Source organism: Blastococcus mobilis, from assembly GCF_900188025.1.
GTDB classification, from domain to species: Bacteria; Actinomycetota; Actinomycetes; order Mycobacteriales; family Geodermatophilaceae; genus Blastococcus_B; species Blastococcus_B mobilis.
Window position 1 is genome coordinate 56,039 of record NZ_FZNO01000016.1, and the last position, 55,552, is coordinate 111,590.

Annotated in this window: 57 protein-coding genes and 1 pseudogene (2 of these 58 cut by a window edge); 32 read left to right on the forward strand and 26 right to left on the reverse strand. The window is 72.0% G+C overall.

The annotated features are described in order from the left end of the window. Window positions 1–1,251, reverse strand: the 5' portion of a protein-coding gene (locus CHB94_RS14860; protein WP_217899314.1) for a peptide ABC transporter substrate-binding protein. It extends 402 nt beyond the left edge of the window; 1,251 of the gene's 1,653 nt are visible here — the first part of the coding sequence; its start codon is at window positions 1,249–1,251; its stop codon lies beyond the left edge, outside the window. Between the two features lie 379 nt (window positions 1,252–1,630). Between CHB94_RS14860 and CHB94_RS14865 the strand changes: the two genes are divergently transcribed. Further along, window positions 1,631–1,801: a CsbD family protein gene (locus CHB94_RS14865; RefSeq protein WP_089337406.1), complete on the forward strand. Its 171-nt coding sequence runs from the start codon at window positions 1,631–1,633 to the stop codon at window positions 1,799–1,801. Between the two features lie 122 nt (window positions 1,802–1,923). Here the strand turns inward: CHB94_RS14865 and CHB94_RS14870 are convergent, their stop codons facing one another. Further along, the gene (locus CHB94_RS14870; RefSeq protein ID WP_217899315.1) at window positions 1,924–2,685 is read right to left on the reverse strand and encodes a (deoxy)nucleoside triphosphate pyrophosphohydrolase; all 762 of its coding nucleotides are present in this window, start codon (window positions 2,683–2,685) and stop codon (window positions 1,924–1,926) included. Window positions 2,686–2,764: 79 nt separating this feature from the next. Here CHB94_RS14870 and CHB94_RS14875 point away from each other — a divergent pair, with 79 nt between their 5' ends. From CHB94_RS14875 to CHB94_RS14895, 6 genes are all read left to right on the forward strand, one after another. Beyond that, on the forward strand, window positions 2,765–3,238 hold the full coding sequence (locus CHB94_RS14875; RefSeq protein ID WP_089337346.1) for an RrF2 family transcriptional regulator: 474 nt from the start codon (window positions 2,765–2,767) through the stop codon (window positions 3,236–3,238). A 50-nt stretch (window positions 3,239–3,288) separates the two neighbouring features. Next, window positions 3,289–3,840 (forward strand): adenylyl-sulfate kinase, encoded by a 552-nt coding sequence (gene cysC / locus CHB94_RS14880; RefSeq protein ID WP_089337347.1) that lies wholly within the window; start codon window positions 3,289–3,291, stop codon window positions 3,838–3,840. A 228-nt stretch (window positions 3,841–4,068) separates the two neighbouring features. Further along, on the forward strand, window positions 4,069–5,742 hold the full coding sequence (locus CHB94_RS14885; RefSeq protein WP_176445573.1) for a nitrite/sulfite reductase: 1,674 nt from the start codon (window positions 4,069–4,071) through the stop codon (window positions 5,740–5,742). A 2-nt stretch (window positions 5,743–5,744) separates the two neighbouring features. Beyond that, window positions 5,745–5,915, forward strand: a complete 171-nt coding sequence (locus CHB94_RS24565; RefSeq protein WP_141137513.1) for an Insertion element protein — start codon at window positions 5,745–5,747, stop codon at window positions 5,913–5,915. Next, window positions 5,912–6,628 (forward strand): phosphoadenylyl-sulfate reductase, encoded by a 717-nt coding sequence (locus CHB94_RS14890; RefSeq protein ID WP_254920661.1) that lies wholly within the window; start codon window positions 5,912–5,914, stop codon window positions 6,626–6,628. Before CHB94_RS24565 ends, CHB94_RS14890 begins: the two co-directional genes overlap by 4 nt. 142 nt (window positions 6,629–6,770) lie before the next feature. Then, on the forward strand, window positions 6,771–7,064 hold the full coding sequence (locus CHB94_RS14895; protein ID WP_089337348.1) for a 4a-hydroxytetrahydrobiopterin dehydratase: 294 nt from the start codon (window positions 6,771–6,773) through the stop codon (window positions 7,062–7,064). A 130-nt stretch (window positions 7,065–7,194) separates the two neighbouring features. On the opposite strand, the gene CHB94_RS14900 is transcribed toward CHB94_RS14895, so the two are convergent. From CHB94_RS14900 to CHB94_RS14910, 3 genes are all read right to left on the reverse strand, one after another. Beyond that, window positions 7,195–9,423 (reverse strand): PhoX family protein, encoded by a 2,229-nt coding sequence (locus CHB94_RS14900; RefSeq protein WP_089337349.1) that lies wholly within the window; start codon window positions 9,421–9,423, stop codon window positions 7,195–7,197. Between the two features lie 151 nt (window positions 9,424–9,574). Further along, window positions 9,575–9,967: a DUF3037 domain-containing protein gene (locus CHB94_RS14905; protein ID WP_089337350.1), complete on the reverse strand. Its 393-nt coding sequence runs from the start codon at window positions 9,965–9,967 to the stop codon at window positions 9,575–9,577. Beyond that, window positions 9,964–10,806 (reverse strand): HipA family kinase, encoded by an 843-nt coding sequence (locus tag CHB94_RS14910; protein ID WP_089337351.1) that lies wholly within the window; start codon window positions 10,804–10,806, stop codon window positions 9,964–9,966. Before CHB94_RS14910 ends, CHB94_RS14905 begins: the two co-directional genes overlap by 4 nt. 73 nt (window positions 10,807–10,879) lie before the next feature. Between CHB94_RS14910 and CHB94_RS14915 the strand changes: the two genes are divergently transcribed. After that, window positions 10,880–11,425 carry a DUF1990 domain-containing protein gene (locus CHB94_RS14915; RefSeq protein WP_089337352.1) on the forward strand — a complete coding sequence of 182 codons (546 nt, stop codon included), beginning with the start codon at window positions 10,880–10,882 and terminating at the stop codon, window positions 11,423–11,425. 71 nt (window positions 11,426–11,496) lie between these two features. Here CHB94_RS14915 and CHB94_RS14920 read toward each other — a convergent pair whose 3' ends face one another. From CHB94_RS14920 to CHB94_RS14935, 4 genes are all read right to left on the reverse strand, one after another. After that, window positions 11,497–12,318, reverse strand: coding sequence for a formate/nitrite transporter family protein (locus CHB94_RS14920; RefSeq protein ID WP_254920663.1), 822 nt, complete (start codon window positions 12,316–12,318; stop codon window positions 11,497–11,499). A 94-nt stretch (window positions 12,319–12,412) separates the two neighbouring features. Next, window positions 12,413–12,913 (reverse strand): hypothetical protein, encoded by a 501-nt coding sequence (locus CHB94_RS14925; RefSeq protein ID WP_089337354.1) that lies wholly within the window; start codon window positions 12,911–12,913, stop codon window positions 12,413–12,415. A 125-nt stretch (window positions 12,914–13,038) separates the two neighbouring features. Continuing rightward, window positions 13,039–13,689 (reverse strand): FAD-binding oxidoreductase, encoded by a 651-nt coding sequence (locus tag CHB94_RS14930; RefSeq protein ID WP_254920665.1) that lies wholly within the window; start codon window positions 13,687–13,689, stop codon window positions 13,039–13,041. A 178-nt stretch (window positions 13,690–13,867) separates the two neighbouring features. After that, on the reverse strand, window positions 13,868–14,476 hold the full coding sequence (locus CHB94_RS14935; RefSeq protein WP_089337355.1) for a sulfite oxidase-like oxidoreductase: 609 nt from the start codon (window positions 14,474–14,476) through the stop codon (window positions 13,868–13,870). A 199-nt stretch (window positions 14,477–14,675) separates the two neighbouring features. On the opposite strand from CHB94_RS14935, the gene CHB94_RS14940 reads away from it, so the two are divergent. Genes CHB94_RS14940 through CHB94_RS14950 form a run of 3 tightly spaced genes read left to right on the forward strand, consistent with a single transcriptional unit; the run spans window position 14,676 to window position 18,122 of the window. Beyond that, entirely contained in the window at window positions 14,676–15,338 is a 663-nt protein-coding gene (locus tag CHB94_RS14940) for a succinate dehydrogenase cytochrome b subunit (RefSeq protein WP_254920666.1), read from the forward strand. 19 nt (window positions 15,339–15,357) lie between these two features. After that, the gene (locus CHB94_RS14945) at window positions 15,358–17,304 is read left to right on the forward strand and encodes a fumarate reductase/succinate dehydrogenase flavoprotein subunit (RefSeq protein ID WP_089337357.1); all 1,947 of its coding nucleotides are present in this window, start codon (window positions 15,358–15,360) and stop codon (window positions 17,302–17,304) included. Next, window positions 17,301–18,122: a succinate dehydrogenase/fumarate reductase iron-sulfur subunit gene (locus CHB94_RS14950; RefSeq protein ID WP_254920667.1), complete on the forward strand. Its 822-nt coding sequence runs from the start codon at window positions 17,301–17,303 to the stop codon at window positions 18,120–18,122. The genes CHB94_RS14945 and CHB94_RS14950 overlap by 4 nt, the downstream gene beginning before the upstream one ends. Window positions 18,123–18,190: 68 nt before the next feature. Here CHB94_RS14950 and CHB94_RS14955 read toward each other — a convergent pair whose 3' ends face one another. Then, entirely contained in the window at window positions 18,191–19,063 is an 873-nt protein-coding gene (locus tag CHB94_RS14955) for a glycoside hydrolase family 25 domain-containing protein (protein ID WP_141137514.1), read from the reverse strand. 396 nt (window positions 19,064–19,459) lie between these two features. Here CHB94_RS14955 and CHB94_RS14960 point away from each other — a divergent pair, with 396 nt between their 5' ends. Beyond that, on the forward strand, window positions 19,460–19,660 hold the full coding sequence (locus CHB94_RS14960) for a hotdog family protein (RefSeq protein ID WP_217899316.1): 201 nt from the start codon (window positions 19,460–19,462) through the stop codon (window positions 19,658–19,660). 38 nt (window positions 19,661–19,698) lie between these two features. Further along, window positions 19,699–20,091, forward strand: coding sequence for an MmcQ/YjbR family DNA-binding protein (locus CHB94_RS14965; protein WP_089337359.1), 393 nt, complete (start codon window positions 19,699–19,701; stop codon window positions 20,089–20,091). A gap of 1 nt (window position 20,092) precedes the next feature. Here CHB94_RS14965 and CHB94_RS14970 read toward each other — a convergent pair whose 3' ends face one another. The 3 genes from CHB94_RS14970 to CHB94_RS14980 form a co-directional block, all read right to left on the reverse strand. Continuing rightward, the gene (locus CHB94_RS14970; RefSeq protein WP_089337360.1) at window positions 20,093–20,989 is read right to left on the reverse strand and encodes a DUF1028 domain-containing protein; all 897 of its coding nucleotides are present in this window, start codon (window positions 20,987–20,989) and stop codon (window positions 20,093–20,095) included. Window positions 20,990–21,035: 46 nt separating this feature from the next. Next, complete coding sequence (locus tag CHB94_RS14975; protein ID WP_089337361.1) at window positions 21,036–22,025, reverse strand: LLM class flavin-dependent oxidoreductase; 990 nt, start codon at window positions 22,023–22,025, stop codon at window positions 21,036–21,038. A gap of 88 nt (window positions 22,026–22,113) precedes the next feature. Continuing rightward, on the reverse strand, window positions 22,114–22,734 hold the full coding sequence (locus CHB94_RS14980; protein WP_217899317.1) for an LURP-one-related family protein: 621 nt from the start codon (window positions 22,732–22,734) through the stop codon (window positions 22,114–22,116). A gap of 321 nt (window positions 22,735–23,055) precedes the next feature. Here CHB94_RS14980 and CHB94_RS14985 point away from each other — a divergent pair, with 321 nt between their 5' ends. From CHB94_RS14985 to CHB94_RS15000, 4 genes are read left to right on the forward strand one after another with little or no spacing between them, the layout of a single operon-like run. Then, window positions 23,056–23,310, forward strand: coding sequence for an Rv0250c family protein (locus CHB94_RS14985; protein WP_089337363.1), 255 nt, complete (start codon window positions 23,056–23,058; stop codon window positions 23,308–23,310). Next, window positions 23,307–24,137, forward strand: coding sequence for a succinate dehydrogenase subunit SdhC (gene sdhC, locus CHB94_RS14990; RefSeq protein ID WP_089337364.1), 831 nt, complete (start codon window positions 23,307–23,309; stop codon window positions 24,135–24,137). Before CHB94_RS14985 ends, sdhC begins: the two co-directional genes overlap by 4 nt. After that, the gene (locus CHB94_RS14995; protein ID WP_176445574.1) at window positions 24,137–25,960 is read left to right on the forward strand and encodes a fumarate reductase/succinate dehydrogenase flavoprotein subunit; all 1,824 of its coding nucleotides are present in this window, start codon (window positions 24,137–24,139) and stop codon (window positions 25,958–25,960) included. The genes sdhC and CHB94_RS14995 overlap by 1 nt, the downstream gene beginning before the upstream one ends. Continuing rightward, a complete protein-coding gene (locus CHB94_RS15000) occupies window positions 25,957–26,712 on the forward strand; it encodes a succinate dehydrogenase/fumarate reductase iron-sulfur subunit (protein ID WP_089337365.1) in 756 nt (251 codons plus the stop codon). Before CHB94_RS14995 ends, CHB94_RS15000 begins: the two co-directional genes overlap by 4 nt. Window positions 26,713–26,826: 114 nt before the next feature. Here CHB94_RS15000 and CHB94_RS15005 read toward each other — a convergent pair whose 3' ends face one another. Together CHB94_RS15005 and CHB94_RS15010 are read right to left on the reverse strand one after the other, a co-directional pair. Next, window positions 26,827–27,045 carry a hypothetical protein gene (locus CHB94_RS15005; RefSeq protein ID WP_089337366.1) on the reverse strand — a complete coding sequence of 73 codons (219 nt, stop codon included), beginning with the start codon at window positions 27,043–27,045 and terminating at the stop codon, window positions 26,827–26,829. A 54-nt stretch (window positions 27,046–27,099) separates the two neighbouring features. Continuing rightward, complete coding sequence (locus CHB94_RS15010) at window positions 27,100–28,830, reverse strand: glycerol-3-phosphate dehydrogenase/oxidase (protein WP_089337367.1); 1,731 nt, start codon at window positions 28,828–28,830, stop codon at window positions 27,100–27,102. 153 nt (window positions 28,831–28,983) lie between these two features. Here CHB94_RS15010 and CHB94_RS15015 point away from each other — a divergent pair, with 153 nt between their 5' ends. The 4 genes from CHB94_RS15015 to glpK (CHB94_RS15030) all read left to right on the forward strand — a co-directional run bounded on the left by CHB94_RS15015 (window position 28,984) and on the right by glpK (CHB94_RS15030) (window position 33,640). Next, the gene (locus CHB94_RS15015) at window positions 28,984–29,715 is read left to right on the forward strand and encodes an IclR family transcriptional regulator (protein ID WP_176445575.1); all 732 of its coding nucleotides are present in this window, start codon (window positions 28,984–28,986) and stop codon (window positions 29,713–29,715) included. Further along, window positions 29,708–31,210: a glycerol kinase GlpK gene (glpK, locus tag CHB94_RS15020; protein WP_089337368.1), complete on the forward strand. Its 1,503-nt coding sequence runs from the start codon at window positions 29,708–29,710 to the stop codon at window positions 31,208–31,210. Before CHB94_RS15015 ends, glpK (CHB94_RS15020) begins: the two co-directional genes overlap by 8 nt. Before the next feature lie 118 nt (window positions 31,211–31,328). Continuing rightward, window positions 31,329–32,099, forward strand: coding sequence for an MIP/aquaporin family protein (locus tag CHB94_RS15025; RefSeq protein ID WP_254920669.1), 771 nt, complete (start codon window positions 31,329–31,331; stop codon window positions 32,097–32,099). A 23-nt stretch (window positions 32,100–32,122) separates the two neighbouring features. Continuing rightward, window positions 32,123–33,640: a glycerol kinase GlpK gene (glpK, locus tag CHB94_RS15030; RefSeq protein ID WP_089337369.1), complete on the forward strand. Its 1,518-nt coding sequence runs from the start codon at window positions 32,123–32,125 to the stop codon at window positions 33,638–33,640. 88 nt (window positions 33,641–33,728) lie between these two features. Here glpK (CHB94_RS15030) and CHB94_RS15035 read toward each other — a convergent pair whose 3' ends face one another. The 3 genes from CHB94_RS15035 to CHB94_RS15045 all read right to left on the reverse strand — a co-directional run bounded on the left by CHB94_RS15035 (window position 33,729) and on the right by CHB94_RS15045 (window position 36,303). Next, on the reverse strand, window positions 33,729–35,129 hold the full coding sequence (locus tag CHB94_RS15035; RefSeq protein ID WP_089337370.1) for a nicotinate-nucleotide adenylyltransferase: 1,401 nt from the start codon (window positions 35,127–35,129) through the stop codon (window positions 33,729–33,731). Between the two features lie 71 nt (window positions 35,130–35,200). Continuing rightward, the gene (locus tag CHB94_RS15040) at window positions 35,201–35,830 is read right to left on the reverse strand and encodes a maleylpyruvate isomerase family mycothiol-dependent enzyme (RefSeq protein WP_089337414.1); all 630 of its coding nucleotides are present in this window, start codon (window positions 35,828–35,830) and stop codon (window positions 35,201–35,203) included. Between the two features lie 116 nt (window positions 35,831–35,946). Continuing rightward, window positions 35,947–36,303, reverse strand: coding sequence for a PspC domain-containing protein (locus CHB94_RS15045; RefSeq protein ID WP_089337371.1), 357 nt, complete (start codon window positions 36,301–36,303; stop codon window positions 35,947–35,949). Between the two features lie 644 nt (window positions 36,304–36,947). Here CHB94_RS15045 and CHB94_RS15050 point away from each other — a divergent pair. Together CHB94_RS15050 and CHB94_RS15055 are read left to right on the forward strand one after the other, a co-directional pair. Then, window positions 36,948–37,442: an allene oxide cyclase barrel-like domain-containing protein gene (locus CHB94_RS15050; RefSeq protein WP_089337372.1), complete on the forward strand. Its 495-nt coding sequence runs from the start codon at window positions 36,948–36,950 to the stop codon at window positions 37,440–37,442. A 91-nt stretch (window positions 37,443–37,533) separates the two neighbouring features. Further along, window positions 37,534–38,862, forward strand: coding sequence for a diacylglycerol/lipid kinase family protein (locus CHB94_RS15055; protein WP_089337373.1), 1,329 nt, complete (start codon window positions 37,534–37,536; stop codon window positions 38,860–38,862). A gap of 66 nt (window positions 38,863–38,928) precedes the next feature. On the opposite strand, the gene CHB94_RS15060 is transcribed toward CHB94_RS15055, so the two are convergent. Further along, window positions 38,929–39,138 (reverse strand): hypothetical protein, encoded by a 210-nt coding sequence (locus CHB94_RS15060; protein WP_089337374.1) that lies wholly within the window; start codon window positions 39,136–39,138, stop codon window positions 38,929–38,931. Between the two features lie 30 nt (window positions 39,139–39,168). Here CHB94_RS15060 and CHB94_RS26755 point away from each other — a divergent pair. The 3 genes and pseudogenes from CHB94_RS26755 to CHB94_RS15070 all read left to right on the forward strand — a co-directional run. Then, window positions 39,169–39,729 (forward strand): annotated as a pseudogene (locus CHB94_RS26755) (PilZ domain-containing protein); the annotation flags it as partial. A gap of 55 nt (window positions 39,730–39,784) precedes the next feature. Next, on the forward strand, window positions 39,785–39,919 hold the full coding sequence (locus CHB94_RS26210) for a hypothetical protein (RefSeq protein ID WP_254920670.1): 135 nt from the start codon (window positions 39,785–39,787) through the stop codon (window positions 39,917–39,919). Between the two features lie 75 nt (window positions 39,920–39,994). After that, the gene (locus CHB94_RS15070; protein WP_089337375.1) at window positions 39,995–40,759 is read left to right on the forward strand and encodes a hypothetical protein; all 765 of its coding nucleotides are present in this window, start codon (window positions 39,995–39,997) and stop codon (window positions 40,757–40,759) included. Window positions 40,760–40,846: 87 nt separating this feature from the next. Here the strand turns inward: CHB94_RS15070 and CHB94_RS15075 are convergent, their stop codons facing one another. Beyond that, window positions 40,847–41,206 carry a substrate-binding domain-containing protein gene (locus tag CHB94_RS15075; protein WP_217899318.1) on the reverse strand — a complete coding sequence of 120 codons (360 nt, stop codon included), beginning with the start codon at window positions 41,204–41,206 and terminating at the stop codon, window positions 40,847–40,849. Here CHB94_RS15075 and CHB94_RS15080 point away from each other — a divergent pair. After that, on the forward strand, window positions 41,188–42,117 hold the full coding sequence (locus tag CHB94_RS15080) for a TIM barrel protein (RefSeq protein ID WP_217899319.1): 930 nt from the start codon (window positions 41,188–41,190) through the stop codon (window positions 42,115–42,117). The genes CHB94_RS15075 and CHB94_RS15080 overlap by 19 nt on opposite strands. Before the next feature lie 153 nt (window positions 42,118–42,270). On the opposite strand, the gene CHB94_RS15085 is transcribed toward CHB94_RS15080, so the two are convergent. The 5 genes from CHB94_RS15085 to amrS all read right to left on the reverse strand — a co-directional run bounded on the left by CHB94_RS15085 (window position 42,271) and on the right by amrS (window position 49,142). Further along, entirely contained in the window at window positions 42,271–42,657 is a 387-nt protein-coding gene (locus tag CHB94_RS15085) for a rhodanese-like domain-containing protein (RefSeq protein WP_089337377.1), read from the reverse strand. Between the two features lie 121 nt (window positions 42,658–42,778). Further along, window positions 42,779–45,592 carry a helix-turn-helix transcriptional regulator gene (locus CHB94_RS15090; protein WP_089337378.1) on the reverse strand — a complete coding sequence of 938 codons (2,814 nt, stop codon included), beginning with the start codon at window positions 45,590–45,592 and terminating at the stop codon, window positions 42,779–42,781. A 368-nt stretch (window positions 45,593–45,960) separates the two neighbouring features. Next, window positions 45,961–47,034 carry a redox-regulated ATPase YchF gene (gene ychF / locus CHB94_RS15095; protein WP_089337379.1) on the reverse strand — a complete coding sequence of 358 codons (1,074 nt, stop codon included), beginning with the start codon at window positions 47,032–47,034 and terminating at the stop codon, window positions 45,961–45,963. 183 nt (window positions 47,035–47,217) lie between these two features. Further along, the gene (amrB, locus tag CHB94_RS15100) at window positions 47,218–48,084 is read right to left on the reverse strand and encodes an AmmeMemoRadiSam system protein B (RefSeq protein ID WP_176445576.1); all 867 of its coding nucleotides are present in this window, start codon (window positions 48,082–48,084) and stop codon (window positions 47,218–47,220) included. Further along, window positions 48,036–49,142, reverse strand: a complete 1,107-nt coding sequence (gene amrS / locus CHB94_RS15105; RefSeq protein ID WP_089337381.1) for an AmmeMemoRadiSam system radical SAM enzyme — start codon at window positions 49,140–49,142, stop codon at window positions 48,036–48,038. Before amrS ends, amrB begins: the two co-directional genes overlap by 49 nt. Window positions 49,143–49,292: 150 nt before the next feature. On the opposite strand from amrS, the gene CHB94_RS15110 reads away from it, so the two are divergent. Further along, window positions 49,293–49,913, forward strand: coding sequence for an antibiotic biosynthesis monooxygenase family protein (locus tag CHB94_RS15110; RefSeq protein ID WP_089337382.1), 621 nt, complete (start codon window positions 49,293–49,295; stop codon window positions 49,911–49,913). A gap of 82 nt (window positions 49,914–49,995) precedes the next feature. Here CHB94_RS15110 and CHB94_RS15115 read toward each other — a convergent pair whose 3' ends face one another. Beyond that, the gene (locus CHB94_RS15115; protein WP_089337383.1) at window positions 49,996–51,207 is read right to left on the reverse strand and encodes an HNH endonuclease; all 1,212 of its coding nucleotides are present in this window, start codon (window positions 51,205–51,207) and stop codon (window positions 49,996–49,998) included. A gap of 505 nt (window positions 51,208–51,712) precedes the next feature. Here CHB94_RS15115 and CHB94_RS15120 point away from each other — a divergent pair. The 4 genes from CHB94_RS15120 to CHB94_RS15135 all read left to right on the forward strand — a co-directional run. Then, a complete protein-coding gene (locus CHB94_RS15120; RefSeq protein WP_089337384.1) occupies window positions 51,713–52,483 on the forward strand; it encodes a TetR/AcrR family transcriptional regulator in 771 nt (256 codons plus the stop codon). A gap of 101 nt (window positions 52,484–52,584) precedes the next feature. After that, window positions 52,585–54,129 carry an AlkA N-terminal domain-containing protein gene (locus tag CHB94_RS15125; RefSeq protein WP_254920671.1) on the forward strand — a complete coding sequence of 515 codons (1,545 nt, stop codon included), beginning with the start codon at window positions 52,585–52,587 and terminating at the stop codon, window positions 54,127–54,129. Beyond that, on the forward strand, window positions 54,129–54,665 hold the full coding sequence (locus CHB94_RS15130; RefSeq protein ID WP_089337386.1) for a methylated-DNA--[protein]-cysteine S-methyltransferase: 537 nt from the start codon (window positions 54,129–54,131) through the stop codon (window positions 54,663–54,665). The genes CHB94_RS15125 and CHB94_RS15130 overlap by 1 nt, the downstream gene beginning before the upstream one ends. A gap of 96 nt (window positions 54,666–54,761) precedes the next feature. Then, window positions 54,762–55,552: the 5' portion of a DNA recombination protein RmuC gene (locus CHB94_RS15135; RefSeq protein WP_089337387.1), read on the forward strand. 280 nt of this gene lie beyond the right edge of the window; only the first 791 of its 1,071 coding nucleotides appear in the window; the start codon lies at window positions 54,762–54,764; its stop codon lies beyond the right edge, outside the window.

Consider the following 55,552-nt stretch of genomic DNA (forward strand, 5'->3'; position numbering starts at 1 on the left):
CTCGACGCCGATGTTCTCCCGCAGCTGGTTGCCGACCGCCTGGATGTAGGCGTCGTGACCGGCACCGGCGTTGAACCACAGCTCGATCGGCTGGCTCTTGTCGAAGCCGGCCTCCTCGAGCAGCTCGTTGGCGCGGTCCACGTCGAGGGTGCAGTACTCGCAGGCGCCCTCGCGGTAGCCCTCGACCACCGGAGCGACGACCGAGTCGGCCGGCGTCCGCCCGCCGCTGAAGATCGCCTCGGCGATCGCCTCACGGTCGATGGCCATGGACAGGGCCTGCCGCACCCGCGGGTCGGCGTAGCGCTCCTGGTAGAGCGGGATGCCCAGGTACTGGAACCCGGACGACGGCGCCTCCAGGAAGCGGTCGCCGAACTCGTCGCCCACGGACGTCAGCGCGTCCGGGGGCACGTCGGGAAGCACGTCGAGGTTGCCGCCCTGCACGTCCGTGTAGGCCGTGGCCTGGTCGGCGTAGACCCGGAACTCCACCGAGTCGGCCTGGGCGGCCTGCTCGCCGGCGTAGTCCTCGTAGCGGGTCAGGGTGAACCCGGTGCCGGGGACGAACTCCTCCTCGGCCTGGAACGGGCCGTTGCCGATCGGCTTGGTGCCGGCGGCCTCCGGGTCCTCGAAGAAGGCCTCCGGCTGCGGGAAGAAGGCCGTGTAGCCCACCGTCACCGGGAACTGGGCGAACGGGCTCGACAGCGTGACCTCGAAGGTCTTGTCGTCGACCACCTTGAGGCCGCTCATCTCCGTGGCGGCCGGCTCACCGGTCACGTTGCCGGCGTCGTCGGTGGGCGCCTGGAGGTCGTCGTAGCCCTGGATGTTCGAGAAGAAGTAGGAACCACCCTGCGCGTTCGTGCTCAGGGCCGTGTAGTTCCACGCGTCGACGAACGACTCGGACGTCACCGGGGTGCCGTCGTGGAAGGTCCAGCCGTCGTTCAGCGTGATCGTCCACGTGGTGTTGTCGTCGGACTCGATCGACTCGGCGACGCCGGTGTACTCGACCGCACCGTCCGCCGCGTACTGGACGAGACCGGTCCACAGGGACTCGAGGACCTGCGCACCCTCGCTCTCCGTGGTGTTCCCGGGAACCAGCGGGTTCTCGGGCTCACCGATGTAGATGCTGAAGGTGCCGCCACTCTCGGCAGCACCTCCCTCCTCGGTGCCCTCGTCGCTGCCGCCACAGGCGGTCATCAGCAGCGCGGCGGCGATGGCCGTCGCGACGAGCGAACTACTGCGCTTGCTCAACTTCACGTTGCAAGGCCTCCCTCGTCCCGCATGTGCGGGGGGAACGGACAGGTCGATCCGCGCCCAGCAGTGGGCTGTCGGATGACTGATTGGTCACGAGCGGAACGCACCCGAGAGGCCGGTGACGGCCTCCCCGGTACGACGGGTGGACCCTAGGCCCGCCCCGAAGAGAGTGTCCACGTACGTCATCGAGTTGTGACCTCGGCTTAGGGGTTGCACCCCAACTGTAACTTCGCTCACACCGCGAAGCCGCGGTCGGCCGGTCCTGCGTTCTCTCGACGTCCCGGGCCGGACGGTTCGCGACTGGGCGGGCCCGCCGGTTCAGCCGTCGTCACCGCGGGTACGTGTTCGTCCGGCACGGACATCCACCAGAGGAGTGCTCCAGATGAGTGGCATCGACAAGATGAAGAACAAGGCCGAGGAACTCTCGGGCCACGGCAAGGAATCCGTCGGCGAGGCCACCGGCGACCGCGACCTGCAGGCCGAGGGCGAGAAGGACCAGGCCAAGGGCAACCTCAAGCAGGCCGGCGAGAAGGTCAAGGACGCCTTCAAGTAACTCTCCTCCCCGCACGACCACGACGGGCGCCGCTCCCTCCGGGACGGCGTCCGTCGCCGTTTCGGGGACTTTCTGTACCGGAAGTCCCCGAGCGGCCTGGGACTTCCGGTACAGGAAGTCCCTCAGGGGCGGGTGAGGAGGGTCCGGACGGCGGGGAGCAGGGGCCGGTCCGCGGGGATCCAGTCGAGGGCCTCCAACTCGTCGGCCCGGACCCACCGCAGCGCGGCGTGCTCGTGCGCGACGGGGGTCCCGCCCCCCAGCCGGGCCGACCAGACCCGCAGCGTCGAGCTGCCCGGGGCGCCCCCGCCGACCACGCCGTCGAGCAGCACCTCCCCCACGAAGGTCTGCGGCACCACCTCGACACCGAGTTCCTCGGCGATCTCGCGCACCAGGGCCGCGAGGTCGGACTCCCCCCGCTCCACCTTGCCGCCCGGGAACTCCCAGAGCCCGTCGTACGGCCCGCCCGACCGCTGGGCCACGAGCACGCGTCCCTCGTCGACGATCGCGGCGCCCACCACCTGCAGGACGTCCAGTGCCCGGCGCTCGGCGGCGGCCGCGTAGGCGTCCAGGTGCGACCGCATCGCCCGCAGGATGCGGCGGCGGAGCACGACGCGGTCCAGGAGTCGACCGAGCACCCCGGGGACGCCGGTCTCCCAGTCGACCTGCTCGTCGACCAGCGTGCCGGTGCCGGTGGCGGTGAAGCGTCGGGAGTGGGTCAGCCAGCGCCAGCTCGAACCAGGGCCGACGGCGTGGACGTCGCGGTACGGGCGGACCGAGACCACCTCCTCGAGGGGGCTCCCCCACGGCCGGCCGAGCGTCCGCGCCACGTCGAAGGCGACGGTGAGGGGTGCCTCCACCAAGGTGGTGAAACGCAGCTGGGACACGGTCCCACCCTCCCAGAGCAGGCAGGATGGGCCCCGCACGACCCGGCAGACGGAGCCCTGCAGGACAGAAGGAGCGCAGTTGCGCATCACCGCCCGCGTGGACTACGCCGTCCGCGCCGCCCTCGAACTGGCCGCCGTGGCCCCCGAGGCGCTGACCGCCGAGCGCATCGCGACGACCCAGGGCATCCCGTCCCGCTTCCTGCAGACGATCCTCGGCGACCTCCAGCACGCCCGCCTGGTGACCAGCCAGCGTGGGCGCGAGGGCGGCTACCGGTTGGCCCTGCCGCCGTCGGAGATCTCCATCGCGCGGGTCATGCGGGTCGAGCAGGGCTTCCTCGCCGAGGTGCACGGGAAGCGCCCGGAGGACGTCGCGTACCCGGGTGCCGCCTCGACGCTGGCCAGCGTGTGGGTGGCCGCCCGGGAGGGCTACCGGCGGGTGCTCGAGGAGGTCACGCTGGCCGACGTCGTCGCCGGGAAGCTCCCCGCCCACGCCGCCGAGCTCGTCGCGCTCGAGGACGCCTGGCGCTCGTTCGGCGACGCCCCCGGCGCCTGACCGGCACCCCTCCGGAACCGGGTACGGCGTCCCTCCGGAACACTGGCGGCATGCCCGATCCGCACGCGCCCGGCGTCACCGTCTTCCTGACCGGCCTCTCGGGCGCGGGAAAGTCCACGGTCGCCGACGCCCTCGTGGCCCGGTTGGAGGCGGAGGGCCGGACGGTGACGGTCCTGGACGGCGACGTCGTCCGCACCCATCTGTCCAGCGAGCTGTCGTTCTCCCGCGAGCACCGGGACCTCAACATCCGCCGGATCGGCTGGGTCGCCGGCGAGGTGGTCAGGCACGGGGGCACCGTGGTCGTCGCGGCCATCGCCCCCTACGACGCTGCCCGCGAGGAGGCACGCGCGCTCGTGGAGAAGCACGGCCGGTTCGTCCTCGTGCACCTCTCGACGCCGCTGGAGGTCTGCGAGCAACGCGACGTCAAGGGCCTGTACGCCAAGGCGCGGGCCGGCGAGCTCCCCCGCTTCACCGGCGTCAGCGACCCGTACGAGCCGCCGGCCCGGGCGGAGCTGACCGTCGACACGTCGGTGACCCCGCTGGAGGAGTCCGTCGTCCGGATCCGGGCCGCCATGGACGGCGCCGCCCCCCTCGTCGGCTGAGTCACGCACCAGATCGATCGGGATATGGGAGGATCGGGCGCATGACGGACCGCGGCAGCCTCCTCGTCGCGCGTCTGCACATCGACCTGGCGCTCGTCTCCAGCGCCGCCTGTCGCGCTCCGCGCTGACCCCGGTCCCCGCGCAGGCCTCCCTGCGTCCCCGATCTGCAGCGCCCTCGTCCCCGGCCGGCGCCGCGGCGGGACGGAGAGCGCAGGAAGAAGTACCACTGTGACCACCCCCACCCGTACCAGCAACCGTCCCCAGCGTGGGGAAGGCCAGTGGGCGCTCGGTTACCGGGAGCCGCTCAACCCGAACGAGCGGATGAAGAAGGACTCCGACGGCCTCGAGGTGCGTCAGCGGATCCTCGACATCTACTCGAAGTCCGGGTTCGATAGCATCGACCCCGGTGACCTCCGCGGCCGGATGCGCTGGATGGGCCTCTACACCCAGCGCGCCCAGGGCATCCCGGGCGGGAAGACCGCCGTGCTGGAGCCTGAGGAGCTCGAGGACTCCTACTTCATGCTGCGGGTCCGCATCGACGGCGGCCAGCTGTCGGCCGACCAGCTGCGGGCGATCGGCGGGATCAGCACCGACTTCGGCCGGGACGTCGCCGACGTGACCGACCGCCAGAACGTCCAGCTGCACTGGATCCGCATCGAGGACGTCCCCGCGATCTGGGACCGCCTGGGTGCCGTCGGCCTCGGCACGATGGAGGCCTGCGGCGACACCCCGCGGGTCATGCTCAACTGCCCGCTGGCCGGGATCCTCGAGGACGAGGTCATCGACGCCACGGACGTGATCGCCGAGACGGTCGAGAAGTACGTCGGCAGCCCCGAGTTCAGCAACCTGCCCCGCAAGTGGAAGACCTCCATGTCCGGGTGCGTGGACCACTGCACCGGTCACGAGATCAACGACGTCTCCTTCGTCGGCGTCGTCAACGAGGACGGCGAGGCGGGCTACGACCTCTGGGTCGGCGGCGGCCTGTCGACCAACCCCAAGCTCGCCCAGCGGATCGGCGTCTTCGTCCGGCCGGACCAGGTGACCGACGTGTGGGCGGCGTGCACCAGCGTCTTCCGTGACTACGGCTACCGCCGGCAGCGCAACCGCGCGCGGATCAAGTTCCTCATGGCCGACTGGGGCCCGGACAGGTTCCGCCAGGTGCTGCAGGACGAGTACCTGCACGAGGCGCTCCCCGACGGCCCGGCGCCGGCGCCGGCCAAGCACGACCAGCGCGACCACGTCGGGGTCATGAAGCAGAAGGACGGCGCCAACGCCGTCGGCTTCGCCCTCCGGACCGGCCGCATCAGCGGCAGCCTGCTGGCGACCGTCGCCGACCTCGCCGAGCGCTACGGCGGGGGACGCGTCCGGACGACGGCGCAGCAGAAGCTGGTCATCCTCGACGTGCCGGACGAGAACGTGGAGGAGCTGGTCGCGGCCCTGGCCCGGCACGACCTGCAGGTGCGTCCGAGCGCCTTCCGTCGCGGCACGATGGCCTGCACCGGCCTGGAGTTCTGCAAGCTGGCGATCGTCGAGACCAAGCAGCACGCGCAGGACCTCTACGCCGAGCTGGAGAAGCGGCTGCCCGAGTTCGACGAGCCGATCTCGATCAACGTCAACGGCTGCCCGAACAGCTGCGCCCGCTTCCAGACCGCCGACATCGGCTTCAAGGGCTCGATGGTCCGAGACGAGTCCGGCGAGATGGTGGAGGGCTTCCAGGTGCACCTGGGCGGACACCTGGGGATCGACGCCGCGTTCGGCCGCAAGTTCCGCGGTCACAAGGTGACCAAGGCCGAGACCGCCGACTACTGCGAGCGGGTGCTGCGCGGCTACCTGGAGCACCGGGCACCCGGCGAGCGCTTCGCCGCGTATGTCGCGCGGGCCGAGGAAGCCTGGCTCGTCTGACCATGACCGACGACCAGCCCACGGGAAGGACCCGGCAACTGCCGGTGTTCCACTGCCCGTACTGCGGGGACGAGGAGCTGACCCCCTATGGGGACTCCTCCGATGGGTGGCGTTGCGGCGCCTGCCTGCGGGCCTTCTCCGTCCGCCTGATCGCAACAGGGGTGCACGAGTGACCATCACGACGCCGGAGACCGCCGGTCCGGAGCTGGCCGCAGCGGCCGACGCCCGGTTCGAGGGGATCGCCGACCCGGTCGAGCAGGCGCTCGCCGTGCTGCGCTGGGCCGGGGAGACCTTCGGCGCGGAGTTCGCGATCACCTCCTCGATGGCCGATGGGCTGCTCGCCCACCTGGCCGGCCGGGCGATCCCCGGTGTCAACGTGATCTTCCTGGACACCGGCTACCACTTCGCCGAGACCATCGGCACCCGCGACTGGATCACCTCCGTCCTGCCGATCACCCTGGTCAACGTCACCCCACCGCAGACCGTCGCCGAGCAGGACCTCTCCTTCGGGCCGCGGCTCCACGAGCGCGACCCCGACCTCTGCTGCTCCCTGCGAAAGGTGAAGCCGCTCGCCGAGACCCTCGCCAACTACTCGGCCTGGGGTTCGGGCATCCGCCGCGATGAGTCGCCCACCCGGGCCGACACGTTGCTGGTCGACTGGGACGCCAAGCGCGGCATGGTCAAGGTCAACCCGATCGCCGCCTGGACGCAGGGCGTCGTCGACGCCTACATCGCCGAGCACCAGATTCCGGTGAACCCGCTGTTCGAGCTGGGCTACGGCTCGATCGGCTGCGCACCCTGCACCCGCCCGGTCGCGCCCGGCGAGGACGCGCGCGCCGGCCGCTGGGCCGGCAAGAACAAGATCGAGTGCGGCATCCACAGCTGATCGAAGGACCTCCGGAAGGACCTCGCTGCCCCCCACCGCTCGCACGCTCGCGTCGGGACCCTGCACCGAGGCCATCGGACGACGCGCTCCGCACGCCGCGGGTCCCTGGGACAAGGCCGCTCCAGCACGTCACCATAGGGCGGTGCCCCGGCCGCCGCGTCTGTCCCCCGACGAGCTGTCGCGTGCGCTGAGCGAGCTGCCGCTGTGGTCGGGGGACACCGGCGGGATCCGACGCACCATCGAGCTGCCGAGCTTCCGGGACGCCGTCGCCGCGATCGACGCGATGGCCGACGTCGCCGAGGAGATGGACCACCACCCCGACATCGACCTGCGCTGGCGGACGGTGCACCTGAACGTCGTGACCCACTCGGCCGGCGGGGTCACCGACCTCGACCTCCAGCTGGCCCGGCGGATCGACGCCCTGCTCCCGGGCTGACTACAGCGGCTGTAAACGCCTGCTCGGGTGGCAGTCGGCCGAAACTTCCGCCTCGCGAGGGGCGGCCGCTGTCATGGCGCCGGACGATGCTCCCCCGGACGAGGGCGCCCGGCGCCATGATCAGGCGGGGTCAGCTGCCGACGCGGCCGCCGTCCTCGCGGTAGGCCACAGCGACGCTAGGCCGAGGGAACGGACGCTCCTGCCGGCGGTCGGGCCAGGTGCTGGACGGGGCCTCCCGCGTCGAGCCCGTCGTCTCTCCAGGGTGCTGCACGGAGACGAAGACCGACCGGGCGTCCCGCGTGATCAAGGGACCGCTGCACTCGGCCCCCAGCGGCACGGTGAGGAATGCCTTGAGATGGCCGCGCTCGAGGCCGGCGGTCGGCACCGCGAACAGCCCGTCGTTGGCGCCCCCGACGGTGCCCTCCCCCTGGTTCACGCGGGACAGGACGCTGCCGTCCGTGGAGATCCAGAGGTTGCCGGCGGGGTCGAACTCCAGGTTGTCCGGGCAGGAGATGGCGCTGACCTTCGACTTGTCGTACCCGGCGAAGTACGTCTCGGGGCGCTGGGGATCCCCCGCCACCAGGAAGATCCGCCACTCGAACGCCTCGCCGGCAGCCCCCTGGGTCTCCCGCCACTCGATGACGTGACCGTTGCGGTTGCCCTTCTCCTCCCGGTACCTGCCCGCCCCCTGCTCGTCGGTCGAGAACGCGTAGGAGCGGTTGAGCGGGTTGGCCTCGTCGGCAACGGTCCGATTCGAGTTGTTGGTGAGGGCGGCGTAGACGTAGCCGTTCACCGGGTTGACCTGGATGTCCTCGGGCCGGTCCATCTTCGTCGGCACCTTCGATGCATCGACGACCTTCTCCGGGGTGGTGAGGTCCCCCTGGGCGTCGAGCTCCTTGCCGAGCCGGTCGGCGGCCAGCCGGGTGAAGGTCAGTACCCAGGCGACGTCCTTGCCCGGGATCATCGAGCGGCCGTCCTTGACCAGGGGGATCCACTGGCCGGTGCCGTCGAACTCGCCGTCGCTGGGCAACCGGCCGCTGCCGTCGATCTCCGAGCCCGGCGAGTCACCGGTGAAGCGCGCGACGTAGAGGTCGCCCTCGTCGAGCAGGGTGAGGTTGTGGGCGCGGGACGCGCGGTCGGTTCCGGACCTGTACCGCTTCTTCGACACGAACTTGTAGATGTAGTCGAACCGTTCGTCGTCCCCCGAGTAGGCCACGACCCGACCGTCCTCGGCGATCTGGACGTTGGCGCCCTCGTGCTTGAACCGGCCGAGAGCCGTCCGCTTCTTCGGGGTCGAACTGGGGTCGTAGGGGTCCACCTCGACGACCCAGCCGAACCGGTTCACCTCGTTCGGTTCGCGGGCCAGGTCGAAGCGCGGGTCCACCTCGTCCCACCGGCGTCCGGCGGGCTTGGTGGTGCTGATGCCGTACCGGCTGTACCGCGGTTCCTGAGCGGTCTCGGTGACGGCGGTGGTGGCGCCGAAGTACTGGTTGAAGTTCTCCTCCCCGTGGAGGGTCGTGCCCCACGGAGTCATGCCGCCGGCACAGTTGTTGAGGGTGCCGAGGACGACGCGCCCGGTCGGGTCGGCGCTGGTCCTGACGTAGGGCGAGCCGGCGGCCGGTCCGGTGAGCTCCATCGGGGTGTCCGCGGTGATCCGGCGGTTGCGGTCCCCGTTGCGCACCGGCCGCCACTCGCCGGAGTTGCCGCGTCGCTTGACCTCGACCACCGAGATCCCGTGCGCCATCATCGCGATCCGCTTCTGCTCGGCGGTCGTGGGCGAACTCTCGCCGGTCACGCCGGAGAACATCAGCTGCTCGTTGGTGTACTCGTGGTTGACCACCAGGAGGAACCGGTCGCCGCGGTCGCCGAGCGGCAGGAAGCCGATGTAGTCGCAGTTGTAACCGAACTGCTTGGCCTGGGCCTCCGGCGTCTGCCGGTCGATGTCGAACTCGGGGGCGCCGCGCTCGACCGGGTCGCCCCACCGCATGACGACGGAGTACCGGTAGCCGGCCGGCGTCACCAGCTCGTCGAGCAGGTTCTGCTCGACCGGCTCGAAGGTCAGGGCCCCGCCGGAGCCTGCGGACCCGCCTCGTCGCGTTCGGTCGCCGGCCGCGGCCGTGCCGATGGGCCCAGCGGCCACCACGAGAGCGCTGACCCCGGCTGCCTTGAGCATGTTGCGCCGGCTGAACGTGGTCTGGACGACGTCGGCGAAGGTGGGGTTGTCGGTCTGGTTGGGGATGGCGGAGTCGCACGCGTTGCCGCACTTGTAGAAGCAGGTCGCGTGGCTCCGGCTGCCGTGGCGCACGGAGCCGAGGAAGGGCAGCAGCCCGCGGAACTTCGGTTCGACGATGTCGGTCATCACGAGCCTCTGGTAGGGAGCGGTTCCTCCGCACGCTAGGCACGGCAGCATGCCATGGGATGGACGTCGGATGAACCGCTGATGACCGCTGGTTCGCCTTCTGGAAACCGGGCGGCCCCCTCCGAGGCATGGCCGAGCGCCGCCGCAGCGGTCATCCCCCGACGGGCAGCACCAGCAGGCGGAGCAGGCGGTCGGCCTCGGCGTCGGGGTCCTCGGTCAGCCCGGTGTGCACCGGGCCGGGCTGGATGACCGTGCTGCGAGGGGCGGTCAGCCAGCGGAACCGCGAACCGAGCGCCTCGCGCCCCGCGGCACCGGCGCCCGGGGCCGCTGAGCACACGTCGGTGGCCGCCTGCAGCGCCCGGCCGATCGCGTCGGCGTCCGCGGTCGGGTCGAGGGCGTGCAGGCGGTGGACGTCGAGGTGCACCCGGGCACCCAGGTAGTCCCGCTGCCGGCAGTAGACGAGGACGCCGGCGTTCAGCGCCTCGCCCCGCTCGATCCGCGGGACGACGCGCAGGACGGCGTACTCGAAGGTGTCCCGCGTCATCGCTGGGTCATCCCCTCCGGCGGCGGCGGACCCAGCCAGGCCGGCCGGTTCTCACCCCGTGGCGCGCGACGACGGCCGCCACCGCCCGCCTCGGCCGCGGCCACCAGCGGCGGCAGCCACGCGTCGCGGGCGGCCAGCCGGGCCAGCAACTGGTCGACGTACCGGGTCCGCACCGCGTCGTCGTCGTCCTCCAGCCACTCGTCGGGCACCTGCGCCAGGACGTTCTCGAGCAGTGACCGGGTCACCCGGGAAGCCAGTGCCGCGTCGGCGGCCGGCACGTCGGGCTCGCACTCCAGCAGGGCGTGCGCGGACGCGTCGTAGGGGCGCGCGACCGCCGCTTCCGCGCCCGGCCAGTGGTGATGGAAGGTGAGCGCCGCGCCGTGGTCGATCAGCTGCAGGCGGCCGTGCCAGAACAACATGTTCGGATTCCGCCAGGAACGGTCGACGTTGCCGATCAGCGCGTCGAACCAGAGCACCCGCCCGGCGAGCTGCGGGTCGACGCCGTCGGCACCGGCCTCGAAGTCGAGGGCTCCGGGCAGGTAGTCCAGCCCCAGGTTGCGGCCGGCCGACCGCTGCAGCAGCTCCTGCACCTCGACGTCGGGCTCCCCCACTCCCAGTTCCGGGACGACGTCGACCGTGACCAGGGCCGGGACCGGCAGGTCGAGCGCGCGCGCCAGCTCGGCGCAGACGACCTCGGCGACGAGGACCTTCACCCCCTGGCCGGCGGCCCGCCACTTCACCACGTAGGTGCCGAGGTCGTCGGCCTCCATGAGCCCCGGCAGCGAGCCACCCTCGCGCAGCGGGGTGACGTAGCGGGTGGCGGTGACGGCGGGCAGCACAGTGCCGCCAAACCTAGCCGGTGCCGGAGACTCGGCCCGTGACCGACGAGATGCGCGCCTCCCGGCGGCCCTGATGGGGCTGCTAACGGCCACCGATCCCGCCCGCCTGCTCGACGCCCCGCTCACCTACTCCGCCGTCGGAACGGCCCGCTCCGGCGCGGTGCCCGACGGCTTCCGCGGCGCGCACCGGAGCGCCGTCGTCGGATCGGGCCGGGCCGACTTCGAGCGGGCGGCAGCTGCCGTCTTCGGCTGGCGGGCGCAGCGCGGCGCGGGCCTGCGCGTCCGGGCCACCGGTCCGAGCAGCGAGCCGGGCACGGTCGTCGTCCTCACCGCCGGCCTGCCCCGCCTCGGCTACGACATCCCGTGCCGCGTGGTGTGGGCGCGAACCGACGGTGACGAGCGCGGGTTCGCCTACGGAACCCTGCCCGGGCATCCGGAGAGCGGTGAGGAATGCTTCCTCGTCCGGCTGACGCCCGAGGGGGACGTGATCTACGAGATCCGCGTCTTCTTCCGGCTCGCCTCCACGGCGGCGCGGCTCGCCGGCCCGCTCAGCCTCCTGCCGCAGCGCCTGGCCACCGGCCGGTACGTCTCGGCCATCCGACGTGCGGCGCGAGGCTAGACGTCCCGCCGCCCGATCAGCACCTCGCCGACCACCCCGGGCCGGGCGCTTCCTGCGCGCGAGGCGTGCGCTCAGTGGCGTGCGCCCGCCTCGGCCCGTTCCCGCTGGATCAGCTCCTTGCTGCGCACCAGGCGCAGGAGCGTGACGACGAGCAGACCGCCGGCCACGTTGAGCAGGGTGGTGTACCAGAACCAGGCCAGCCAGTCGCCGTAGCCGAACGGGGCGCCGGCGTGCAGGGCGCCGAAGATGATCAGCGAGTCCAGGATGGAATGGAAGAGCACCAGCCCGGCCAACACGAAGGCGCCGCACACCGCCGCGACGATCTTTCCGACCTCGGTGTCGGCACCGTGCTGCATCCGGGTCATGAGCGTGATGGCGCTGCCGGCGAGGAAGGCGAGGCAGACCGACTGCAGGTTCAGCGGAGCGTCGACGAATGTCGTCGCCGACTCGACCGCCGTCGTCCCGAGCGGGGGCAGCGCCTGCACGATCAGCCACATGACCAGCCAGCCGCCCACCAGGTTGGCGACGAGCGTGCCGCCCCACAGCTTGGCCAGCTGGGCGGTTCGGGCCCGGCCGGCGACGACGGTGGTCACCGGCACGAGGAAGCCCTCGGTGAACAGCTCGCTCCGGGCCAGCAGCAGCGCGATGAAGCCGATGCTGAACGCGAGCCCGGCGAGGAGGTGACTGCCGGTCTCCGCGTAGACGGCCAGCAGGGCGAGGACACCCATCGCCACCTCGAGACCACCGGCCAGGCCGGTCGTCAGCACCTCGCGCCAGCTCCGGTGCAGCCGCTGCGCCCCCTCGTCCACGATGCGGTCGAAGGCCTGCGCGACCTCGTCCTCCGCGGGCGCATCGGTGGTGCCTAGCTCGGCGCGCTTCTCGTCCAGTTCCACCGTGCCTCCTCGGGTCGGACGCCGGGGCCGGGAACTGGGTCGACGCACGTCCTGGGGAGCCCCTACCCCGGAGACAGGTCCCACCACACCTGGCTCAGCGCTGCGGGGGCGCGCCGGGGCGGGCCCGGACGGCGTCCGGCGCATCGTCGACGAAGGGGATCCTGACGCTGTACTGCTGGTAGAGCTTGACGGCGTCCTGCACCGACAGGTGGCCGAACTGCAGCAGCGTGCCCAGCCCCTCCAGCTCGGCGTTCGCGGCCTCCGCGGCGCTGAGCCGGGCGACGTCGTCCTGGGACTTGCTGATGTTGGTCAACACCGCCGCGGCCACCGACACCAGGAGCGCGAGCAGGCAGAGGATCCGCCAGACGGCGGAGTCGCTCCCCAGCCCCAGCCCGTCCTGCGCCCAGGAGGTGAAGCCCTTCCCTCCGAAGGCCGGTCCGGCCGTGAAGACGGCGGCCAGGGCGCTCAGGACGATGATCACGTTCGCGCGCCGCCGGGTGCGCGGCCGGTGGACGCCGAGAAATGCCTGGACCGACGAGCGCCGCGCCTCGATGCGCCGCAGGAGGTCCCGACGGAGGTCCTCGTCATCGGCCATGAGCCGTCTCCCGCCTCGCGGTCACGCCACTGGGAGCGTAGCGAGGGAGGACGATCGGCGACGGGCTTCCCGTCGCCACCGCCCCACGGGCGGCTGACGTCCTCGGGGTCGGGGCCCGGCGGCCGTCAGCCGCTGGGCCCGAACCGCTCCACCCGGATGCCGGAGGGCGGCCAGCCCAGGCCCACGAGCAGCTGGCTCGCCGCCTCCGCGAAGGACGCCGAACCGCACACGTAAGCGATCTGGCCCGGCTCCCACAGGGGCACCAGTTCGGCGGCGGTCAGCCGGCCGGCCGGACGGATGCCGTGGGCCTCGCGGGTGAGCACGATCAGGGCACCGGCGTCCAGGAGCTCCCCGGTGTAGGGCAGCTCGGCCATCGTCCGGCTCGAGACGGCGATGCGCAGCAGATCGGCCCGGCCGATGGCGCGGGCGTGCCGGAGCATCGCCACGAACGGGACCACGCCGACGCCGCCGGCGATCAGCAGCGCCGGCGTCTCGCCGTCCCAGACGAACCAGCCGCCGATCGGCCCGCGGACCTCCAGCTCGTCACCGGGCTCGACCACGTCCGTGAGGTGCGTGGAGACCTCGCCGTCGTCCAGCCGCTCGACGAACAACTCCACCAGCGGGTCACCGGGCGCCGACGCCACCGAGTAGGAGCGCTGGGCGGTGTAGCCGTCCTCCGCCGTCAGCCGGACGACGTAGTGCTGGCCCGGCATGTGGTCGATCCGGTCGTGGACGTCGAGCCGCAGCTGCACCGCGCGCCGGATGGGACGGCGCACACCCGAGACCGTCGCCGTCCGCCAGGCGCCGCTGGGCGCATCGGGGACGCCGGTCCCCAGCAGAGCCCCGTCCCGAGGCTCGCCCCGAGCCTGCGAGGGGTCTGACGGCCTCGGCGCAGGGTCCCGCCGCGAGCGTGCGAGCGGTGGGGGGCGGGGAGGTCCTTCCGGGGGCCCTTTCTCAGTCACCCTGGTACCGCTGCTGCCGCCACGGGTCCCCCCGGTCGTGGTAGCCGTTCTGCTCCCAGAATCCCGGCTGGTCGCGGTTCATCAGCGTGAGCCTGCTGATCCACTTGGCGCTCTTCCAGAAGTACAGGTGCGGGACCAGCAGCCGGACCGGGCCCCCGTGCTCGACGGGCAGCGGCTTCCCGTCGAACTCCCAGACCACCCAGGCCTTGCCGCCGGTGACGTCCTCGAGCGACAGGTTCGTGGTGTAGCCGGTCCTCGACGTGGCCATGACGAAGTGCGCGTCGGCGGTGGGCCGGGCGGCCTCCAGCAGGGTGTCGACGCTGACGCCGCCGAACCGGGTGTCGAACTTCGACCACGTGGTGACGCAGTGGATGTCGCCCCGGTACTCCGAGGGCGGCAGCCGGTGCGCCTCGTCCCAGGTCCAGGAGGTGGGCGACTCGACCGCGCCGTCGACGGTGATGCTCCACGTCTCGGGGGCGATCCGCGGTGTCGGCTCGGCGGTGAGGACCGGCCAGTCCCCTCCGACGTCGTACTGACCGGGCGGCAGGCGGGGATCGCGGTCCCCGCGGCGGCCGAGAAATCCTCTGGTCGGTCCGGGCACGTCGTCGTCCTCCCCCGGGCGACCTGCGGCTTTCCGGCCGCGCCCCCGCCCGACGGCCGACCCTAGGCCTCGAGCCGCGGTGAGGACACCCTTACATGAGCTGTGTCACCTCGTGTTTACCTGGCCGCGAAGACGCCATGGACCTAGCTTTGTCCTCGTGGTGACGGTTACGGATTCGGTCCAGCGCAGGACCCCCAAGGTGGCGAAGACCAACTCGGTCTTCAAGAAGGTCGTCATGGCGGTCAGCGGCATCATCATGGTGCTGTTCCTGATCGCGCACATGATCGGCAACCTGCACATCTTCCAGGGCGCCGAGTCGTTCAACGAGTACTCGCACTGGCTGCGCCGCCTCGGGGAGCCGGCCCTGCCGCCCCGCACCCTGCTGACGACCATCGAGATCGTCCTGCTCGTGTCGGTGATCGCCCACATCTGGGCGGCCGTCTCGCTGTGGCGCCAGGCCAAGCGCGCGCGGCCCCAGGCCTACGTCACGAAGAAGTCGGTCGCTCAGAGCTACGCCTCCCGGACCCTGCGCTGGGGTGGCGTGATCATCGCGGGCTTCATCGTCTACCACATCCTCGACCTCACGTTCGGAGTCGCGAACGTGGCCGGCACCGAGGCGACGCCCTACGACCGCACGGTCGCGAGCTTCCAGAACCCGATCGCCACGGCGGTCTACGTGATCACGCTGATCCTGCTCGGCATGCACCTGCGCCACGGCATCTGGAGCGCCATGCAGACCCTCGGGCAGAGCAACCGGCGGCGCGAGCGCACGGTGAACGCCTTCGCGATCGTCTTCTCCACCCTCCTCATCGCCGGCTACCTCGTGGTGCCGGCCGCCGTCGTCTTCGGGCTCGTGGACTAAGGACAGGAACGCACCACTCATGCCTCTCGACCTCTTCAACGTCGGCGAGCCCATCGCCGACACCAAGGCCCCCATGGACGTTTCGATCGGCGAGCGCTGGAGCACCCGGCGCTTCCGCGGCCGTCTGGTCAACCCGGCGAACCGCCGCAAGATGACGATCATCGTGGTCGGCACCGGCCTGGCCGGCGGCTCGGCCGCCGCCACGCTCGGCGAGGCCGGCTACAAGGTCAAGTCGTTCTGGTACCAGGACAGCCCGCGTCGCGCGCACAGCGTCGCCGCGCAGGGCGGCATCAACGCCGCGAAGAACTACCGCAACGACGGCGACAGCGTGCACCGGCTGTTCTACGACACGGTCAAGGGCGGCGACTTCCGGTCGCGGGAGAACAACGTCCACCGCCTCGCCGAGGTCAGCGTCAACATCATCGACCAGTGCGTCGCCCAGGGCGTCCCCTTCGCCCGCGAGTACGGCGGCCTGCTCGACAACCGCTCCTTCGGTGGCACGCAGGTCTCGCGCACCTTCTACGCGCGCGGCCAGACGGGCCAGCAGCTGCTGTACGGCGCCTACCAGGCGCTGGAGCGGCAGATCGCGGCCGGCAACGTCGAGCAGCACGCCCGCACCGAGATGCTCGACCTGATCGTCGTCGACGGCCGTGCCCGGGGCATCGTCGCCCGCGACCTGGTCACCGGCGAGATCAGCACGCACTTCGCCGACGCCGTCGTCCTCGCCACGGGTGGGTACGGCAACGTCTTCTACCTGTCCACCAACGCCAAGGGCTCCAACGCCACGGCCATCTGGCGGGCGCACAAGAAGGGCGCGTACTTCGCCAACCCCTGCTACACCCAGATCCACCCGACCTGCATCCCGGTCAAGGGCGACTACCAGTCCAAGCTGACGCTGATGAGCGAGTCGCTGCGGAACGACGGCCGCGTGTGGGTGCCCAAGGAGCGCGGCGACAACCGTGACCCGCGGGAGATTCCCGAGTCCGAGCGCGACTACTACCTGGAGCGCATCTACCCGTCCTTCGGCAACCTGGTCCCCCGCGACATCGCGTCGCGGCAGGCGAAGAACGTCTGCGACGAGGGCCGCGGCGTGGGTGCCGGCGGGCTGGGCGTGTACCTCGACTTCGCCGAGGCCATCGAGCGGCTGGGCCGGCCGGCTGTCGAGGCCAAGTACGGCAACCTCTTCGACATGTACGCCCAGATCACGGGCGAGGACCCCTACTCGGTGCCGATGCGGATCTACCCCGCGGTGCACTACACGATGGGCGGCCTGTGGGTCGACTACGACCTGCAGTCCTCCATCCCCGGCATGTTCGTGATCGGCGAGGCCAACTTCTCCGACCACGGCGCCAACCGGCTGGGCGCCTCCGCGTTGATGCAGGGTCTGGCCGACGGCTACTTCGTCCTCCCCGCCACCATCACCGAGTACCTCGCCGACGGGCCCTTCGACAAGGTCACCGACGAGCACCCGGCCGCCGTCGAGGCCCTGCAGGGGGTCCAGACGCAGGTGCAGAAGCTGCTCGACATCAACGGCACGCGCACCCCGGCGTCCTTCCACCGGGAACTCGGCCAGCTGATGTGGGACATGTGCGGCATGGAGCGCTCCGAGGAGAGCCTGCGCAAGGCGCTCGACCGGATCCCGGAGATCCGGCAGGAGTTCTGGACCAACCTGAAGGTCACCGGCGACTGGCACTCCTTCAACCAGACCCTCGAGCACGCCGGCCGCGTGGCCGACTTCATCGAGCTCGCCGAGCTGATGTGCATCGACGCCCTGCACCGCCGCGAGAGCTGCGGCGGCCACTTCCGGGCGGAGAGCCAGACGCCGGAGGGCGAGGCCCTGCGCGACGACGAGAACTTCGCCTACGTGGCCGCCTGGGAGTGGACGCCGGAAGGCCAGCCTCCGGTGCTGCACAAGGAAGCCCTCGAGTACGAGTACGTCCACCTGGCCCAGCGGAGCTACAAGTGACAGCCACACGTGAGGGCGCCATGCAGTCCAGCGTCGGGAACCCCGCTGCCGAGAAGCGCGGCATGAACCTGACCCTGCGCATCTGGCGCCAGAAGGACCCGACGGTCAAGGGCAAGATGGTGACCTACAAGGTCACCGACATCTCCCCCGACATGTCGTTCCTCGAGATGCTCGACGTGCTCAACGAGCAGCTGATCCTGCAGGGTGACGACCCTGTCGCCTTCGACCACGACTGTCGCGAGGGCATCTGCGGCATGTGCGGCGTCATGATCAACGGCGAGGCGCACGGCCCCCAGCAGACGACCACGTGCCAGCTGCACATGCGCTCGTTCAAGGACGGCGACTCGATCGACATCGAGCCGTGGCGGGCCAGCCCCTTCCCGGTGATCAAGGACCTCGCCGTCGACCGGCGGGCGTTCGACCGGATCATCCAGGCCGGTGGCTACATCTCCGTCCCGACGGGAACCGCACCGGAGGCCCACTCCACGCCGGTGCCCAAGAAGGACTCCGACGCCGCGTTCGACGCCGCCACCTGCATCGGCTGCGGCGCCTGCGTGGCGGCCTGCCCGAACGCCTCCTCGATGCTCTTCACCGCCGCGAAGGTCACCCATCTCGGGCTGCTGCCGCAGGGCCAGCCCGAGCGCAACGACCGGGTGGTCAACATGGTCGCCCAGCAGGACCGTGAGGGCTTCGGCGGTTGCACCAACATCGGCGAGTGCTCGCACGCCTGCCCGAAGGGCATCTCGATGGAGACCATCTCCCGGCTCAACCACGACCTGCTCGGTGCCCTGCGCGCGGGAGCCCGCCCGAAGAGCTGAACGACCGCACGACCGGGAACGGGCGGGGACCCCTCGAGGGGTCCCCGCCCGTTCCTCGTCAGGGCTCGTCAGATGCAGGAGTGGTTGTAGTCGAAGTCCGACCAGTACTGCGTCATCTGCACGACACCGCCCGGGGTCAGCGGCGCCACGCCGCAGGTGGCCCGAGCAGCAGCCAGGGTGAACCCGGCCGGCCGCCAGTTGGGCAGGCCGTTCAGGCTGCTGGTGGCGCTCACACCCCGGCCCACGATGTGTCCCCACTGGTATCTCGTCGAGTAGAGACCCACCCCGCGGACGCCGATCGAGGTGAAGTACTCGGTCATCCCCTCCAGGACGGCGGCATTCCGGACCCGGCCGCCGGGGCTGTAGTCCCAGGTGTTGACGATCTCCACGTCCAGCCACCACATGTACCGCTCCGGACGGGCGATGCCGCGGATGGTCGCGTCGTCGCGGGCACGATCCCACCCGTACTGATACGCACATGCCCGGGAGTTCGATCCGTCACAGGCGCCGTAGCGGTTGCTGCCGGACCGCGGCCACGACGCGGCGCCACTGCCCGGGTTCCCGGTGTTCACGTACAGCTGGACCTTGTCGTGGACGGTGCCGCCGGTCGACCTGGCCGCCCAGGCCAGTTGGGTGGCCAGGCACGGATTGGTCGTGGTGGCCCTGCCTCCGTTGACGCCGACGATGGCGAAGGCCTGTCCGGTCGGCAGCGGCCGACCGCACTGGGGATAGGAGACGTCGACCCCCCGTGGTGGGGCCTCCACCGGCGCCGCCTGGGCCACGCCGGCACCCGGGACCACGGCGTGCACGGCGGTGACGAACAGGACCGCCGCCGCCCACGTGCGCCACCGTCGTCGCCTGCCGCCCTGCCCGGCTGGGGACGGGTCCTGCCGGCGGAAGAGGTGCAACCGGTGACGATCCGGCACGGTCGGGATGATCATGAACGGCTCCCCCACTCGGGCGCGTGGTCCTCGCACCAGGCGCCCACCCTCGCGACGCCCTCGGAAGCGTGTCAACGAGTGCCGGTGCCGCAGCGCTGCGCCCGGAACGACACCGCGAGGTCATGGGCACGCCCTGGTCCGTCGGCGCCCAGGTCAGCCGCTGGGTCGCGGGACACCCGGCCCGCGACCGGGGCGCACCCGACCATCGCGGTACGACTCGATGCGACCACGGGATCACGTACCGAACTGGCCGTGACCTGGCGTCCCGCCGGCGCCCGCCACGCCGGCGGGCCGCTCTCACGGGCGGTGGCGGTTCGGGCTTCCCCGTTGAGTTCAGTATGTGAACCTAGACGGCATGACGGCTGACCTGACGACGACCGAGACGCCCCCGGAATCGTGGGGCGACCCGCGATCGAGGACCGTCACCTGGCACGACCCGATGATCACGCGGCCAGCGGGCCGCTGACCGCGATCGGCCGCGTGATCAAGCCCGGGCGCCGCGTGGCCTTCGCCGACGGCGAGGTGCTCGACGCCGCCGGGCGGTCGGTGGCCACGGCGTCGAGCTCGCTCCTGGTCTTCCCGCTTCCCGCTGCCTGACCCCCCACGGAGGCTCCGTCGGCGGCACTCTTCCGTCCATGGCCGACTGGGACGACGTGGCGCGGGTCTGCCTGGCCCTTCCCGGTACGACCGAGTCGGTCGCGGGGAGCGGCGGCCGGCAGTGGCTGGTGCGGGGCAAGGCGTTCGTCTGGGAGCGCCCTCTCCGGAAGAAGGACCTCGCCGAGCTCGGTGACCGTGCCCCGGTCGGGCACCCCCTGGCCGCGTACGTGCCCGACGAGGGGGCGAAGGCGGCCCTGCTGGCCGAGGAGCCCGACGTCTTCTTCACGACGTCGCACTTCGACGGGTACCCGGTCGTGCTGTGCCGGCACGACCGGCTCGACGAGCGTTCCCTGACCGAGCTCGCGGGCGAGGCGTGGGCCTGCCGCGCACCGCGCCGGCTGGTCGCCGAGCACCGGTTCGACGCGACCTGAGTCAGGAAGCGGGCACGATCCGCTCGATGACCTCGGCCGGCATCAGCCCCGCCTTGCCGAAGCGCCGCGCGGCCTCCAGGAACTGCGGAGCGGTGGTGGTCAGCTCCGCGAGCATCTTCCGGGCCGCGTCCTCCCGGCCGGCCAGCGCCGCGACGACGGCCCGCCACATCAGCTGGTCGGGCTCGGTGACCGGATCCATCGGCCGCAACAGCTCCAGCTCGCGGTCGGCGGTGAGCGGATCGCCGTCTATCGCCTGCTGGAAGGCACGGACGACGTCCTGGTAGCGGGCCCGCGTCATCAGCAGCTCGGCGAGGGCCGCGACCGGGTCCGGGGAGTCGTCGACCCGGAGGTCGACCTCCATGTCGTGCCAGGGGCGGCCGGTGGTGGTCGCGCGGATGACCATGATCGCCGCGGAGCGCCGTCCCCGGAAGTCGCCGCCGGCCTCCTCGGCGGCCTCCAGCGAGTTGAGCAGCCGCTGCGCGAGGGGTCCGGAGGAGTTCTCGAACCGCTCGACCATCGCGATCCAGACGGCGGCCGAGGCAGCCATGTTGGCCAGGGCCACGCAGCCGTCGCCGATCAGGTGCCCCGCGGCCTCCACGCACTGCTCGCCGGTGTAGGCGGCGAGATCTCCGTTGACCCCGAGGACGGCGACCTGACGGCGCTGCGGCTGCGGGTCGACGCTGCTCAGCGCGGTCAGCACCTCCTGCGCGGTGAACCCGCCCTGCAGCAGGTCCAGTCCGACCGAGCCGTACATCGGCTCGGCCATCGACTGGGTGGCGATGACGCCGTGGCCGGGCAGCGCGAAGGGCACGCTGTTGCCGACGGCGAACGCCTGGGACTGGGTGGCGACGCCCATCTCACCGGTGTCGGGATCACGGGCCACGATCGAGTACGTCACCGTCCCGGCCTACCCGTCGTCGGCTCGCCGCTACACGCGTCGGAACTCAGGCGTGCACGTCCTCCATGGCCTCGGCCAGCAGGGTGACCGAGCGCAGCCGGGCCTCGGTGGTGGGCGCCTGGTGGGCGACGATCAGCTCGTCGGCGTCGGCGGTCTTGAGGAACCGGTCCAGGTACTCCCCCACGTCGGCGCGGGTGCCGACGGCGGTGTGGGTGAGCATCGAGTTGACGTGCATGCCCGCCCCCTGGGCCAGCAGCTGGTCGGCCTGGTCGTCGCTGAGGGTCTGCCCCCGGCCGAACAGCCCGATGGCGAGGTTCCGCTTCACGGCCTCGTAGTTCTCCCGGGCCGCCTCCGCGGTGTCGGCGGCGACCACGTTCACGCCGGCGATGACGTAGGGCTCGGCGAGCTGCTCCGACGGCTTGAACTCACGCCGGTAGGCGGCCACGGCGGGCTCGAGCATCTGCGGCGCGAAGTGGGAGGCGAAGGAGTAGGGCAGACCGAGGGCCGCGGCCAGGGTGGCGCCGAACATCGACGAGCCGAGGATGTAGAGCGGGACGTTCGAGCCCTTGCCGGGGATCGCGTCGACGCCGGGCACGCGGGACTCGCCCGCGAGGTAGGCCTGCAGTTCGAGCACGTCCTGCGGGAACCGGTCGGCCGAGTTCGGGTTGCGCCGCAGGGCGTACATCGTGTTCTGGTCCGAGCCGGGCGCACGGCCCAGGCCCAGGTCGATCCGCCCGGGGTACATCGCGTCGAGGGTGCCGAACTGCTCGGCGATGGTCAGCGGCGAGTGGTTGGGCAGCATCACGCCACCGGCGCCGAGCCGGATCGTCTTCGTGTGCGCGCCGACGTGGGAGATCAGCACGCTGGTCGCCGAGGACGCGATGGAGGGCATGTTGTGGTGCTCGGCGTACCAGACCCGCCGGTAGCCGTGCTCCTCCGCGCGCTGGGCGAGGGCGACGCTGGCGGCGATGCTGCTGCCGGCGGTCTCACCGCGAGCGATGGGTGCCAGGTCGAGGATGGACAGGGGGATGCGCATGGAGAGAGCCCTTCACGTCGGTTGCTCAGTGCAACGCAACGACGTCCCGCACGCTTCCGGGCGGTGACTCCCGACCCGCAGCTGCCGGTCAGCGGCTCTGCAGGGCGTCCAGGGCGACGGCCATGGACGCCGCGACGCGGAAGTCCAGGCGCGGGTCGGGGACGGCCACCGCGTAGCGGTCCCGGATCGCCTTCTGCCGCTCCACGACCAGCACCGGCTGCCCGGTGGCGGTGTCGACGAAGTCGAAGTGGAAGACGAAGGGCACCCAGACGTCGCCGATCCACGGGATGAGATCCCAGATCCGGCGGAGGATCGCGATGAACGGACGGCGTTCCCGGCCGACGGACTGCAGACCGGGGGCCGAGAGCTTCCACGTGGAGCGCAGCAGACTCGCCCCGAACTGCTTGCTGAACACGCCCAGGACCGTGCCGTACTCGTCGAGCACGTCGTGCTCGGCGTGCACGTCCAGGCGCTGCCGCGCCTTGAAGGAGAACACCTGCCGTGTCTTCGACGCGTCGGCGAAGAACCTGACCTCTTCCTTGAGCTTCATCCGCTTCTGCTCGGCGAGGGCGATCAGCTGCCCCTCGGTGCCGTCGGAGTTGGCGGCGAGGATCTCGTACCGGTTGACCATCATCGTGATCCGCTGCTTCACGAAGAACCTCGGCACGACCATGGGGGCCGGCGGCTGATGTCCTGAGGGCACGGTCACGGTGGAACTCCCGGAACGGTCGACGCCAAGGGGTACCCATCGTGGCCCATGTCCGGCGTCCGGAGGCCGCGGTGCACTGCGGTCGGTGGCGAGCACGAGACGCCCGGGCGACGCAGAAAGCAGGTCCGCCCTCTGCCCCGGGGCGCAGCCCTCGCGTCGGGGCGGCTCGGCGTCGGCGGCGAGCCGGACGACGGGCCGGAGTGGCGCCTCTCCCCGGTGCCGGAAGCGAAACCACGAAGACCCCTTTTCAGGACCGGGGCGTCCGTGGTCGGATGCGCTCGTCCGCCGGCGTCGGCGGTCCGGCGGCCTCCGGGGGGCAGCGTGTCTCTGGAACAGGACGTGGCAGCGGCTCGCGGAGCCATCGATGCCCTGGAGCGGGCCTGCTCCTCGGTGGCCCGACATTTCCCCGACACGGTGGACGCGCGCAGGCTCCGGGTCGACGTCGCCCGGCTGCGCGAGGACCTCACCCTGCTCTGCGGTGCCCGGCCCCGACCGGTGCGTGATCCCTACGCGGCGTCCTTCTACGGCGACGGCTACGACCAGCTCATGGACGCACCGGGTCGCGGGATCCTGTGACGACCACCGCGCCACGCGGAACCGGAGCGGTCACCCCCGGACGCGGTTCCGGCGGCCCCGCACCACGGCGGGCGACGATCCCGGCGCGGACGCTGCGCACCGACCGCTGGTGGCTCCAGCCGCTGCTGACGGTGGTGGCCCTGCTGCTCTTCATCGTCTACGCGACGTTCCGGGCGTTCCAGAACGCCCACTACTTCGCCGAGCCCTACATCTCCCCCTTCTACTCGCCGTGCATCACCACGGCCTGCGAGGGCGACACCTTCCCGGAGCTGTTCACCGGTCCCACCTGGATCTCCCCGGCTCTGTACATCCTGATCTTCCCGCTGGGCATCCGGCTGACCTGCTACTACTACCGGAAGGCCTACTACCGGTCGTTCTGGTTGTCCCCGCCGGCGTGCGCCGTCGCCGAGCCGCACCGGCGCTACACCGGTGAGACGCGACTGCCGCTGCTCGGCCAGAACATCCACCGGTACGCGCTCTACGCCGCGCTCGTCATCAACGTCATCCTCTTCTACGACGCCGTGCTGGCCTTCCGCGACGAGACCGGCGAGTGGGGCCACATGGGGCTCGGCACCCTCATCCTGCTCGTCAACGCCGTACTCCTCTTCCTGTACTCGGTGTCGTGCCACTCCTGCCGGCACATCGTCGGTGGCCGGATCAACTCCTTCTCCCGGCACCCGCTGCGCTACAAGGCGTGGACCCAGGTCTCGCGTCTGAACGCCCGGCACATGCAGTGGGCCTGGGCCTCGCTGTTCAGCGTGGCCTTCGCCGACTTCTACGTCTTCCTGCTGGCCACGGACACGATCAACGACCTGAGGTTCTTCTGATGGAACTCGAGAGGCACGAGTACGACGTCGTCGTCGTCGGGGCCGGGGGTGCGGGCCTGCGGGCCGCGATCGAAGCCCAGGAGAGCGGCGCGCGGACCGCCGTGGTGTGCAAGTCCCTGCTCGGCAAGGCGCACACCGTCATGGCCGAGGGTGGGATCGCCGCCTCGATGGCCAACCTCTATCCCGAGGACAACTGGCGGGTGCACTTCCGCGACACCATGCGCGGCGGGAAGATGCTCAACCACTGGCGGATGGCACAGCTGCATGCACAGGAGGCACCGGACCGGGTGCGCGAGCTGGAGGACTGGGGCGCGCTGTTCGACCGGACCCCGGACGGCCTGATCAGCCAGCGCGACTTCGGCGGCCACCGGTTCGCCCGCCTCGCCCACGTCGGCGACCGGACGGGTCTGGAGCTCATCCGCACGCTGCAGCAGCGCACCGTCGCACTGGGCATCGACGTGTACATGGAGTGCACGGTCACCCGGCTGCTGACCGGACCGGCCGGGGGCGGTGGGGCGGGCGGAGAACAGGGCATCACCGGCGCCTTCGGGTACTGGCGGGAGTCCGGGCGCTTCGTGGCCTGGCAGGCGCCGTCGGTGGTGCTGGCGACCGGCGGGATCGGCAAGTCCTACAAGGTGACGTCGAACTCCTGGGAGTACACCGGCGACGGGCACTCCCTCGCGCTCCAGGCCGGCGCGACGCTGGTCAACATGGAGTTCGTCCAGTTCCACCCGACCGGCATGGTGTGGCCGCCGTCGGTGCGCGGGATCCTCGTGACCGAGAGCGTCCGCGGCGACGGCGGCATCCTGAAGAACTCGGCGGGCAACCGCTTCATGTTCGACTACATCCCCGACTTCTTCCGCAAGGAGACGGCGGAGACCGAGGACGAGGCCGACCGCTGGTACGAGGACAAGAAGAACAACCGGCGCCCCCCCGAGCTGCTGCCCCGCGACGAGGTGGCCCGGGCGATCAACAGCGAGGTGAAGGCCGGCCGCGGGACCCCGCACGGCGGGGTGTTCCTCGACATCGCCTCCCGCCGCACGCCGGAGTACATCCGCAAGCGACTGCCCTCGATGTACCACCAGTTCAAGGAGCTGGCCGAGGTCGACATCACCGCGGAGGCGATGGAGGTCGGCCCCACCTGCCACTACGTGATGGGCGGGGTGGAGGTCGATCCCGACACCGAGGCCGCCCGGGTGCCGGGCCTGTTCGCGGCGGGTGAGGTGGCCGGAGGCATGCACGGCTCGAACCGGCTCGGCGGCAACTCCCTGTCGGACCTGCTGGTGTTCGGCCGGCGCGCGGGCCTGGCCGCGGCCGAGCACGCACTCCGCAGGATCGGCCGCACGGAGTTGGCCGACGACGCGCTGGCCGACGCGGCGCGTGCGGCCCTCGCGCCGTTCGAGCGGGAGGGCGGGGAGAACCCGTACACCGTGCAGCAGGACCTGCAGCAGACGATGCACGACCTGGTCGGCATCATCCGCACCGCGCCGGAGATGGAGCAGGCGCTCGAACGGATCGCCGCCCTGAAGGTTCGGGTCGCGAACCTCTCGGTCGAGGGCCACCGGCAGTACAACCCCGGCTGGCATCTCGCGCTCGACCTGCCGCACATGCTGATCGTCAGTGAGGCCATCGCGCGCGCCGCGCTCGAGCGGCAGGAGAGCCGGGGTGGGCACACCCGCGACGACTTCCCGGCCACGGACTCGGAGTGGGCGCGGACGAACCTCGTCTGCTCGCGCACGGCCGACGGCGGTGTGGCGCTGACGCGGCAACCGCTCCCCCAGATGCCGGCCGAGCTCGCCGAGATCTTCGAGGAGTCGGCATGAGCTACGACGCGACGTTCCGGGTGTGGCGGGGGGACGCCTCCGGAGGCGGGCTGCAGACGTACACGGTGGCGGTGAACGAGGGCGAGGTGGTGCTCGACGTCATCCACCGGCTGCAGGCCACCCAGGCCGGCGACCTCGCGGTCCGGTGGAACTGCAAGGCCGGCAAGTGCGGGTCGTGCAGCGCGGAGGTCAACGGCCGCCCGCGCCTGATGTGCATGACGCGGATGAGCACGTTCGGTGAGGCCGAGACCGTGACGGTCACGCCGTTGCGGACGTTCCCCGTCGTCCGGGACCTGGTCACCGACGTGTCCTACAACTACGAGCAGGCCGCCCGGATCCCGGCGTTCGCTCCCCGGCCGCGGGACAAGGACGGCAACCACCGGATGCAGCAGATCGACGTCGAGCGCTCGCAGGAGTTCCGCAAGTGCATCGAGTGCTGGCTCTGCCAGGACACCTGCCACGTCATCCGTGACCACGAGGAGAACAAGGCGGTCTTCTCCGGCCCGCGCTTCCTCATCCGGCTGGCCGAGCTCGACATGCACCCGCTCGACGTGACCGACCGACGGAACGCCGCCCAGGAGAAGTTCGGCCTCGGCTACTGCAACATCACCAAGTGCTGCAGCGAGGTGTGCCCGGAGGGCATCCACCTCACCGACAACGGCATCATCCCGCTGAAGGAGCGGGTGGTGGACCGCAGGTACGACCCGCTCACCTGGCTGGGCTCCAAGATCGGGCGCCGCCCGAAGGACTGACAGAGGATCCCCCGCCCCGGCCTTCCTGCAGGGTCCCGCCGCGAGCGTGCGAGCGGCGGGGGGCAGGGAGGTCCTTGCTCCCTCCCAAGCTCGGGGCGGTGCCCGGAGGGGCCGTCAGCCGTCCTGCTCGGCTTGCCGCCGCTCGGCTCCGGTCTCCCCCGCGTAACCCACGTCCTGACCGGCGACCCGGCCGACGAAGGTCTCGGAGTCGCCGGTGCCCGTGGTGCTCACCGCATCCGGTGCGTCACTCTCGCCGCCGCCCGTCGCGCGCGACAGCGCCTGGGCGTCGTCCTGGTCGACGTCGTCCTCTCCCGGTCGGGGATCAGCGTGCATGCTCGTCCTCCCTGTCTCCACGCGCGGCTGGTGCCAGGCGCGGCTGGTGCCAGTTCAGCCCAGCGCGCGACCGACGGCCACCGCACGGGTGTCGGGCGCGGCGACTCGCGCCGCGTCGGCTTCCCGGTCGTCGGCGGCCGTCTGCGACAGGCGTTCGGCCTCGACCCGGGCGGTGTAGCTGGCCACCTCGTTGGCGATCCGATCCTCGTCCCACCCGAGCACTCCGGCGACCGCTCGTGCCACCGCCTCCGCCGAGTCGACCCCGCGGTGCGCCGTCTCGATCGAGATCCGGGTGCGACGCGCCAGCAGGTCGTCCAGGTGCAGTGCCGCCTCGTGCGCGGCGCCCCACACCATCTCCACCATGAGGTACGCCTCGGCACCGGGCACCGGCTCGAGCAGCGTCGGGTCGTCCTTGGCCAGGGCCAGCACCTCCGGGGCGAGCGAGCCGAACCGGTTGAGCAGGTGCTCGGCCCGAAAGTGCGGGATGCCCCAGCGCTCGGAGAGCCCGTCGAGGGAGTTGACCATCGCCGAGTACCCCTCGGCGCCGACCAGTGGGATGTTCTCGGTGACGCTGGGCGGCACCGGCCGGGTGACGTCGTCGGCGACGGCGTCGACCGCGTCGGCCGCCATCGGCCGGTAGGTGGTGTACTTGCCGCCCGCGACGGCGATCACGCCGGGCATCGGACGGGCGACGGCGTGCTCGCGGGACAACTGGCTGGTGGTCTCGCTCTCCCCGGACAGCAGCGGACGCAGGCCGGCGTAGACGCCGGTGATGTCGTCGTGCGTGAGCGGCACGGTGAGCACCCGATTGACGTGCTCGAGGATGTAGTCGATGTCGGCCTTGCTGGCCGCGGGATGGGCCTTGTCCAGCGCCCAGTCGGTGTCCGTCGTGCCGACGATCCAGTGACTGCCCCACGGGATGACGAAGAGCACGGACTTCTCGGTGCGCAGGATCAGACCGGCCTCGCCGTTGATCCGATCGCGGGGGACGACGATGTGCACCCCCTTGCTGGCGCGCACGTGGAACCGGCCGCGTCCGCCCACCAGCGTCTGGATGTCGTCGGTCCACACGCCGGTCGCGTTGACCACGACCTCGGCGCGGACATCGACCTCCCGGCCGGTCTCCACGTCCCGCACCCGGGCGCCGATCACCCTCTCCCCGGCGCGCGAGAACGAGATGACCTCGGCGGAGTTGAGCACCGTCGCCCCGTAGGCGGCGGCGGTCCTGGCCAGGGTGAGGGTGTGCCGGGCGTCGTCGGCCTGGGCGTCGTAGTAGCGGACGGCGCCGACCAGTGCGTCGGGCTTGAGCGCGGGGAACAGCCGCCGGGCGCCGGTGCGGGTCAGGTGCTTCTGAGGGGGCATCGGCTCGGAGAGGCCGCCGAGGCGGGCCAGGCCGTCGTACAGCGCCAGGCCGGCCGTGACGTAGGGCCGCTCCCACACCCGGTGGGTCAGCGGGTAGAGGAAGGGCACCGGCTTGACCAGGTGCGGGGCGAGCCGGTTCACGTTCAGGTCGCGCTCGTGCAGCGCCTCGCGGACCAGCCCGAAGTTCAGCTGCTCGAGGTAGCGCAGCCCGCCGTGGAAGAGCTTCGAGGACCGCGAGGACGTGCCGCTGGCGAAGTCCCGGGCCTCGACCAGAGCCGTCCGCAGTCCCCGGGTGGCCGCGTCCAGCGCCACCCCCGCACCGGTCACGCCCCCGCCGACGACGAGGACCTCGAACTCACCGGAGGCGAGATCGCCCCATGCCTGGGCGCGCTGCTCGGGACCGAGCGGGCGTACTGCGGTCATGTTCATGCTCCTCGCGCCGGACGGCGCACGTCGGTGTGCCTCTCCGGTTCACGGTAGGTCGATGACGAGGCCTGCGACGAGGTGCACCGTCCGACGATGTCGCACAGCCGCTGGACCTTCACAGATCCCTCCCATGCCCTAGCGTGCCCATCCGTGCCGGGCAGCGTGCAGTCGATCGAACGCGCGGCGGCGATCCTGCAGGTGGTGGCCGCTTCGGGCGGACGGTTGGGGGTGACCGACATCGCCGAGGCCGTCGGGCTGGCGAAGACGACGACCCACAGCCTGCTGCGCACCTTGCTGCTCGTCGGCTTCGTCGACCAGGACCGGAGCACCGGCCGCTACGCGCTGGGAACCGGGTTGCTCCGGCTGGGCAGCAACCTGGACGTCAACGAACTGCGCGCCCGCGCCTCGAACTGGGCCGATGCGCTGGCCGCCCGCAGTGGGCACGCGGTCCGGCTGGCCACCCTCGTGGGTGAGGAGGTCATCGTCGTCCACCACGTCTTCCGGCCCGACGACTCCGCGCAGGTGCTGGAGGTGGGCGTCCCGCTGCCCCGGGCCACCACGGCGCTGGGCAAGGTGCTGTTCGCCCACAGCCACCAGCACACCGGGCAGCGGACCACCCGGTCCGGTGCGGGTGCGACTGCAGAGCTGGCCGAGGTGCGCGCCCGGGGCTGGGCGACCGAGCGGGGCGAGCACGAGCCGGGGCTGGGCGGGATCGCCGCTCCGGTCCGCGGCCCGGGCGGCCTCGTGGTGGCGTCGCTCGGGGTCAGCGGCCCACAGAGCGCGCTCTTCGACGCCCGCGGGGTGCCACGCAGCCCGGTGCTGACCATGGTCACCGACGCGGCGCACTCCGTGTCCCGCGAGCTCGGGCACGGCGGTGGCTGACCGCTACGTGCTGGCGGTCGACCAGGGGACGACGTCGACCCGCTCGCTGGTCTTCGACCGGGGTGGCCGCATGGTCGCCGTCCGCCAGCGCGAGCACCGACAGTTCTTCCCCCGCCCGGGCTGGGTCGAGCACGACCCGATGGAGATCTGGGCCAACACCCAGCGGACCGCCGCGCAGGTGCTGAACGACGTCGCGGGGCGCGGCGACGTCGTGGCCCTGGGCATCGCCAACCAGCGGGAGACCACCGTCGTCTGGGACCGGGCCACCGGCCAGCCGGTCCTCCGCGCGCTGGTGTGGCAGGACACCCGTACCGCCGACCTGGTCAGCGAGCTGGCGGCGCGCCCCGACGCCGACCAGGTCGCCGAGCGCTGCGGCATGGCCATCGCGGGCTACTTCTCCGGCCCGCGGCTGCGCTGGATCCTCGACCACGTGCCACGCGCCCGGGAGCGGGCCGAACGCGGTCAGCTGCTGTTCGGCACGATGGAGACCTGGCTGATCTGGAACCTCACCGGGGGGCCGGACGGCGGGGTGCACGTGACCGACGTGACGAACGCCAGCCGCACGCTGCTGATGGACGTGCGCACCTGCCGGTGGGACCCGGACCTACTGGCCTTCTTCGGCATCCCCGCAGCGATGCTGCCGGAGATCCGACCGTCGATCGGCGTCCTGGGCGTGGCCAGCGCGCTGTCGCCGGCGCTGCCCATCGCCGGTGCGCTCGGTGACCAGCAGGCGGCGCTGTTCGGGCAGGCCTGCTTCTCCCCCGGCGAGGCCAAGTGCACGTACGGCACCGGCAGTTTCCTGCTGCAGAACACCGGGACCGAGCTCGTGCACACCCGATCGGGCTCGATCAGCACCGTCGCCTACCAGCTCGCCGGGGAGCCGGTGCGCTACGCGCTGGAGGGGTCGGTCGCGGTCGCCGGGGCCCTCGTGCAGTGGCTGCGCGACGGGCTGGGGCTCATCGGGACGGCCCCGGAGGTGGAGACCCTGGCCCGCACCGTCTCGGACAACGGCGGTTGCTACGTCGTCCCGGCATTCTCCGGTCTGCTGGCCCCGCACTGGCGCGGGGAGGCCCGCGGCCTGGTGGCCGGGCTGACCTCCTACGTCACCAAGGGGCATCTGGCCCGCGCCGTGCTGGAGGCGACCGGGTGGCAGACCCGTGACGTCGTCCGGGCCATGGCCGCCGACTCCGGGCTGTCGCTGCCGGCACTCCGGGTCGACGGCGGCATGACGACCAACAACCTGCTCATGCAGTTCGTCGCCGACGCCCTGGACACCCCGGTCGTGCGCCCCATGGTGGGGGAAACCGTGTCGCTGGGGGCCGCGTACGCCGCCGGGCTCGCGGTAGGCGTGTGGTCCGACGTCGAGGCGCTGCGTCGCAACTGGCACCGGGCCGCTCAGTGGTCGCCGTCCCCGGCCCGGGCGCGCGCACTGACCGAGGAGTACCCGAAGTGGGAGCGGGCGGTGCAGCTCAGCATCGCGTGGGGAGTTCCCTGAGCCGCTGTCCGACGATGTCGCACCCTGACTGTTGTCCGGCTCACACCTGCGCTTTTACGGTCCGCACAACGGGCCTGATGATCACGATCACCAGCTCCCGGGACATCCACGGTCCGCAGTGCAGCGGACCCTGTTCGAGGAGCGCCTCTACGTGGACACCGTCGGTCTCCTGACCGTCTTCGGCAGTGAAGTACTCGGTACCGCAATCCTGATCCTGCTCGGCGTCGGCGTGGTGGCCAACGTCGCGTTGCCCAAGACCTTCGGCAACGGCGGCGGCTGGATCGTCATCATCTTCGGCTGGGGGCTGGGCGTCTTCGCCGGCGTGTACGCGGCCGCCAGCTCCGGCGCCCACCTCAACCCGGCCGTCACGGTCGGGCTGTGGGTGAGCGGCTCCGCGGAGTACGCACCCGGCGTGCCCGTGACGTTCGTGAACACGCTGGTCTACTTCGCGGGCGAGTTGACCGGCGCCTTCCTCGGCGCCGTGCTGGCCTTCCTCGCCTACCGCGCGCACTACAACGACCCCGAGGCCGCCGGCACCCAGCTGGGCACCTTCTCCACCGGGCCGGCCATCAAGAGCACGGCCGACAACCTGATCACGGAGATCGTGGGCACCTTCGTGCTCATCTACATCATCCTGCGGTTCGGCGACACGCCCAGCGAGCTCGGCCCGCTGGCCGTCGCGCTGCTCGTCGTCGGCATCGGCGCCTCGCTCGGAGGACCCACCGGCTACGCCATCAACCCGGCCCGCGACCTCGGGCCGCGCATCGCCCACGCCGTCCTGCCCATCCGCGGCAAGGGCGACAGCAACTGGGGCTACTCCTGGGTGCCCGTCCTCGGGCCGATCGTGGGCGCCGTGCTCGCGGGCGCCCTCTCGCACACCTCCCTCTGACCACCGAACCGAGAGGAACAGCCATGCCGCAGTACGTCGCAGCAGTCGACCAGGGCACCACGAGCACCCGGTGCATGATCTTTGATCATGACGGGGCCGTCGTGTCCGTCGGTCAGAAGGAGCACGAGCAGATCTTCCCCCGCGCCGGGTGGGTGGAGCACGACGCCACCGAGATCTGGGCGAACACCCGCGAGGTGGTCGGCCAGGCGCTCGCTCGCGGCAACGTCGGCGCCTCCAGCATCGTCGCCCTCGGCATCACCAACCAGCGCGAGACCACCGTGGTGTGGGACAAGCACACCGGCCGGCCGGTCTACAACGCCATCGTCTGGCAGGACACCCGCACCGCGGCCATCGTCGACCAGCTGGGCGCACTCGGCGGGGGCGCCGACCGCTACAAGGACAAGGTCGGCCTGCCGCTGGCCACCTACTTCGCCGGCCCCAAGGTCCGCTGGATCCTCGACAACGTCGAGGGTGCCCGGGAGAAGGCCGAGAGCGGTGACCTGCTCATGGGCACCATCGACTCCTGGCTGATCTGGAACATGACCGGCGGGACGGACGGCGGCCTGCACCTCACCGACGTCTCCAACGCCTCCCGCACCATGCTGATGGACTACCGCACCCTGGCCTGGGACGCCGGGATCGCCGAGGAGATGGGCATCCCGATGTCCATGCTCCCGGAGATCCGCTCCAACTCCGAGGTCTACGGCACGGGCCGGGCAGCCGGCTTCCTCGCCGGCGTGCCGATCGCCGGCTCGCTCGGCGACCAGCAGGCCGCCACGTTCGGGCAGGTCTGCTTCACCAAGGGGATGGCCAAGAACACCTACGGCACCGGCAACTTCATGCTGCTCAACACCGGCGAGGAGGCCGTTCCCTCGAAGAACGGTCTGCTGACGACTCTGTGCTACCAGCTCGGCGACGCCAAGCCGGTCTACGCGCTCGAGGGGTCGATCGCGGTCACCGGGTCGCTGGTCCAGTGGGTCCGGGACAACCTGGGCATGATCACGAACGCGCCGGAGATCGAGGACCTGGCGCGCACGGTGGACGACAACGGCGGGGCCTACTTCGTGCCGGCGTTCTCCGGCCTGTTCGCCCCGCACTGGCGCTCCGACGCCCGCGGGGCGGTCGTGGGGCTCACCCGGTACGTCAACAAGGGGCACCTGGCCCGCGCGGTGCTGGAGGCGACGGCCTACCAGACGCGTGAGGTCCTGGACGCCATGAACGCCGACTCGGGGGTCGACCTCACCGAGCTGCGGGTCGACGGCGGCATGGTCGGCAACGAGCTGCTGATGCAGTTCCAGGCCGACGTGCTCGACGTCCCGGTGATCCGGCCGAGGATCGCCGAGACCACGGCCCTGGGTGCGGCGTACGCGGCCGGCCTGGCCGTCGGCTTCTGGTCGGACCTGGAGGAGCTGACCGCCAAGTGGGCCGAGGACAAGCGATGGGAGCCGGAGATGTCGACCGAGGAGCGCGAGCGCAGCTACCGGAACTGGCAGAAGGCCGTCACCAAGTCACTCGACTGGGTCGACGAGGACGTCATCTGACCCACCCCTGATGGGGCCGGGCCCACCGGCGCACTCTCGCGGCCGACGTCGACCGCGAGGGTGCGCCGCCGACCTCTGGACGACCGGGTCACCTGACTCGCTGGTACCCGAAGAAACCGCGCTTCTTGACCAGCTCACCGACCTCGGAGGGGACCATCGACTCCCAGGTCGTGTCCTCCGTCGGGATCCGCTGCAGCACGTCGCGGCTGAGGATCGGCAGGTAGTCGGGCTTGTAGTTGTCCAGCCCCACGAAGCTGCCGCGCCGGGCCAGGTAGTCGTACAGCGGCTGCAGGTAGTCCGCGACGGCGACGGTGTCGACCGTGACGACCTGGCCGTCGCGCAGCATCGGGTAGACGAAGAGCCGGAGGTCGTTCTTGAGCAGACGCCCGAAGCTCTCCAGGATGCCGCCGGGCAGGTCGGCGTGGGTCGACTCGTCGAAGAGGTCGATCAGGCTGGGCAGGCCCATGACCATCCCGATCCGGCCGTCGGTCCGCCAGGCGAGGTAGGCGGCGAGCCGGTGGTAGGCGAGGAAGTCGGAGATGAGCACGGTCATCCCGCAGGCGGCCAGCAGGTCGGCGCGGGCGAGGAAGTCGCGCCGGTCGACTACGTCGCCACCGGCGCGCAGGTTGGCCATCGTCAGCTCGGTCAGCAGCAGGATGTCCCGGCGCGCCACCTCGGGGTCGGCCTCGAACTTGGCCCGGGCCGCCTCCAGCATGTCGATGTTGACGACCGTGGGCGGACGGAAGCTGCCGCGCTCCACGAGGATCGACTTCTTGCGCAGCACCTCGCTGGGCTGGAGGACCTCTCGGTCCGGCCCGAACATCGCCGCTCCGCTGAGCCCGACCTGCACCAGCTTGAGCGCCATGAGCCGGTTGTCGACGGCGCGGAACTCGATCCCCTTCAGCTCGATCATGTCAACCTCGATGCGGCCGGTCGTCAGCCGGTCCAGCAGGCTCTCGACGAGACGTTCGGGTTCGTGGTGCTGGAAGAAGGCGGCGTGCAGGAGGTTCACCCCGACGACGCCGAGGGCTTCCTGCTGGAGAGCGGCCTCGTCGTCGAGCATCCGGACGTGCACCACGATCTGGCTGGGCTCGTCACGCGGATGGGACTGGAACTTGACCCCCATCCAGCCATGGCACTCGTTCCCACCGCGGTAGCTCCGGGCCACCACGGTGTCGGCGAAGGCGAAGAACGCCGTCTCGTCACCGCGCTCGTCGCCGAGCCGGTCGACGTTGAGCTGGAACTCGCGGTCCAGCATCGCCTGCAGCCGGCCCTTGGAGACGTAGCGGTCGGCCTTGCCGTAGACCGCGTCGCTGACCGCCATGTCATAGGCGGACATGGACTTCGCCACCGTGCCCGCGGCACCGCCGGCCCGGAAGAACCAGCGGGCGACCTCCTGTCCCGCGCCGATCTCGGCGATGGTGCCGTACCAGCGCAGATCGAGGTTGATCTGCAACGCCTTCTGCAGTGTGTCCGCGCCGGCTTCCATGGAGGCTCCTCCCGCGGTGCCACCCGGGGCTGGCGGCGAGAGTAGCGGGACAACGACCCCCTCGGACGCCGCTACGTCGCCGTCGTGAAACGGGGTGCCGCCGGCCCCTCCAGCCGCCCGGCCGCGACGCGCCGGCCGCAGAGGAGCAGCAGCAGGTCCTGGGCCCGCCCGTGGAGGGGGGTCCCACTGCCGTAGGACCAGTCGATGTCGGTGGCCCGCAGCTGGACACCATCGAGGTCGACGCCGAAGTACGCGATGTTCCGCGGCCGCAGTCCGGCCAGCACCAGGCCCACCCGGTCCGAGGAGGCATGGTGGTCGAGGCCGAGCGGCGTCGACACGTCCAGCCCGTGGATGACGTCGTGAGACAGCGCGCCGAGCGGTCCACCCCCGGGCGGGGACCAGGGGTGCTCGATGTTGTCGCGCAGCGACTCCCACAGCTGCGCGGACGACAGCTGCCGGGCGTCGATGCGGGCCCGGCGGTCGGCCATGCGGTCGAAGCTCCCCCGCGCCTTGGCGATCTCCCACGCGACCCGACGCAGTGAGTACCGGAAGGGCATCGTGGTGTGGGCCAGCACCTCACGCACCCGCCAGCCCGCGCACAGGCTCGGGAGGTCCCACTGCTCCTCGGTGAGCGTGGAGTACAGGTCCACCTGCTCGCGTCGCTCCGCCACGACGGCCGCCCTGATCTCGGCCTCCGACATGTCGTCCTCCTCGGGCGCCCTGACGGCCACAGCGCACGGGCCCTCGATGGACGGACTCTGCGTCCACCGGCTACTCATCGCTCCGCGGCATTCCGCACCCGGCTCGGGAATCCCGGTCAGGCCTGCGGAGGAGCCGCGTGGGATCCGGAGAGCCGGGCATGAATGCGGCCGACGAGCTGCTCGAGCGGGCTCGGCTGCTCGCCGGGGCGGAGCGGACCGGACGGCATGAGAATCCACAGCAGCAGGTAGACGACGACACCGGCGCCACCGGCGACGGTGAGGCCGACGAAGCCGACCCGCCAGAGCACCGAGTCGATGCCGCTGTACTCGGCGAGACCGCCGGACACGCCACCGATCATCCGGTCGGTGCCGCTGCGGCGGAGTGGGGGACGGATGGGAGCACCCGCCGGCGGGGGCGGCTGCTGCCAGGTCGGCTGGTCGATGGGCGGGGTGGGTGGCACTGGGTTCGTCATGCCAGAAGCGTGCCGAGCGCGGGGAGCTCGGAACCATCCGGTAACCCCCGGATCCGACCCTGGTTCCGGAGTTCAGGGTGTCCGTGCCCGGATCGCGCCATGCTGCGCTCGGGCCACTTCTACCACGGGCGCCAGACCGGCGAGTGGACGACCTACGACACGTCCGGCGCACCGTACAAGGTGACGACGACCAGCGACTGACCGCGGCGGGGTGCCGTTGCAGTCACGGCTGTTCATCGACCGCGCGACCGGAGCCCGTGAGCCCCAGCCGGACGACCCAGCGACGCCAACCTCCGGTCGCCGACGTCGCCCCGTCCGCCGTCCGCCGTCCATCGACCGGCGGGACAGCGCGCACGCCAGGTCGACGTCGGGCTCCCAGGACCACAGTGAACGCACTTCGACTCCCCCTACGACGGCCCCGTTCTCCTCCGACATCGCGGTGACACAGCCGGGAGGTACGCCGTCCGCGCACGGTTCACCCGTTCCAGGGACGCCGTCCGGATCCGCGTGACCCGACGTGCGCGCCCGCGCTCGATCCGATCACGGCGAGCCGGTACGGGCGCTGTCGCGCTCCCGTCCGTTGACCCCGGCCTTCCGGACGAGGATGTTCTCGAACTCGTCACACCTCGTGCGGAGGAGCGAGCATGTCGAAGACTGCGCGTGTTCTGACCGTGGGAGCGACCCTCGTCGCCTCAGCGCTCGTCGCGGGAGCAGCCACGGCCAGCGCGACGAGTGGCACCTCCGACGAGGACGGCGACGGTCCTCGCGGCCACGAGGTCACACTGCGCTTCGACGTCGAGACGAGCCCGTTCACCTACACCGATCTCGGCCAGCCGGGGCCTTCGGCCGCCGACGTGATCGTCTTCCACGACAGGCTCTTCGCGGACGGCCGCGAGGTCGGTCACGAGGTGGGCAGCTGCGTCGTGGTGGAACCGAGCGGGCTGTCGAACTGCACCGCCGTCGTGACGCTGGACGGGCAGGGGACCATCACCTACGCCTTCGAGAACGCGCCGCCGCCGGAGAAGGCCCTCGCCGTCACCGGCGGGTCGGGGATGTACCGCACCGCGCGCGGCGACGGTTCGTTCGTGGAGTCCGGGCAGGGGACGGGGGTGCTGACCCTGTCCCTGGTCCTGCGCTGACGCCCTCGGCGATCTCGCTCGAGATCCGGCGATCCGCACGGGACCGAGGGGGTTCACCACCGCCACCTCCTGGCAGACACGAAGGTCCTCGATGCGCCGACGGACGACGACGCGCCGCGCGGCGGCCGTGGTGGCCATCGGCGCGGCAGTCTTCACCCTGACCGCCGCCGTAGCCATGGCGGCCGGGAACTTCCCGCGGGGGCTGATGCTCCTGGTGTGCGGCCTGCTCGTCGCCGTCGGCGCCTGGGAGGGTGTCCTGCGCCGGGGATGGGCTCGCGCCGGCGCGCTCGCCATCGGCGGTACCGCGCTCGGCGGCGGTGTGCTCCTGCTCGCCGACGAGGGGTTCCTGCGCAGCCTGTCCCTGCTCGCGCTCGGCACAGTGGTGTGGCACGTCGCCGCGCGGGCCGCCTTCGACACGCACGTCGACCTTCCTCCGGCCGAGCGCCCTCAGCGGCCCGTGCTGTTCATCAATCCGCGGTCCGGGGACGGGAAGGCGGCCCGATACGGCCTGCCCGAGGCCGCTCGTGCTCGTGGCATCGAGCCGGTCGAGCTGCTTCCCGGAGCGGACCTCGGGACGCTGGTCCGCACCGCCGTGGCCGAGGGCGCGGACGCCCTGGCCATGGCCGGGGGCGACGGCTCGCAGGCGGTGGTGGCCGCGGTCGCCGCGGAGACAGGGCTGCCCTACGCCTGCATCCCGTCGGGTACGCGGAACCACTTCGCCCTCGACCTGGGCGTCGATCGCAGGGATGTGGTCGGCGCGCTGGACGCCTTCGTGGACGGAGGTGAGCGGGTGGTGGACCTCGGGGAAGTCAACGGCCGGGTCTTCGTCAACAACGTGTCGCTCGGTGTCTACGCCGCCGCGGTGCACCGACCCGGCTACCGCGCCGCCAAGATACGGGTCCTGCTCCGCACCTTGCCCGAGGTCGTGGCTTCCCGGGGCCACTCCCCCGACCTGCGCTGGGTGACCCCCGGAGGGCGGGCCAAGACCGGGCCGGCGGTGATCCTCGTCGGCAACGGCCAGTACCGGCTCGGCGGCGCGGCCGGCGCGGGCAGTCGGCCGGCCCTAGACGACGGCGTGCTGGGCATCACCGTCCTGGACCCACCCAGTTCGTCGTCGTCAGGCCCCGGGGGCCGGTTGCCGTGGCGACAGTGGTCGACACCGGAATTCCGGGTCGACGCCTCCGCGCCGATTCCCGCGGGCATCGACGGAGAAGCTGCCGTCCTGGATCCGCCCGTGCTGTTCCGCGTCCGGCCGGCCGTTCTGCGCGTCCGGATCGCCGCGCACCACCCCGGCGCCTCACCCTCGTCGGTCGAACCCGTGGGCGCGTTGGCCGCGCTCCGAGCCCTCGTCCGGATAGCCGCCGGCCACGATCCGCGCCGGCGGGCGGCCGCGGACCGGTCACTCCCCGCCGGCCACTGACGACCAGGAGAAGGCCGACGCGGTCGATCACGCGGCTTCTCGCCGCCAGGGGACGGACGAACGGCGCTACTGGCTCGGCTGCGGGAGCTCGCACTCGATCTGAGGGTTGACGCCGACGTAGTTGAGCGGGCCCGCGAGGATGGTCACGGCGATCGTGGCAGCACTGGCACAGCTGGTGTCGCCGCCGCTGAAGTACCCACGCTGTGCAGCCGCGATCGCGCCGATGACGAGCCAGACCAGCACGAGCAGCGACCCGATGCGACTTCCTGTCCTCATTCCTCCGCACTACCCGAGGCCGCTGCAGCCATGCCGCGCCGCCGTCGTGGCCTGATCGACGCAGGACCACGTCGACGAGCGCCGCGCCATGGACGTGGCGGCCCGGGTCGGCCTCGCGACCCACGAGCTGGACGACGAGGCCAGGGAGCGGGGGACCTCGACCGACCCAGGGTGAGTGCGTCGGCCGACGTCACGCTGGTCTCCCGCGGGATCACCGTCACGGCCTGCGTGGAGGTGGCGACGCGCGAACTCGTCGTGGTCAGGCCGGCGCTCGGGCGGTCCGAATGGGGGGCGGGCGCGGTCGAGACGGACGACCCCGCCGAGCTGTACTGGATCGGGGGGCATGAGGAGTGGACCCTCGCGGGCACCGTCCTGGAGGTCGAGGACGGCGTCGACCCCCGCTGGCACATCGCGGTCGACGGCCCCGCCGAACGCAGTCAACGGCGCAAGGCCGTGCGCGCGCGCGTCGAGGTGCCTGTCCAGATCCCGTGGGCCGGGGCTCAGATGACCGGCACGACGGTGGACCTCAGCGAGAGCGGGATGCGTGCCCTGATGGACGGATGGGGCGTGCCGCTCGAACCCGGCACCGGGTCCCAGCTCACCCTGACGCTCGACGACGCCCCTCATCCACCTGCACGGCGAGCTCGTGTGGACCTCGATCCGGGGCGCTCAATGGCTGCTGGCCATGCAGTTCGTCCGCCTCCCCGAGAACGTCGCCGACCGGCTGCGCCGCCGCGTGTTCCAGTCCCTCCGCGGCGAACGCGCGAAGACCGCCGGCTGACTCCGCCTCTTCCGGTCCCCGTCCGGAGTGGCCAGCTGACATCCTGCAGGAGTCGCGAACGGACAGGAGACCGACATGACCGGCGGTTTCAACCTCCCGAAGCCGGAGTTCGACATCGAGGCGACCGTCGAGCGTGCGATGGCGCTGATCAACCGCACTCTCCAGCCCTCCCTCGAGGAGGCCCAGAAAGTCGTCGACAAGGTCCGTGCGGGCAAGCCCCTGGTCGCGCCGGGGGACCTGGTCAACCAGGTGACGCGGGGAAACCGGATCAGGGCGGCGCGAGCGGTCTCCTACTCCCTGCCCTCGATCCTCCCGGGTTATGGAACGGCGATCTCGGCTGCCGCGGTCCCCGTCGCGTTGAGGGAGGTCCTGAAGGAGGCGGTGAGTGCGGCGATCAAGGTCGGACTGCTCTACGAGAGAGACCTCACCGACCCTGAACTGACGCGCATCGCCGTCCTCCTGGTCCTCACGGAGGGAGCGGTCACGCTCGACAGGACCGGGCGGATCCGTCCCGAGGCCATCCTGGGACCCCACGCGTCGCTGCTGGGAAAGGCCGCTTCGTACGACGCCCTGGCGGCCTTGACGGCGAAGGAGCGGCAGGAGATCGCCGCCTCGCAGTCGGAGATCCTCCGGGCATGGGCGCTGGCGGTCGGCCCGCCACTCCTGGCCGGGCTGTTGCCCTTCGGCATCGGGCCCATGGCCGCCGCGAACTACATGCAGTACGTCCTGAAGGGCACGATCACGGCCGCCGCGAGGGTCTTCGGGCCGGCTGCACCCACGCCGGTGACCGTGGAGGAGATCCCTGGACCCGAGGTCCAGCGGGACGGTCCCGGGTCCTGAGCCGAGCGACGGCAGACGGGGTCTGGAGCCGTCAGGTGTCCCGAGCGGCCCTCGGGACATCGCTCCGCCCACGTCAGCGGCATCCGCTCAGGCACGTGCTGGGCCCTGCGACCGTGTGCGGGGCGGGGACGTCGTGCCGCGGACGACGAGCTGCGGTGGCAGGGCGACGTCCTTGGGTTCCCGCGGTGGGAGGTCCAGCCGCTCGACGACGGCGCGGACCGCGAGCTCGGCCATCTGCGCTATGTCCTGTCGGACCGAGATGAGGTCGATGCCGGGCAGCCGGGCGAACCGTGAGTCGTCGTAGCCGACGACGGACAGGTCCTCCGGCACCCGCACGCCCGCTCGCAGCATGGGGTCGAGCAGACCGATGGCGGACAGGTCGTTGCTGGCGATGACCGCGGTCGGCAGCCGGTCGGCCAGCAGCAGCTGTGTCCGAGCCGACCGCACCGGCCCTGGACAACCTGCAGCTGGGCACGGCCCCGGACTCCTGGGGCGTCTGGTTCCCCGACGACCCCCAGCAGGTGCCCTGGCACCGGTTCCTCGACGAAGCCGCGGCCGCCGGATACACCGCCGTCGAGCTCGGGCCGTTCGGCTACCTGCCCAACCACCCCGAGCAGCTGCGCGACGAACTCGGCCGCCGCGGTCTCACGCTGACCGGCGCCACCGCCGGCACCCACCTGCACCACGGCGCCGACGCCCTCGCCGAGGCCCTGGCCGAGTGCGGGCAGATTGCCCGGCTGCTCGCCGCGATGGACGCCCGCTACCTGATCACCCTCCCGGCGATGTACACCGACCTCTACACCGGTGAACTCCTCGAGCCCGCCGAGCTCACCGCCGAGCAGTGGACGGCGCTCGGCGACGGCCACTTCCAACTCGGGCGCGTCCTGCAGGAGGAGTACGGGGTCCGGCAGATGTTCCACCCCCACGCCGACGCCCACGTCGACACCGAGGACCGCATCACGGGCTTCCTCGAGCGCACCGACCCGGCCACGGTCTCCCTGTGCCTGGACACCGGGCACGTGGCCTACGCCGGCGGCGACAACCGTGCCATCGTCGCCGAGCACCCCGACCGCATCGGCTACGTCCACCTCAAGTCCGTCGACCCCGACGTCCTGCGGCGGGTCCGCGCCGAGGGGATGTCGTTCGCCGACGCCGTGAAGAACGGCGCGATGGTCGAACCGGCCCACGGGGAACCGGACATGCCCCCGCTGCTCGCGGACCTCAACGCCCTCGGCGTCCCGCTGATGGCGATCGTGGAGCACGACATGTACCCCGCCCCCGCCGACGCGCCCCTGCCGATCGCCACGCGCACCCGCCGCTACTACAGCGACTGCGGCCTGAGGGCCATCCGCGCGTGACCCCGTCGTGGTCCGGACCGCTGTCCCTGAAGCCGCAAGCACCTCGATGAGCCGCTGACCAGCCCACATGCGCTCAGTTCGCCAGACATCGAAGCGGAACGATGTGCGCATGATCGAGCGACGTTGGTCATCACTGGAGCGCTGAGGGGCTTGTCAGGCGTCCGGCGGGACGACGGGGCGACCGTCGGTCTGCCAGGCCTTGATGCCGCCGTCGAGGTGCGCCACGTCGGTGTAGCCGAGTTCGGCGAGCGTCGCGGCGCCCATGGCGGAGCGGCCCCCGGAAGCGCAGTAGAGGATCACGCGGCGGCTCGGGTCGAGTTCGTCGCGGTGGTAGGGACTGCCGGGGTCGGCGTAGAACTCGAGCATCCCGCGCGGTGCGTGGATCGCCCCGTGGATCATGCCGTCACGCTCCAGCTCGGCCGGCTCGCGCAGGTCGACCAGGAGAGCTCCCCGGGCGGCCTCCCGGGCCACCTGTTCCGGGGTCAGGTTCTCGGCCTTGGCCTTGGCTCGGCTGACGAGCTCGGCGACGGTGCTGGGCATGGCTCCTCCTCGCGACGGGTGTCGAACCTGCTGAGGAGGTGATCATCGGATCGGGGTGGGGGCGTCAGGATCCGCGGTGCTACCGGGTTTTCGCCGGAGGGTTGCCGTGTTCTCGCCGTGATCAGCCGTCGGCGGGCAGCAGGCCCAGCGTGGTGGCGCGGCGGACGGCGATGGTCCGCGACGAGCAGTCGAGCTTGGTGAACACGTTGCGCACGTGCATGTCGACGGTGCGGGTGCTCAGGAACAGCTCGGCGGCGATCTCACGGTTGGTCCTGCCGCCGGCCAGGTGGCGCAGCACCTCCTGCTCGCGCCGGGTGAGCCCGGCCGAGTCCAGGGCGCGGGCGGCGAGGCGGCCGAGCCGCGGGTCCACCTGCTCGCCGGCCTCGGCCAGCACGGTGGCACAGCGGCGGGCGAGCGGCCTGGCGGTCAGCCGGCGGGCCGTGCGGTAGGCGCTGGTCAGCGTGGCGATCGTGGCGTCCCGGTCCCCGGCCGCCGCGCAGACCTGGCCCCAGCGCCACTGGGTGTGGGCCCGCTCGTACGGCGCGGTGATGCCGCTCAGCAGCTCCACGGAGCGAGCGAACTGGGCGGCGGCCTGAGCGCCGTCGCCGTCGGTCACCGCCAGCTCCGCCCCTGCGTGGGCCAGGGCGGAGAGCACCTTGGGAGATCCGTTGCGCGTGGCCAGCGTGGCCACGACCCGATGGCAGGCGGACACGCCGTCGGCGTCGTCGCGCTCGCCGAGGAAGCTCGCCGCCCAGCGCAGGGCCGGCAGCGCGTAGTGGCTCTCCTCCGTGGTGCGGCAGCGGTCCAGCAGGGTGGCGACCGCGGACCGCGCCACAGCGTCGTCCTCGTCGAGTTCGGCGACGAGAGCCAGTCCCCATCGGGCGCCCACCTCCAGGCCGAAGATGCCGCTGGCCTGCCCGAACTCAGCGGCCCGTCGCAGCGGTCCCCGTGCCCGGCGCCGGTCCCCGCGCAGGGCGGTGATGAGGCCGGACTCCTCCTCAGCGACCCGTCGGGCCAACACCGTGGTTCCCTCGTCGGCGAGCACCTCGGCGCAGATGCTGAGCGTGCGGTCCCAGTCGCCCATCAGCCGGGCCGCCGGCGACATGCAGACGAAGCAGATCGTGGCCAGGTCGCCGAGGCCGTGGGACCGGCAGAGCTCGAAGGCCGACTCGTAGGCCTCGACGGCCGCCGCGTAGTCGGCGGCGTACTCCAGCGCCTCGCCCAGCTCGTAGCAGGTCTCCCCAGCGGTCTCGGCCAGCTGCTCGGACAGCGCCAGTTCCAGTCCCGACCGGGCCAACTCCACGCCGCGCCGTCCCTGCCCGAGCGCCGCACGCACCGCTCCTTGCAGCGCCAGGGCATGCCCGTGGAGGTCGCGGCGCCCGGCCAGGGTGGCGGCCTCGGTGGCCGCCACCGCCTGCTCCAGCGCATCCGTCAGGCGCCCGGCCGCCTTGTACTGCCCGGCCAGCGCGAGCCGTTCCACCGCCGCCTCCCCGAGGGCGCCGGCGACCGTGAACGCCTCCGCGGCGGCCAGGCGCTCCGCGGCCGTCCGGGGCAGGTCGCCGAGCAGCTCGGCGGCGTTGGCGGCCCTGCGGTGCGCCGTCCCCGCGCCCGCCAGGTCACCGCACGCGCGGCGCCGGTGTGCAACGTCGACCCAGGTCCGGGCGGCCACGGTGAGCTCGCCGCTCAGCTCGGCGCAGTCGGCCAGTGCCTCCAGAACGGTCAGCCGGCCGGCCGGATCCTCACCCTCGGGCCACAGCCCCAGCGCCCGCCCGGCCAGGGCGGCGGCGTCGCGGTAGGCGTGCGCCGCGCAGTACTCCTTCGCGGCGGTCAGCAGCAGCGGCCGCGCCTTCTCCGGTGCATGGGCAGCGATCCAGTGCTCGGCGACGACCGCCGGGGCGGCACCCCGGCTCGCCAGGAGCTCGGCGACCCGGTGGTGGTGGCTGCGCCGCCGCGCCCACGGGATGCTGCGGTGCAGCGCCTCTTGGACGAGGCCGTGCCGGAAGACGGCGCTCTCGGCGTCGGCCTCCAGGAGCAGGCCGGCCTCGATCAGGGCGTCGACCTCCGCCGGCCCCGCCAGGTCGGCGAGGGGGGACAGGTCGACGCGCACGCCCAGCGTCGCGGCGAGTTCCACTGCGGCCCCGTGCTCCTGGCGCAGCCGCCCGGTCCGGGCCAGGACGGCGTCCAGCACGCTCTCCGGCAGCGGCAGCGCGGCGCCGTCGGTGAGGCCGAGGGTGCCGGACCGCTCGACGAGGCGGCCGGCGTCGCGCAGAGCGGCGGCCAGCTCCTCGATGAAGAACGGAAGTCCCTCCGCGCGGTCGTGCACGGCAGCGAGCAGCCGTGGGGACGGCGGTGCGCCCAGCAAGGAGGCGAGGAGTTCGCCGGTCTGCTCGCCGGTCAGGGGCCGGAGGGCGATGTCGACCAACCGGCCGGTGCGGCGCAGCCGGCTACGCAGGGCGCGGATCGCGTGGCCGCGGGGCAGTTCGTCGCTGCGGTAGATCCCCAGCAGCAGGAGCGGCTCGCACTCCAGGGTCTCGGCGACGGCGGGCAGCATGTCGATCGTGGCCGCATCCGCCAGGTGCAGATCCTCCAGCACCACCACGGTCGGCGCCCGCCGCGCGATCGCGCGGAGGGCGTACAGCACGGCCCGGGCAGGATCCTCGTGTCCGACGTCCCGCTCGTCGCCGCGCGATGCCGGGGTCTGCTCCCGCACGATGCCGGTCAGCGGGGCGTAGGCGCGGGCGCCGGCCACGGCCGTCGCGGACAGGCGGCAGCCGTCCCAGCCGGACAGCGCGTCGCGGACGAGCCGGCTCTTGCCCACCCCCGCCTCTCCGCTGACCAGGAGGAGCCCGCCACCGCCGGATCGGCACCGCGTCAGCGCCGCGACCAGTCGCGCCCGCTCATCGTCGCGGCCGACCAGCGGCGGCACCTCCACCACGTGCGGAGCCTAGTCCCGCGCCGGGGTCGCACAGGGCGGTTGAACTGCGCGAACAGCCCCCGCGGGCAGCCTCACCACGACTCGATCTCCGTCTTGACCGGGACCGGCCACACCAGGGTGTCCCCGACCGGGAGAGCTGCGCTCGCAGCGTTCGTGCAGGTGGGCGACCCGTTCGGGCGTCGCGTCCGGAGCTCGCAGGCGCGCCCGGTGCGTGACCTCGTCGTCCCCGACCCGGGAGCGTCCCGCTGAGCACGTACGGCCACCTGGCCGAGTGCCGGGAGCCGCACCCGGGCGCCGGGCAGACCTTGCTCCCCGATCGTGTGGACTGAAGCGCCCTTGCAGGGCGCTGACCTGCGGGACAATCCGTTTCACACGTTGAAGCGGAACTCCACGACGTCGCCGTCGGCCATGACGTACTCCTTGCCCTCCATGCGCACCCAGCCTCTGGCCTTCGCCTCGGCCATGGAACCGGCCTCGACGAGCTGGTCGAAGGACACGATCTCGGCCTTGATGAAGCCGCGCTGGAAGTCGGTGTGGATGACACCGGCGGCCTGCGGGGCGGTGGCACCGACCGGAATGGTCCAGGCGCGCGCCTCCTTGGGGCCGGCGGTCAGGTAGGTCTGCAGCCCGAGCGTGGCGAAGCCGACGCGGGCGAGCTGGTCGAGTCCCGGCTCGTCCTGGCCGATGCCGGCCAGCAGCTCGGCGGCCTCCTCGGCGGGCAGCTCGGCCAGCTCGGACTCGATCTTCGCGTCCATGAGGATCGCCTCCGCGGGGGCGACCATCCCGCGCAGCTCGGCGATCAGCTCCTCGTTGCCCAGCTCCTCCTCGTCGACGTTGAAGACGTAGAGGAACGGCTTGGTGGTCATCAGGCCCAGCTCGCGCAACGGCGCGGGGTCGATGCCGGCCGCGAACAGGGTCTTCCCCTCGTTGAGCACCTTCTGCGCCTCGACGGCGGCAGCGTGCAGGGCGGCGCGCTCCTTGTCCTTGCGCGTCTCCTTCTCCAGCCGCGGGATCGCCTTCTCCAGCGTCTGCAGGTCGGCCAGGAGCAGCTCGGTGTTGATCGTCTCGATGTCGTCAGCCGGGCTGACCTTGCCGTCCACGTGCACGACGTCAGGGTCGGTGAACACCCGGATCACCTGGCAGATCGCGTCGCTCTCGCGGATGTTGGCCAGGAACTTGTTGCCCAGCCCCGCACCCTCGCTGGCGCCGCGGACGATGCCGGCGATGTCCACGAAGGACACCGTCGCCGGGATGATCTTCTGCGAGCCGAAGATCTCCGCGAGCTCCTCCAGCCGCGGGTCGGGCACGCCCACCACGCCGACGTTCGGCTCGATCGTCGCGAACGGGTAGTTCGCCGCGAGGACGTCGTTCTTGGTCAGGGCGTTGAAGAGGGTCGACTTGCCGACGTTGGGCAGGCCGACGATCCCGATGGTGAGGCTCACGTGTTCTCCTCGCTGGCGCTCGTCGTCCACGATCGCCGCGCTGCTGTGTCTGTGGGCGAGCCCGCGAGCTCGCTCGTCACCGTCCAGCCTAGGCGTCGCACAAGCGGCCACCGCTGGTCGCCGTCGGGCTGCCTCGCGCACGGTCCGTGAGCGGGGCGCCCGTGAACCGACTCGCAGGTGCAGTCAGTTCGTGCCGCCCGCGCTGCCCTCGTGCACCAGGAAGGCCCCGTACCCGACGACGCGACGGGGATCGGCACCGCTGTCGGCGGAGGTGGCCAGGCGCAGCAGCTCGACGTCCATCCGGTGCTCGGCGACGTGGTGGACCAGACCGCGCAGCGCCCGGTGACCGCAGGCGTCCTCGGGCCGGATGGCCGCGGCATCCCGATGCAGGATCGCGGCCGCAGTGCGGGCGTCCCGTTCCCGGGCCGTCCGCTGGTCCAGGTAGTGGCTGAGATCGGTGGAGACGACGGCGACGGTGCCGCCGGCAGATGCCAGGGTGGACAGCACCGCTGCGACGGCCGCGGGCGCCGTGTCTCCCACCGCCACGGGGAGCACCCGGACGTCGGGGCCCAGCGCCCGCTGGAGGAACGGCAGCTGGGTCTCCAGGGAGTGCTCGCCGCGGTGTGGATGGTCGTCGACCACGACGCTGGGCATCCCGGTGACCGCCACCCGGGCGTCGGCGTCGATCGGAACGGGACCCAGCGGGGTGGCGAAGGCATCCACGCCCGGCACCGCCATCCCGGCCAGGGGCACCAGGTGCGCCGGCCCGAGCAGGACGACGCGGGCGATCTCGGAGCGCCAGGGGGCGAGGTGTGCGTAGGTGTGGGCGGCGACCGCTCCGGAGTACCGGTAGCCGGCGTGCGGTGCGACGGCGGCGACCGGGCCGGCAGCGCCCCGCTCGGTGCGGACGTCGGCCAGGAGCCCGTCGACCAGACCGGCGAGTTCCGAGGCGTCGGCGGGATAGAAGGAGCCGGCCACCGCGGCCGGACGGAGGCGCGCGGTCAGTCGGCGCTCCGCGCCACCGACACCGGAAGCCGCCGGGCTCCCCACCGGCCGAGCGGGCCGTCGTAACGGCCGGGGACGGCGGCGCCGCAGGACAGGCAGCGGCCGTCGTCGGTGAGCCGGTAGCGGCCGATGACGTACCAGTCCCGATCCACGACGACCTCCCCGCAGCCGGGGCAGGTGGTGCGGCCGCCCTCGGCGTCGTGGACGTTGCCGGTGTAGACGAACCGCAGCCCGTGCCGCAGGGCGATCCGCCGGGCGCGCGTCAGCGTCGCCGGCGGAGTGGGTGGGACGTCGCGCATCTTGTAGTCGGGGTGGAACGCGGTGAAGTGCAGCGGGACGTCGTTCCCGAGATTGGCGGCGATCCAGGCGCACTCCGCGTCGATCTCCGCGTCGGAGTCGTTGTGCCCGGGGATGAGGAGTGTGGTGATCTCGAACCACACATCGGTCTCGTGCCGCAGGTGCAGCAGGGTGTCGAGCACCGGCTGCAGATGCCCGGCCGCGACGCGTCGGTAGAAGTCCTCGGTGAACGCCTTGAGGTCGACGTTGGCGGCGTCAACCTGCGAGAACAGTTCCCGCCGGGCGGCGTCCCCCACGTAGCCGGCGGTGACCGCGACCGATCTGATCCCCCGCGCCCGGCACGCGTCGGCGACGTCGACCGCGTACTCGAGGAAGATCACCGGGTCGTTGTAGGTCATCGCCACGCTGCGGCAGCCGAGCCGCGCGGCGGCCTCGGCTATGTCGTCCGGACCCGCCTTGTCGGTCAGCCGGTCGATCTCCCGTGACTTCGAGATGTCCCAGTTCTGGCAGAACTTGCAGGCGAGGTTGCAGCCGGCGGTGCCGAACGACAGCACCGAGCTGCCGGGCAGGAAGTGGTTGAGCGGCTTCTTCTCGATCGGGTCCACGCAGAACCCGCTCGACCGGCCGTAGGTCGTGAGCACCACCTGGTCGGCCACCCGCCCGCGCACGAAACACAGGCCCCGTTGCCCTTCGTGCAGCCGGCACTCCCGCGGGCAGACATCGCACTGCACGCGACCGTCGTCCAGCCGGTGCCAGTGCCGACCGGGGACCGTGTACCTGTCCTCCAGGCTGATGTCAGACGTCATCGCGACCGCCTCCCGGACCCACGGTAGCCATCGCCGGACCGTTCCGGGACCGTGCCGGCGACGGCCGTTGCCCGGGCTCCGGGAAGGCGAGAGAGTGGCCCTGCGGCGAGGCCGCAGGGGCGTCGCCGTCACCGTGGAAGGAGTGGTGGCATGTACGCCCGAACCACCACCGTGCGTGTCGGCCCGCAGCACGTCGACGAGCTCGTCGCCCTGGCTCGCGACGAACTCATGCCGATGGTGGCCGCGCTGGACGGCTCCGTCGGTCTCTCGCTGCTCGTCGACCGCGACACCGGCCGCTGCATCACGACCAGTGCATGGGAGACCGAGGAGGCGATGCACAGCAGCGGCCCGTCGGTGCGCGAGTCCCGCGAACGCGCGGCCGAGCGGTTCGGCACGACCCCGGAGGTCCGGGAGTGGGAGATCGCCGTCCTGCACCGGGCACACCGCGTCGGGGACGGCGCGTGCGCGCGGGTGACATGGACCGCCACGGATCCCCGGAACCTCGACGCCGTCATCGACGCCTACCGGCAGAGCCTCATGCCGTGGTGGGAGCAGTCGGACGGCTTCTGCAGCAACAGCCTGCTGATCGACCGCCGGGACGGACTGTGCGCCTCCTGCGTCGTGTTCGAGACCCGGGAGGCGATGGCGCACACCCGCGACCAGTTCACGACCCTGCGCGAGGAGTTCACCCAGCGGATGGGGATGGAGATCCTCGAGGTCGCGGAATTCGACCTCGCGCTCGCCCATCTGCGGGTACCCGAGACCGTGTGATCTCCGGAGGCACCCAGGAGCGGGGTCGAGGCGCCTCGGGCCGTCGGGTTCAGCGACGACGCTGACCGACGGTCGGCGGAGGTCAGCCGACCGGCAGGAGCGGTTCGGCCAGGAGAATCTCGGTGTCGTCGGGGCGGTAGGTGCGCCATCGGCCGTCGGGTGGGCGCTCGACCCGGAAGCCGTGGTGCACCTTCGTGTGGTGGCGCTCGCAGAGGAGAGCTGAATTCTCCAGCGAGGTGTCGCCGCCGTGGATCCAGTGCAGCAGGTGGTGCACGTCGCACCAGTGGCTGGGTGCCTGGCAGCCGGCGAACACGCAGTGCCGGTCCCGCTGCTCGACCGCCCGGCGCAGATGTGGAGGCACCACCCGCTTGCTGCGGCCCACATCGAGCGGCTGCCCGTCGGGGTCGAGCACGATGCGGGTGACCGTCCCGTCGCAGGCCGCCCACCGGGCCCGCGCCGCCGACAGCGTCGCCCCGAAGCCGGTGACCGCGACACCCGGGCCGGTGGACGGATCGACCAGGTCCTCCAGCGGGATGGTGACGATCAGCTGCGGCTTCGCCGTGCGCAGCACCGGCAGGTCGCCGCAGGCCAGGGCGTTGTCGGCCAGCTGCACCAGCCCGTCGCCCAGCTGCTGGGCGCGGGTGCGCAGGTCCCCGGCCGGCCGGTCGGCCTGCACGATGGCCTCCAGCGCCGCCTGGACCTTCTCCCCACCCACGGCGTCGAGTTCGAACCGGCCGGTCACCCGGCCGTCCAGCAGCCGCGCGATCACCAGCGAGCGGCCGTCGGTCGGATCCGGTTCGGGGCCGTCGGGATCGAGCCGGGCCAGGTAGTGGTGCACCACGCGGGCCAACCGCGCGTGCGGCTGGGTCGCCGCCACCTCGGCAAACGTGGCGTCGACTTCGGCGAGGTCCACGCCCTGCCCGACCGCCAGGGCCTGCACGTCGACGGCGGCGACCGGTGCGACGACGGCGACCTGCTCGGCGGTCACCGACCCCGATACGAATGCCGCCCGCAGCGCCGGCAACTGGTCCAGTACGCGGCCGTTGCGGACCAGCCGGGCGATCTCACCGGCCGACAGTCGCACGTGGCTGCGCAGCCAGGACTTCATCGACGTGAGGCCGTCGTGCTCGGCGGCCTGCACCAGATCGGCCCGGCGCACCGTGCGGGTCAGCTCCGCCGCGATCCGGTTCGCCGCCCGCACCAGTGATGCGGTCCGATCGAGCAACAGCGGCGCGACCAGCCCGTCCAGATCCTCCGCGGCCAGGGCATCGAGGACCGACTCCAACTCGTCCACGACACCTCCCGCGTAATCGATCAGGTGTTCGAAGTGTACCGGGCGAAGGACGACTGACGCTACAAAGCCGCAGCTCAGACGCTTGTGCACAGATTGCTGCTCGCCCTTGACAGAGGTCCTGAGCATCCAGTGATGCCCGACGACAGACAGCAGCGGCGTCCGTCCGAGCGGGGCCGACTCCGTCGTCCGTCGGCCGGGTCACCGGTGCAGCCAGCCGCTTCGGCACCCGGGGCAGTCGCTGCCGGGGACCAGCTCCACGGCCACTGCACGGCGGCCGGGTAGGCCTCGCCGACCAGCCGCGGCCCCTGCGCAACGATGTTCGAGCTGCCGCTCGGGGATGCCCCGGCGACACGTCCCGGAGGTCGTTCGCCGGCGGCGACCCGGGGCTTCCATGGCCCGTAGATTGCGTCCGACCAGCCACAACGCCCATGTCCGTACGTCGTACGTCATTCGCGCCGTCGGGAACGTACGCCATACGGAGAAGTGCTCGGCAGGGGTGAGGCACATGGCCACCGAGTTCACCGGCACCGGCGATCCCGCCCGCAGCATGGCGCTGCTCTGGCGCACCGCAGCGACCTCGGACCGCCGGCCCGGCCCGAAGTCAGCGCTCGACGTCGACCGGATCGTGGCCGCAGCGGTGACCGTCGCCGACGCCGAAGGTCTCTCCGCCGTCTCGATGCGCAGGGTGGCCGCCGACCTCGGAACGGCCGCGATGACCCTCTACGGCCACGTGCCGGGCAAGGGGGAACTCGTCGACCTGATGCTGGACTCCGTCCTCGGCGAGCTCTACCCCGACAGGCCGCCGACGGGGAGCTGGCGGGCTCGCCTGGAGGCCGTCGCCCGCGAGAACCGGGCACTCTTCCTCCGCCACCCGTGGGCGGTACACCTCGCCGCCGGACGGCCGCCCCTGGGGCCGCACCTCATGCGGAAGTACGAACTGGAACTGCGCACGGTCGACGGCCTCGGGCTCTCCGACGTGCAGATGGGCCTGCTCGTGGAACTGCTCAACGGCTTCGTCCGGGGCACGGTCAGCGGCGTCCAGGAACGGGCGACCGCCGAGCAGGCGGCCGGGATCACCGAAGACCGGTGGTGGACGGCGATGGCACCGCACGCTGCGCGGTTCTTCGACGTCGAGCGCTTTCCGACCGCCGCCCGCGTCGGGCCCGTGGCCGGCAAGGACCGTCAAACTGCTCACGCCCCGGAACGGTCCTTCGAGTTCGGCCTGGAGCGGCTGCTCGACGGCATCGGCGTCCTGATCCTCGACGCCTCCCGCTGATCCTCCGGGCGGCCATGGTGGCCACAAGGGCCGCAGGGGGCTCCACGGCGATGTCCGGAAACCGCCAGTCATCGTCGTCCGCCGCTGGCATGCTCGTCGTCGTGAGCCCGCCTCTGGACGCCGAGCGCTGCTACCGCGCGGTGACCGGCCGCGACGCCCGCTTCGACGGCTGGTTCTTCACCGCCGTCCACACGACCGGCATCTACTGCCGCCCGTCCTGCCCGGCCCGCACACCGCTGGCCCGTAACGTCTCCTTCTTCACGACCGCGGCCGCCGCCCAGGGCGCCGGCTTCCGCGCCTGCCGCCGGTGCCGCCCCGACGCCGTCCCCGGGTCGCCCGAGTGGGACGTCCGCGCCGACGTCGTCGCCCGCGCCATGCGGCTCATCGCCGACGGCGAGGTCGAGCGCTCCGGCGTGCCCGGCCTCGCCGCCCGGCTCGGCTACTCCGAACGACAGCTGCACCGGCTGCTCGTCGCCGAGCTGGGCGTGGGGCCACTGGCACTGGCCCGGGCCCAGCGGGCACAGACGGCACGCATCCTCATCGAGACCACCGACCTGCCCATGGCCGACGTGGCGTTCGCGGCCGGGTTCGCCAGCATCCGACAGTTCAACGCCACCGTCCGCGAGGTGTTCGCGACCACCCCGACCGCCCTGCGCCGCACCAAGCCCGGCACCACCGGCGGGGCACCGGGCTGGCTGACCCTGCGGCTGGCCGCCCGCGCCCCCTACGAGGCGGCCGAGGTGCTGCTCTTCCTCGGCGCGCACGCCGTCCCCGGCCTCGAGGAGTGGGACGGGACGACGTTCTCCCGCGTGCTCGACCTGCCCCACGGACCGGCGGTCGTGCAGCTCTCCCCGGCTCCCGACGGCGGAGCGGCGGTCACCGCTCGACTGCGGCTGGCGGAGCTGCGCGACCTCGGTGCGGTCGTCACCCGGTGCCGGCGGATGCTCGACCTGGACGCCGATCCGGCGGCGGTCGACGACGTCCTCGGTGCCGACCCCGCTCTCGCCCCGCTCGTCGCCGGTGCCCCCGGCCGCCGGGTCCCGGCATCCCCCGACGCCGACGAGCTGGCGATCCGCGCCGTCCTGGGCCAGCAGGTCTCGGTCGCCGGCGCGCGGACGCTCACCTCCCGGCTGCTCGCGGCCGGGACGCCGCTGGCCGAGCCGGTCGGCACGCTCACCCACGCCTTCCCCCGGGCCGCCGTCCTCGCCGACGCCGACCTGACCGCCGTCGGTCTGACCGGCGCCCGGCGGCGGACCGTCGCCGCGCTGGCGGCCGGCCTCGCCGCCGGTGACATCGCCCTCGACCCGGGCGCCGACCGGGAGGAGGCGGGCCGGGCGATGCTCGCCGTGCCGGGCATCGGCCCCTGGACGGCGGCACTCGTCGGCCTGCGCGGTCTGGCCGATCCCGATGTGTGGCTGCCCGGCGACCTGGCGCTGCGGAGGTCGCTCGCCGGCCTCGGCAGCTCCGACGCCGAGGCGGCCGGCCGCTGGCGGCCGTGGCGCTCCTACGCCGTCCTCCACCTGTGGGCGCTCGCGGTGCCTTCTCTCTTCACGCGCCCGGCCACACCCCTTCCCCGCCCGGGCACACCCCGTCCCGGCACGGCCACACCTCCCACCCGCGAACCCGCCCTCCCGAGGAGCGCCTGATGACCGTCCCCACGCTCGCCCGCCACGCCACCGTTCCCACCCCGCCCGGCCCGTTCACGGTCGTGGTGGACACCGACGCGGACGGGCAGGACGTCGTCATCGCCAGCGGCTGGACCGCCGACGTCGCCGACCTCCTGTCGGTGGTGCACCGTTCGCTGCGCCCGGCCGGCAGCGAGCACGTGGACCGGTTGCCGGTGCTCGACGTGGTCGAGGAGTTCTTCGCCGGCGGGGTCGACGCGATCGACGGCGTCGTCGTCCGCCAGCGCTCCGGCCCCTTCCTGCAGGAGGCCTGGGAGGTCCTCCGGACCGTTCCCGCGGGGCGGCCGGACACCTACGCCGCCTTCGCCGCGCGGTGCGGGCGACCGGCTGCGGTGCGGGCGGCGGCCAACGCCTGCGCCCGCAACGCCGCGGCGCTGTTCGTCCCGTGCCACCGGGTGCTCGGTTCCGACGGCGGACTCGGCGGCTTCCGCTGGGGGACGCCGGTCAAGCGCTCGCTGCTCGACCACGAGGCGGCACACGCTCCGGTCGCGGCCTGAGCAAGGACCCCGCTACTCGCACGCTCGCCGGGGCACCCTGCAGGGGAGCCATGGGCCTCCCGGGAAATGTCACCGGCGTCGGGCAGGGTCTCGGGCATGGACGCCGCTTCCCTGCTCACCGGTCTCCTCCTCGGTGCACTGCTGGCCACCGCCATCACCCTCGGCGTGGTGACACTGCTCGCGCGGCGCCGCCCCGAGGACGCCGGGCTCGAACCGGTCCACGAGTCGCTGGACCACCTGCACCGGCTGCTGGCCGGCATGGAGCGCGCCCGGGCCACCGCCCACGGTGAGCTGCGCGAGCAGATGGGCACCGTCGGGCACGCCTCGGCCCAGCTCAAGCACGAGACGGCGGCACTGGTCACCGCACTCCGGACCCCGCACGTCCGCGGCCGCTGGGGCGAGGTGCAGCTGCGCCGGGTCGTGGAGGTCGCCGGGCTGGTCGAGCACTGCGACTTCGTCAAGCAGCCCGCGGGCACCAACGACGAGGGGGCCGGCGTCCGGCCCGACCTGGTCGTCACCCTCGCCGACGGCCGTCAGGTGATCGTCGACGCCAAGGTCCCGTTCACCGGGTACATCGAGGCGGTGCAGGCGACCGAGGAGTCGGTCCGGGTCCAGCGGGTGGCGATGCACGCCCGACAGCTGCGCACGCACGTGGACGCGCTGGCCGCCCGCCGCTACCCGACCGCGTTCCGTCCGGCGGCACCGTTCACCGTGCTCTTCGTGCCCTCCGACGGGTTCCTCATGACCGCACTGGAGGCCGAGCCGGGGCTGCTGGAGTACGGGTTCTCCCGCGACGTCGTACTCGCCACCCCGAGCACCCTGCTGGCCCTCCTGCGCACGGTCGCCTACTCGTGGCGCCAGGAGCGGTTGGCCCGCGACGCCGACCA

Coding starts and splice junctions, on each gene's coding strand:
- CHB94_RS14900 (WP_089337349.1), bottom strand. CDS start 9,423: ATGACCGACATCGTCGAACCGAAGTTCCGCGGGCTGCTGCCCTTCCTC.
- CHB94_RS15110 (WP_089337382.1), top strand. CDS start 49,293: ATGTACGCCCGAACCACCACCGTGCGTGTCGGCCCGCAGCACGTCGAC.
- CHB94_RS15040 (WP_089337414.1), bottom strand. CDS start 35,830: ATGTCGGAGGCCGAGATCAGGGCGGCCGTCGTGGCGGAGCGACGCGAG.
- CHB94_RS14865 (WP_089337406.1), top strand. CDS start 1,631: ATGAGTGGCATCGACAAGATGAAGAACAAGGCCGAGGAACTCTCGGGC.
- CHB94_RS15060 (WP_089337374.1), bottom strand. CDS start 39,138: ATGAGGACAGGAAGTCGCATCGGGTCGCTGCTCGTGCTGGTCTGGCTC.
- CHB94_RS15045 (WP_089337371.1), bottom strand. CDS start 36,303: ATGACGAACCCAGTGCCACCCACCCCGCCCATCGACCAGCCGACCTGG.
- CHB94_RS14995 (WP_176445574.1), top strand. CDS start 24,137: ATGGAACTCGAGAGGCACGAGTACGACGTCGTCGTCGTCGGGGCCGGG.
- CHB94_RS15055 (WP_089337373.1), top strand. CDS start 37,534: ATGCGCCGACGGACGACGACGCGCCGCGCGGCGGCCGTGGTGGCCATC.
- CHB94_RS15005 (WP_089337366.1), bottom strand. CDS start 27,045: ATGCACGCTGATCCCCGACCGGGAGAGGACGACGTCGACCAGGACGAC.
- CHB94_RS15010 (WP_089337367.1), bottom strand. CDS start 28,830: ATGACCGCAGTACGCCCGCTCGGTCCCGAGCAGCGCGCCCAGGCATGG.
- amrS (WP_089337381.1), bottom strand. CDS start 49,142: ATGACGTCTGACATCAGCCTGGAGGACAGGTACACGGTCCCCGGTCGG.
- CHB94_RS14965 (WP_089337359.1), top strand. CDS start 19,699: ATGGCCGACTGGGACGACGTGGCGCGGGTCTGCCTGGCCCTTCCCGGT.
- CHB94_RS14955 (WP_141137514.1), bottom strand. CDS start 19,063: ATGATCATCCCGACCGTGCCGGATCGTCACCGGTTGCACCTCTTCCGC.
- glpK (WP_089337369.1), top strand. CDS start 32,123: ATGCCGCAGTACGTCGCAGCAGTCGACCAGGGCACCACGAGCACCCGG.
- CHB94_RS15130 (WP_089337386.1), top strand. CDS start 54,129: ATGACCGTCCCCACGCTCGCCCGCCACGCCACCGTTCCCACCCCGCCC.
- CHB94_RS15050 (WP_089337372.1), top strand. CDS start 36,948: ATGTCGAAGACTGCGCGTGTTCTGACCGTGGGAGCGACCCTCGTCGCC.
- CHB94_RS14925 (WP_089337354.1), bottom strand. CDS start 12,913: ATGGCCGATGACGAGGACCTCCGTCGGGACCTCCTGCGGCGCATCGAG.
- CHB94_RS24565 (WP_141137513.1), top strand. CDS start 5,745: ATGACCGACGACCAGCCCACGGGAAGGACCCGGCAACTGCCGGTGTTC.
- CHB94_RS15120 (WP_089337384.1), top strand. CDS start 51,713: ATGGCCACCGAGTTCACCGGCACCGGCGATCCCGCCCGCAGCATGGCG.
- cysC (WP_089337347.1), top strand. CDS start 3,289: ATGCCCGATCCGCACGCGCCCGGCGTCACCGTCTTCCTGACCGGCCTC.
- CHB94_RS14915 (WP_089337352.1), top strand. CDS start 10,880: ATGGGGCTGCTAACGGCCACCGATCCCGCCCGCCTGCTCGACGCCCCG.
- CHB94_RS15000 (WP_089337365.1), top strand. CDS start 25,957: ATGAGCTACGACGCGACGTTCCGGGTGTGGCGGGGGGACGCCTCCGGA.
- CHB94_RS14975 (WP_089337361.1), bottom strand. CDS start 22,025: ATGCGCATCCCCCTGTCCATCCTCGACCTGGCACCCATCGCTCGCGGT.
- CHB94_RS14905 (WP_089337350.1), bottom strand. CDS start 9,967: ATGACGCGGGACACCTTCGAGTACGCCGTCCTGCGCGTCGTCCCGCGG.
- CHB94_RS15085 (WP_089337377.1), bottom strand. CDS start 42,657: ATGCCCAGCACCGTCGCCGAGCTCGTCAGCCGAGCCAAGGCCAAGGCC.
- CHB94_RS14945 (WP_089337357.1), top strand. CDS start 15,358: ATGCCTCTCGACCTCTTCAACGTCGGCGAGCCCATCGCCGACACCAAG.
- CHB94_RS15070 (WP_089337375.1), top strand. CDS start 39,995: ATGACCGGCGGTTTCAACCTCCCGAAGCCGGAGTTCGACATCGAGGCG.
- CHB94_RS15035 (WP_089337370.1), bottom strand. CDS start 35,129: ATGGAAGCCGGCGCGGACACACTGCAGAAGGCGTTGCAGATCAACCTC.